At 64.2% G+C, this 53,191-nt stretch carries 45 protein-coding genes, 3 tRNA genes and 1 pseudogene; 26 read left to right on the top strand and 23 right to left on the bottom strand.

Annotated elements, in window-relative coordinates; translation table 11 throughout:
• Positions 1 to 128 precede the first annotated feature (128 nt).
• From QD280_RS17255 to ffh, 10 genes are all read right to left on the bottom strand, one after another.
• Positions 129 to 1,979, bottom strand: coding sequence for a DHHA1 domain-containing protein (locus QD280_RS17255; RefSeq protein ID WP_279840084.1), 1,851 nt, complete (start codon positions 1,977 to 1,979; stop codon positions 129 to 131).
• A 114-nt stretch (positions 1,980 to 2,093) separates the two neighbouring features.
• Positions 2,094 to 3,485 (bottom strand): threonine synthase, encoded by a 1,392-nt coding sequence (thrC, locus tag QD280_RS17250; protein WP_043336430.1) that lies wholly within the window; start codon positions 3,483 to 3,485, stop codon positions 2,094 to 2,096.
• Positions 3,486 to 3,600: 115 nt separating this feature from the next.
• Entirely contained in the window at positions 3,601 to 4,917 is a 1,317-nt protein-coding gene (locus QD280_RS17245) for a homoserine dehydrogenase (protein WP_225347368.1), read from the bottom strand.
• A gap of 172 nt (positions 4,918 to 5,089) precedes the next feature.
• A complete protein-coding gene (locus QD280_RS17240) occupies positions 5,090 to 5,860 on the bottom strand; it encodes a DsbC family protein (RefSeq protein ID WP_043336436.1) in 771 nt (256 codons plus the stop codon).
• Positions 5,861 to 5,899: 39 nt separating this feature from the next.
• On the bottom strand, positions 5,900 to 6,805 hold the full coding sequence (xerD, locus tag QD280_RS17235; protein ID WP_279840085.1) for a site-specific tyrosine recombinase XerD: 906 nt from the start codon (positions 6,803 to 6,805) through the stop codon (positions 5,900 to 5,902).
• A 270-nt stretch (positions 6,806 to 7,075) separates the two neighbouring features.
• Positions 7,076 to 7,432: a 50S ribosomal protein L19 gene (rplS, locus tag QD280_RS17230; RefSeq protein WP_043336437.1), complete on the bottom strand. Its 357-nt coding sequence runs from the start codon at positions 7,430 to 7,432 to the stop codon at positions 7,076 to 7,078.
• A gap of 196 nt (positions 7,433 to 7,628) precedes the next feature.
• Complete coding sequence (gene trmD / locus QD280_RS17225) at positions 7,629 to 8,381, bottom strand: tRNA (guanosine(37)-N1)-methyltransferase TrmD (RefSeq protein ID WP_043336440.1); 753 nt, start codon at positions 8,379 to 8,381, stop codon at positions 7,629 to 7,631.
• A gap of 25 nt (positions 8,382 to 8,406) precedes the next feature.
• Complete coding sequence (gene rimM, locus QD280_RS17220) at positions 8,407 to 8,973, bottom strand: ribosome maturation factor RimM (RefSeq protein WP_082388946.1); 567 nt, start codon at positions 8,971 to 8,973, stop codon at positions 8,407 to 8,409.
• 7 nt (positions 8,974 to 8,980) lie between these two features.
• Positions 8,981 to 9,232: a 30S ribosomal protein S16 gene (gene rpsP, locus QD280_RS17215; protein ID WP_043336448.1), complete on the bottom strand. Its 252-nt coding sequence runs from the start codon at positions 9,230 to 9,232 to the stop codon at positions 8,981 to 8,983.
• Positions 9,233 to 9,455: 223 nt separating this feature from the next.
• The gene (gene ffh, locus QD280_RS17210) at positions 9,456 to 10,892 is read right to left on the bottom strand and encodes a signal recognition particle protein (RefSeq protein ID WP_054557273.1); all 1,437 of its coding nucleotides are present in this window, start codon (positions 10,890 to 10,892) and stop codon (positions 9,456 to 9,458) included.
• A 384-nt stretch (positions 10,893 to 11,276) separates the two neighbouring features.
• Between ffh and ccsA the strand changes: the two genes are divergently transcribed.
• The 3 genes from ccsA (at position 11,277) to QD280_RS17195 (ending at position 15,019) form a co-directional block, all read left to right on the top strand.
• Positions 11,277 to 12,074, top strand: a complete 798-nt coding sequence (gene ccsA / locus QD280_RS17205) for a cytochrome c biogenesis protein CcsA (RefSeq protein ID WP_043336454.1) — start codon at positions 11,277 to 11,279, stop codon at positions 12,072 to 12,074.
• 99 nt (positions 12,075 to 12,173) lie between these two features.
• Entirely contained in the window at positions 12,174 to 13,451 is a 1,278-nt protein-coding gene (locus QD280_RS17200; RefSeq protein WP_107335881.1) for an HlyC/CorC family transporter, read from the top strand.
• A 332-nt stretch (positions 13,452 to 13,783) separates the two neighbouring features.
• Complete coding sequence (locus tag QD280_RS17195) at positions 13,784 to 15,019, top strand: multidrug effflux MFS transporter (RefSeq protein WP_279840083.1); 1,236 nt, start codon at positions 13,784 to 13,786, stop codon at positions 15,017 to 15,019.
• Between the two features lie 122 nt (positions 15,020 to 15,141).
• Here QD280_RS17195 and QD280_RS17190 read toward each other — a convergent pair whose 3' ends face one another.
• A complete protein-coding gene (locus QD280_RS17190; RefSeq protein ID WP_192839485.1) occupies positions 15,142 to 17,034 on the bottom strand; it encodes an MFS transporter in 1,893 nt (630 codons plus the stop codon).
• On the bottom strand, positions 17,031 to 17,675 hold the full coding sequence (locus QD280_RS17185; RefSeq protein ID WP_043336466.1) for a TetR-like C-terminal domain-containing protein: 645 nt from the start codon (positions 17,673 to 17,675) through the stop codon (positions 17,031 to 17,033). Before QD280_RS17185 ends, QD280_RS17190 begins: the two co-directional genes overlap by 4 nt.
• Before the next feature lie 295 nt (positions 17,676 to 17,970).
• Here QD280_RS17185 and QD280_RS17180 point away from each other — a divergent pair, with 295 nt between their 5' ends.
• Positions 17,971 to 18,681 carry an SOS response-associated peptidase family protein gene (locus QD280_RS17180; RefSeq protein ID WP_082388948.1) on the top strand — a complete coding sequence of 237 codons (711 nt, stop codon included), beginning with the start codon at positions 17,971 to 17,973 and terminating at the stop codon, positions 18,679 to 18,681.
• Positions 18,682 to 18,821: 140 nt separating this feature from the next.
• Positions 18,822 to 21,806, top strand: a complete 2,985-nt coding sequence (locus QD280_RS17175; RefSeq protein WP_279840082.1) for an insulinase family protein — start codon at positions 18,822 to 18,824, stop codon at positions 21,804 to 21,806.
• A 164-nt stretch (positions 21,807 to 21,970) separates the two neighbouring features.
• On the opposite strand, the gene sbcB is transcribed toward QD280_RS17175, so the two are convergent.
• The 4 genes from sbcB to minC form a co-directional block, all read right to left on the bottom strand.
• Positions 21,971 to 23,446 carry an exodeoxyribonuclease I gene (gene sbcB, locus QD280_RS17170; protein WP_192839483.1) on the bottom strand — a complete coding sequence of 492 codons (1,476 nt, stop codon included), beginning with the start codon at positions 23,444 to 23,446 and terminating at the stop codon, positions 21,971 to 21,973.
• Between the two features lie 166 nt (positions 23,447 to 23,612).
• On the bottom strand, positions 23,613 to 23,873 hold the full coding sequence (gene minE / locus QD280_RS17165) for a cell division topological specificity factor MinE (RefSeq protein WP_043336475.1): 261 nt from the start codon (positions 23,871 to 23,873) through the stop codon (positions 23,613 to 23,615).
• The gene (gene minD / locus QD280_RS17160) at positions 23,870 to 24,688 is read right to left on the bottom strand and encodes a septum site-determining protein MinD (RefSeq protein ID WP_054557277.1); all 819 of its coding nucleotides are present in this window, start codon (positions 24,686 to 24,688) and stop codon (positions 23,870 to 23,872) included. Before minD ends, minE begins: the two co-directional genes overlap by 4 nt.
• An 82-nt stretch (positions 24,689 to 24,770) precedes the next feature.
• On the bottom strand, positions 24,771 to 25,529 hold the full coding sequence (minC, locus tag QD280_RS17155) for a septum site-determining protein MinC (RefSeq protein ID WP_279840081.1): 759 nt from the start codon (positions 25,527 to 25,529) through the stop codon (positions 24,771 to 24,773).
• 525 nt (positions 25,530 to 26,054) lie between these two features.
• Between minC and QD280_RS17150 the strand changes: the two genes are divergently transcribed.
• Positions 26,055 to 28,898: a DUF349 domain-containing protein gene (locus tag QD280_RS17150; protein ID WP_279840080.1), complete on the top strand. Its 2,844-nt coding sequence runs from the start codon at positions 26,055 to 26,057 to the stop codon at positions 28,896 to 28,898.
• A 152-nt stretch (positions 28,899 to 29,050) separates the two neighbouring features.
• Here QD280_RS17150 and phbB read toward each other — a convergent pair whose 3' ends face one another.
• Complete coding sequence (gene phbB, locus QD280_RS17145) at positions 29,051 to 29,797, bottom strand: acetoacetyl-CoA reductase (protein ID WP_043336510.1); 747 nt, start codon at positions 29,795 to 29,797, stop codon at positions 29,051 to 29,053.
• Between the two features lie 370 nt (positions 29,798 to 30,167).
• Here phbB and QD280_RS17140 point away from each other — a divergent pair.
• The 5 genes from QD280_RS17140 (at position 30,168) to QD280_RS17120 (ending at position 32,243) form a co-directional block, all read left to right on the top strand.
• Positions 30,168 to 30,244: transfer RNA gene (locus QD280_RS17140), tRNA-Met, on the top strand.
• Between the two features lie 53 nt (positions 30,245 to 30,297).
• Positions 30,298 to 30,374 (top strand) — tRNA-Met (locus QD280_RS17135).
• A gap of 43 nt (positions 30,375 to 30,417) precedes the next feature.
• Positions 30,418 to 30,494 (top strand) — tRNA-Met (locus tag QD280_RS17130).
• Positions 30,495 to 30,663: 169 nt separating this feature from the next.
• Positions 30,664 to 31,143: an EVE domain-containing protein gene (locus QD280_RS17125; RefSeq protein WP_279840079.1), complete on the top strand. Its 480-nt coding sequence runs from the start codon at positions 30,664 to 30,666 to the stop codon at positions 31,141 to 31,143.
• Positions 31,144 to 31,277: 134 nt separating this feature from the next.
• The gene (locus QD280_RS17120) at positions 31,278 to 32,243 is read left to right on the top strand and encodes a tetratricopeptide repeat protein (protein ID WP_043336518.1); all 966 of its coding nucleotides are present in this window, start codon (positions 31,278 to 31,280) and stop codon (positions 32,241 to 32,243) included.
• Positions 32,244 to 32,877: 634 nt separating this feature from the next.
• On the opposite strand, the gene QD280_RS17115 is transcribed toward QD280_RS17120, so the two are convergent.
• Positions 32,878 to 34,032, bottom strand: coding sequence for a PatB family C-S lyase (locus QD280_RS17115; RefSeq protein ID WP_153636641.1), 1,155 nt, complete (start codon positions 34,030 to 34,032; stop codon positions 32,878 to 32,880).
• A gap of 120 nt (positions 34,033 to 34,152) precedes the next feature.
• On the opposite strand from QD280_RS17115, the gene QD280_RS17110 reads away from it, so the two are divergent.
• The 9 genes and pseudogenes from QD280_RS17110 to QD280_RS17070 all read left to right on the top strand — a co-directional run bounded on the left by QD280_RS17110 (position 34,153) and on the right by QD280_RS17070 (position 41,108).
• Entirely contained in the window at positions 34,153 to 34,578 is a 426-nt protein-coding gene (locus tag QD280_RS17110) for a hypothetical protein (protein WP_192839479.1), read from the top strand.
• Between the two features lie 488 nt (positions 34,579 to 35,066).
• Entirely contained in the window at positions 35,067 to 35,504 is a 438-nt protein-coding gene (locus QD280_RS17105) for a universal stress protein (protein WP_043336528.1), read from the top strand.
• Between the two features lie 80 nt (positions 35,505 to 35,584).
• Complete coding sequence (locus QD280_RS17100) at positions 35,585 to 37,126, top strand: alanine/glycine:cation symporter family protein (protein ID WP_054557282.1); 1,542 nt, start codon at positions 35,585 to 35,587, stop codon at positions 37,124 to 37,126.
• Between the two features lie 216 nt (positions 37,127 to 37,342).
• Positions 37,343 to 38,365 (top strand): zinc-binding dehydrogenase, encoded by a 1,023-nt coding sequence (locus QD280_RS17095; RefSeq protein ID WP_279840078.1) that lies wholly within the window; start codon positions 37,343 to 37,345, stop codon positions 38,363 to 38,365.
• Positions 38,362 to 39,183 (top strand): hypothetical protein, encoded by an 822-nt coding sequence (locus QD280_RS17090; protein ID WP_279840077.1) that lies wholly within the window; start codon positions 38,362 to 38,364, stop codon positions 39,181 to 39,183. The genes QD280_RS17095 and QD280_RS17090 overlap by 4 nt, the downstream gene beginning before the upstream one ends.
• Before the next feature lie 47 nt (positions 39,184 to 39,230).
• A pseudogene (locus QD280_RS17085) lies at positions 39,231 to 39,632 on the top strand (thioesterase family protein); the annotation flags it as partial.
• Between the two features lie 83 nt (positions 39,633 to 39,715).
• Entirely contained in the window at positions 39,716 to 40,195 is a 480-nt protein-coding gene (ybaK, locus tag QD280_RS17080; protein ID WP_279840076.1) for a Cys-tRNA(Pro) deacylase, read from the top strand.
• Between the two features lie 78 nt (positions 40,196 to 40,273).
• Entirely contained in the window at positions 40,274 to 40,603 is a 330-nt protein-coding gene (locus tag QD280_RS17075; protein WP_043336543.1) for a hypothetical protein, read from the top strand.
• The gene (locus tag QD280_RS17070) at positions 40,581 to 41,108 is read left to right on the top strand and encodes a DUF501 domain-containing protein (protein WP_279840075.1); all 528 of its coding nucleotides are present in this window, start codon (positions 40,581 to 40,583) and stop codon (positions 41,106 to 41,108) included. The genes QD280_RS17075 and QD280_RS17070 overlap by 23 nt, the downstream gene beginning before the upstream one ends.
• Before the next feature lie 100 nt (positions 41,109 to 41,208).
• On the opposite strand, the gene QD280_RS17065 is transcribed toward QD280_RS17070, so the two are convergent.
• Positions 41,209 to 42,549: a sodium-dependent transporter gene (locus QD280_RS17065; RefSeq protein ID WP_192839475.1), complete on the bottom strand. Its 1,341-nt coding sequence runs from the start codon at positions 42,547 to 42,549 to the stop codon at positions 41,209 to 41,211.
• A gap of 349 nt (positions 42,550 to 42,898) precedes the next feature.
• On the opposite strand from QD280_RS17065, the gene QD280_RS17060 reads away from it, so the two are divergent.
• Entirely contained in the window at positions 42,899 to 43,441 is a 543-nt protein-coding gene (locus tag QD280_RS17060) for a TIGR00730 family Rossman fold protein (RefSeq protein ID WP_279840074.1), read from the top strand.
• A gap of 165 nt (positions 43,442 to 43,606) precedes the next feature.
• Here the strand turns inward: QD280_RS17060 and QD280_RS17055 are convergent, their stop codons facing one another.
• Positions 43,607 to 45,388, bottom strand: coding sequence for a lysophospholipid acyltransferase family protein (locus QD280_RS17055; RefSeq protein WP_279840073.1), 1,782 nt, complete (start codon positions 45,386 to 45,388; stop codon positions 43,607 to 43,609).
• A gap of 212 nt (positions 45,389 to 45,600) precedes the next feature.
• Here QD280_RS17055 and QD280_RS17050 point away from each other — a divergent pair, with 212 nt between their 5' ends.
• Positions 45,601 to 46,569 (top strand): NAD(P)H-quinone oxidoreductase, encoded by a 969-nt coding sequence (locus QD280_RS17050; protein WP_043336555.1) that lies wholly within the window; start codon positions 45,601 to 45,603, stop codon positions 46,567 to 46,569.
• Positions 46,570 to 46,773: 204 nt separating this feature from the next.
• On the opposite strand, the gene QD280_RS17045 is transcribed toward QD280_RS17050, so the two are convergent.
• Both QD280_RS17045 and QD280_RS17040 read right to left on the bottom strand, forming a co-directional pair.
• A complete protein-coding gene (locus QD280_RS17045; protein ID WP_107335865.1) occupies positions 46,774 to 47,280 on the bottom strand; it encodes a hypothetical protein in 507 nt (168 codons plus the stop codon).
• A gap of 235 nt (positions 47,281 to 47,515) precedes the next feature.
• Positions 47,516 to 48,001, bottom strand: coding sequence for a sel1 repeat family protein (locus tag QD280_RS17040; protein ID WP_192839473.1), 486 nt, complete (start codon positions 47,999 to 48,001; stop codon positions 47,516 to 47,518).
• A gap of 317 nt (positions 48,002 to 48,318) precedes the next feature.
• Between QD280_RS17040 and QD280_RS17035 the strand changes: the two genes are divergently transcribed.
• The 3 genes from QD280_RS17035 to yaaA all read left to right on the top strand — a co-directional run bounded on the left by QD280_RS17035 (position 48,319) and on the right by yaaA (position 50,779).
• Positions 48,319 to 49,350, top strand: a complete 1,032-nt coding sequence (locus tag QD280_RS17035; protein WP_043336563.1) for an NADP(H)-dependent aldo-keto reductase — start codon at positions 48,319 to 48,321, stop codon at positions 49,348 to 49,350.
• 80 nt (positions 49,351 to 49,430) lie between these two features.
• Positions 49,431 to 49,883: a DMT family transporter gene (locus tag QD280_RS17030; RefSeq protein WP_043336565.1), complete on the top strand. Its 453-nt coding sequence runs from the start codon at positions 49,431 to 49,433 to the stop codon at positions 49,881 to 49,883.
• A 107-nt stretch (positions 49,884 to 49,990) separates the two neighbouring features.
• On the top strand, positions 49,991 to 50,779 hold the full coding sequence (yaaA, locus tag QD280_RS17025; protein WP_279840072.1) for a peroxide stress protein YaaA: 789 nt from the start codon (positions 49,991 to 49,993) through the stop codon (positions 50,777 to 50,779).
• Positions 50,780 to 50,806: 27 nt separating this feature from the next.
• Here the strand turns inward: yaaA and QD280_RS17020 are convergent, their stop codons facing one another.
• Entirely contained in the window at positions 50,807 to 51,412 is a 606-nt protein-coding gene (locus QD280_RS17020) for an isochorismatase family protein (protein ID WP_279840071.1), read from the bottom strand.
• Between the two features lie 74 nt (positions 51,413 to 51,486).
• Between QD280_RS17020 and QD280_RS17015 the strand changes: the two genes are divergently transcribed.
• The gene (locus QD280_RS17015; protein ID WP_107335863.1) at positions 51,487 to 52,386 is read left to right on the top strand and encodes a Tim44-like domain-containing protein; all 900 of its coding nucleotides are present in this window, start codon (positions 51,487 to 51,489) and stop codon (positions 52,384 to 52,386) included.
• Positions 52,387 to 53,191: the final 805 nt, after the last annotated feature.

The raw sequence follows: 53,191 nt of genomic DNA, 5'->3' as shown, positions 1-53,191 counted from the left end.
AATCACCTGCAAACCTCTTTCACCGCTGGTAACGCCATGCGTCCCCGGCAGCGGATGCGTACTTTACGCAGGAATCGGCTTGATGGCAAGGGCTTTTTGGCCAGATATCCCTATCAATTCAAATAAGCTCATGCAGGCACTGCGTGCTCCAGCATCAACTGCAGTGACTCTCTCCCCCGCCAGCGATTGCGCGACAACTTGTAAGCACACTTCAGCGAGGCCCCCACGCCGAATGCCGGTGATTCCCCCGGTGACAGCGCACGGAACCAGATCGCCTTGAGGCGCGTACGCCCGTGCGAGAGTTCCAAAGACAGGTGCGTGCCATCGGCGCCTACCGGCCTGAGGCTCTCGACCAGGAAACTGCCCTCGAAGAGAGGCGCCTCGAACTCACGCCCGAAGGGCGCCAGACGCTCGAGCTCATCCAACGTCTCCAGACTCAACTGCCCTTCCACCAGTTCACCATCGCTGAGAATCAAGGGATTGAGCGCCCTCTCCCCCAACTGCTCCGCGGCTGCCTGTTGCAGGGCACGAGTGAAGGTATCCTTTTCCGTCAGCGGCAAGCCCACGCCGGCGGCGCCGCGATGCCCACCGAAGCGCGGCAGACACTGCGGCGCGAGATCATGGGCGCGCTGCAGCGCATCCCGCAGGTGCAACCCTTCGATGGAGCGCCCGGAGCCCGTCAACATGCCGGGTACCGCGGCTGGTGTCAGCACGACGGTCGGTCGCCCGAACTGCTGCACGAGACGCGAAGCGACTATGCCCTGCACCCCGGGATGACCATCCTCTAGGTGGACCACGATCACCTGATGCCCTTCCCGCAAGGAGGTGAGCGCCAGGGCACGCGCCGACTCGACCATCTCGGCTTCGATCGCCTTGCGTGACTGGTTGTCCTGATCGAGCACTTCCAGCGCACGCTGCGCCGCGCCATCTTCCCGCGCCAACATGAAATGCAGCGCGGCGTACGGGTCATCCAGACGCGAGCGGGCATTGATACGCGGCCCCATCTGGAAGGCCAGCGTCTCGGCATTGAAGGGCACGCTATCCGCCCCGAGCCGCTCTGCCATCGCGCGCCAGCAGGGCTCTTGCATGCGGTTGATCAGCGTGAGGCCCAGATTGACCACCGCACGATTGATCGCACTCCCCCCCAGTGACACACAGTCCGCCACCGTCCCCAGCGCCACATACGACAGCCACGGCGACAGCTTGGGGGCATCGCTCGGCAACCTGCCCTGCTCGATCAAGACATTGCGGGTCAATGACATGGTCAGCCAGGCGACCATGCAGCCGGCAATGGTCGCATCGGGATAGGCGCAGTCATCTCGTGTCGGATTGACGGTCGCGTAGGCGGAAGCCGGCGGCCCTTCCTGAGGCAACGCATGGTGATCCGTCACCACGACCTCTATCCCCGCCTCCTTGAGCAACGCCAGACGCGCCTCATCACTGGAGCCGCAGTCCGCGGTCACGATCAGAGACGGACGCGGTGACAGCGTCATGATGCGCTCGACCAGCGGCAGACTGATGCCATAACCATCATGGATGCGATGGCCGATCAGACTGTGCACGCGGTCGTAGGGCACATCGAACAGCTCGGTCAGCGTGCGCAGCATCACCACATGCGAGGTGATGCCATCCACGTCATAGTCCGTGAGGATGCCGATATGCTCCCCCTCGGCGACGGCGCGCGCGATGCGCTCTGCCGCGCGCCGGCCATCGGCCAGCCGTTCGGGATGCTCGATATGCCGGAGCGCCGGCGTGACCAGCGCCTCCAGGGGCGCCTTGCAGCTCTCCAGCGTCAGGCGCCCTGCCAGCACACGTGCCTGCAATTCGCTGAGCCCGCTCGCGATGCCCTGCTGATAGAGACGCTCATCACGCACGCGCGGCTGAATGACCCGCGCAATGCTGGCCGCAAGCGTGCGCTCGTCAGGACGGCTGATGGAGTCTTGCGAAAATGGGGGCGACACGGGGGAAGTGACAGACATGAAGAGCTCCTGACAAACGACATGGCCGTCATCTCGGCAGCGGACTGCAGACATGACGGCCATGAAAAGATGACTGCCGATTACCCCGAACGGGCCAACCGGCAGTTGCTGCAATCACCCGCGGCGATTCTCGCGCACGAAGTCCTGCACTGCCGCCAACTCCGCCGGCAGTACGCTGTAACGCTCCTCGCGCTCCAGCAGGTCATGCAGATGCGGCGGCAGATCGACGCCAGCAAAGCCGGCACGCGCCACGGCTTCGGCAAACTTGGCCGGATGCGCCGTCGCCAGCGTGATCATCGGCGTCGCGCTATCGGTGCGGCAGACCTCAGCCGCACGATAGCCGGTTGCCGTATGCGGATCGAGAATCTCACCGGTGCGATGGTGCGCCTCACGGATGACCTCGAGGATCGTCTCGTCATCGACACTGTGGCTGGAGAACAGCTCACGCAGCTTCGCCAGCGGGGCATCCGCCAGTGCTGCCGGTTCACGCGAGAAGTGCTCGAGCAGCTCACGGATCGCCTGACCATCGCGGCCATAGGCCTCGAACAGCAGGCGCTCGAAGTTGGAGGACACCACGATATCCATCGACGGCGCCAGCGTCGCCTTCAGCTCCTGACGTGAGAAGTCATTGGAGGAGATGGTGCGATGCAGGATGTCGTTGGCGTTGGTGGCGATCACCAGCTGGCGCACCGGCAGCCCCATGCGCGAGGCCAGATAGCCGGCAAAGATGTTGCCGAAGTTGGCCGACGGCACCGTGAAGCTGACCTGACGCGCCGGAGCGCCCAGCGCCACACCGGCGGCCACGTAGTAGACGGTCTGGGCCATGATGCGCGCCCAGTTGATCGAGTTGACCGCGACCAGACGCGTGCCGTTCAGGAAGTCCTGATCGGCGAAGCTGGCCTTCACCATCGCCTGGGCATCATCGAAGTTGCCTTCGATGGCGATGTTGAAGACGTTGGGCGCCAGCACGGAGGTCATCTGGCGACGCTGCACTTCGGAGACACGGTTGTGCGGATGCAGAATGAAGATATCCACATGATCGCAGGCACGGCAGCCTTCGATGGCGGCAGAACCGGTATCGCCGGAGGTCGCGCCCATGATCACCGCACGCTCGCCGCGCTTGGCAAGGAAGTGATCCAGCAGGCGACCCAGCAGCTGCAGCGCGACATCCTTGAAGGCCAGCGTCGGGCCGTGGAACAGCTCCAGCAGGTAATGGTTGCTGTCGAGCTGATTGAGCGGCACGACGGCATCGTGACTGAAGGTCGCGTAGGTCTCGCGCACGATGTCACGGAAGGTCTCGTCATCGATGGCGCCATCGACGAAGGGCTTCATGACACGGAAGGCGATTTCCGCGTAGGACTCACCGGCCATCGCCGTCAGCTCTTCGGCGCTGAACTGCGGCAGGGTTTCCGGCACGTACAGGCCGCCATCGCTGGCAAGCCCCGTGAGAACCACATCTTCAAAACCGAGCGCCGGCGCCTGGCCGCGCGTGGAGATATAACGCATGTCGTGTCTTCCCGTGGCTCTTGCCACCGTTATGATTCTTGCTCTTCCGGCCTGCGCCGGCTGCCCAGCGGGGCGGTGCCATCACCGTCGATAGTCCCACCCCGTTTGCCCGCGATCAGGCGTTGTCGTCGAGATCCTCGACACGAATGCGCACCACGGAACCGGCGACATCCACCAGCGCTTCCAGCTGACGAATCGCTTCGTTCATGTGCAGTTCGCGCGCACGGTGCGTGAGCAGAATGATCGGCACCAGCTCCCCTTCGGTGGCTTCCTTCTGGATGATCGCCTCGATGGAGATACCCTGCTCGGAGAGAATCGACGCGACACGCGCCAACACGCCCGGGCGGTCCACTGCGTGCAGACGCAGATAGCAGGCCGTCTCGATCTCTTCCATCGGCAGGATCGGCAGGGTGTCGCCGTGCTGATTGATCTCGGCGAAGGCCAGATACGGCACGCGGTAGCGGTGGTCGGTGGCGATATCGCGCGCCACGTCGAGCAGGTCCGCGACCACGGCAGAGGCCGTCGGCTCGGCACCGGCGCCGGCGCCGTAGTAAAGGGTCGGGCCGACAGCGTCGCCCATCACCTCGATGGCATTCTTGACACCATGCACATTGGCCAGCAGACGTCCCTTGGGAATCAGCGTCGGATGCACGCGCAGCTCGAGGCCCTTGGCCGTGGCGCGGGTGATGCCCAGATGCTTGATGATGTAGCCCAGGTTATCGGCCTGCTCGATGTCCTCGGCCGTGATGCGCGAGATGCCTTCGGTGTAGGCCTTGTCGAACTGCAGCGGCACGCCGAAGGCGATCGAGGCCAGGATGGTCAGCTTGTGCGCGGCATCGATGCCTTCGACATCGAAGGTCGGATCGGCTTCGGCATAGCCCAGCGCCTGCGCCTCGGCCAGCACGTCCTCGAAGCTGCGACCTTCATCACGCATCGCGCTGAGGATGAAGTTGCCGGTGCCGTTGATGATGCCGGCCAGCCACTGGATGCGGTTGGCACCCAAGCCTTCACGCAGCGACTTGATGACGGGAATGCCACCGGCCACTGCGGCTTCGAAGGCCACCATCACGCCCTTCTCGGCCGCGGCACGGAAGATCTCGTTGCCGTGGACGGCGATCAGCGCCTTGTTGGCGGTCACGACATGCTTGCCGTTGGCGATGGCTTCCATCACCAGCTGATAGGCGACATCGTAGCCACCGATCAGCTCGACCAGCACATCGACCTCGGGATTGCGCGCGACCTCGAAGATGTCGTGCGTGCGGCTGACGCCGGTGATATCGCAGTCAGGATTGTCGCGTCGTGCGCCGACCTGTTCGACGATGATCGGGCGTCCAGCACGACGCGCAATCTCATCGGCATTGCGAATCAGCACGTTATAAGTGCCGCCGCCTACGGTCCCTAGACCACAGATTCCTACTTTCACCGGTTTCAACGTCGCTTTCCTCTCTTGTTACGGTATCCAGCCTTGAGGGCCGCGCCACTGTCAGCGACGGCCTTGCCGATCTCACGTCGGTCTATTATCCAGACATCCTGCACGTACGTCTGTCGTGACCACGGTAGCAAGGCAGGACGCCCTGTCAACGCGCAGTCTTGTCGCCTGTGATTCAGTCATCGATGCCCAGCATGCTGGCAAGACGCTCCACGGGCAGGTAGCCCGGCACCATCTGGCCATCCGGCATCACGATGGCCGGGGTGCCCTGCACTCCCATGCGCGTGCCCAGCTGATACTGGCTTTGCACCGGTGCATCGCAGCTGGCCGCCTGCTTGGGCACTTCGCCTTCATTCTTGATCTGGTTCATCGCCTCGGTGGGGTTGTCCGCACACCACACCTGCGCCAGCTCACGCGCCCCCTGCGAGCGCATGCCACCGCGCGGGAAGGCCAGATAGCGCACTTCGATGCCACGTGCATTGAGTTCCGGCACTTCCTGGTGCAGCTTGCGGCAATATGGGCAGGTGGTATCGGTGAAGACACTGATCACCGCCTTGACCTCACCCGCCGGGCGGAAGATGACCATATCATCTTCACTGACCTCGGCCAGCAGCTCGAGGCGCTCGCCATTGGCCTTCTGCTCGCTGAGATTGACCAGCCCCTTGTCGCCATCGTTGCGGTACATCTCACCCACGATCAGATGCTTGCCGTCGATATCGGTGAAGAAGCTCTCGCCACTGGTCAGGCGCACCTCATAGAGGCCGTCGATGGGGCTTGAGGCCAGTGATTCGACCGGCAGCGGCTGGCCATTGACGACGAGCTTGTCGCGCAGATCATCCAGCGCATCAGCCTGGGCCAATGGCGCCACAAGCGTCAGCATGGCGCCGGCGCTCAGGAGGCGGATCGCACGGGACAGGGCCTGCGGACGACGGAAAGACTTGCTCATCAAACACTCCTTGGCGTCCGCGCGCAGAGGGAAGGACACTCAGCCACGCGGATGATGTTCGGCATGCAGACGCTCCAGGCGCGCCTGGGCCACATGGGTATAGATCTGGGTCGTGGAAAGATCACGATGTCCCAGCAACAGCTGCACGACACGCAGGTTGGCACCGTGATTGAGCAGGTGCGTGGCGAAGGCATGGCGCAGCGTATGCGGTGACAGAGGCTTGCTGATGGCCGCAGTCAGGGCGTGACGCCGGATGCGATGCCAGAAGGTCTGTCGCGTCATGGCCTTGTCGTGTCGGCCGGGAAACAGTGCCGGACGCGTCTGGTCGGCCATCATCGCAGGTCGGCCAACGGACAGCCAGCGTGACAACCAGTCACAGGCCTCCTCGCCCAGCGGCACCAACCGCTCACGATCGCCCTTGCCGGTGACACGCACGACGCCCTGGCGCAGATTGAGCGCATCGACACTCAGGTTGACCAGCTCGCTGATGCGCAGCCCCGCTCCATAGAGCACTTCGAGCATGGTGCGGTCGCGCAGCCCGATGGGCGTGTCGAGATCCGGCGCCTCCAGCAGGCGCTCGACCTCTTCCTCATCCAGCGTGCCCGGCAGGCTGGGAATCACGCGCGGCAGGCGCACCTCATGCAGCGGGTCCGCCTCGATCATGTCTTCGGCCAGCGCCCAGCGATAGAAGCGCCGCAATGCCGACAGCAGACGCGCCGTGGAGCGCAGCGCATGCGACTCACGCCGCGAGTCACAGAAGGCCTGCACCTGCTGCGGTGCCACGCTCAGCAAGGGCACCGTGTCAGCGCCCGTCTCCGCCTGATCGGCCAACCAGCGCCGCCAGGCCGTGAGATCACTGCGATAGGCGCCGAGCGTATTGTCACTGGCACCCCGCTCTAGCCACAACGTATCGAGAAAGGCCTCGACCAACGCATCGTCGTCCATCATTCCCGCTTCCCCGTCCTCAATGACGCGTCATCCGCGCTCGCCGTGGCCGTCATGTACCGCGGCACCTGGCCTGCGTGAGCCTCGATTCTACCGTGATGCCCTGACGATGAAATGAACCCGCTGCAAGTCACAGCGGATTTCCCTGGTGCACAAACACGAAGACCCCGCCATGCGATGCATGGCGGGGTCTTCATATGGCAGAGGAGCAAGTGGCAATTCGCTCCCCCGCAGTACTGCCGAGTTCTGCAGTCAGGGAATGCGGAGCGCTTAGCCCAGCTTTTCCTTGATGCGTGCAGACTTGCCGCTACGCTCACGGAGGTAGTACAGCTTGGCCTGACGGACGTCACCACGACGCTTGACGTCGATAGCGGCAACCTGCGGGCTGTAAGTCTGGAAGGTACGCTCGACGCCCACACCGTGGGAGATCTTGCGGACGGTGAAGGCGGAGTTCAGACCGCGGTTACGCTTGCCGATCACCACGCCTTCGAAGGCCTGCAGACGCTCGCGAGTACCTTCGACGACCTTGACCTGGACGACGATGGTGTCGCCCGGTGCAAAGGCCGGGATTTCCTTGGCCATCTGCTCGTTTTCGATCGCCTGGATCAGTTTATTCTTGCTGCTCATCGCTAGCTCCAAATTCGTTAGCATCAATCCTGGGATTGATGTTCGTCATGACCCCGGCACCGCAAACGGCCTTGAACACGGGGATCGACCTTGTGTGTGACGCGCCACGGAACTCCCGCAAGATGACTCCGGGCCGTGCCGCACCTCCGCCACGGTGGCGGCCTTCTCCTGACAGCGAACCTTCGGTTCGCAGCGGTCAGGCCTTGCCTTTCCGGGCGTGCTGCGCGATGAACTCGTCGAGCAGCTTGCGCTCCTCACGAGTCAACGTGCGACTCTCCAGCAAATCCGGACGCCTGAGCCAGGTACGTCCCAGAGACTGCTGCAACCGCCAGCGCTTGATCAGGGCATGATTGCCACTGAGCAGAACATCCGGCACCCGCTTGCCGTCGATGACTTCAGGGCGGGTATAGTGCGGACAGTCGAGCAGGCCATCGGTGAAGGAATCCTCCTCCGCGCTGGCTTCATGCCCGAGTACGCCCGGCACCAGGCGTGCCACCGTATCGATCAGGACCATGGCCGGCAGTTCCCCGCCAGACAGGACGTAATCGCCGATCGACCACTCCTCGTCGATCTCCTCCTCCACCACGCGCTCATCAATGCCTTCGTAGCGTCCGGCCACCACGATCAGACGCTCTTGCGTCGCCAGTTCGCGGGCACCGGCCTGATCCAGCTTGCGGCCTTGCGGGGAGAGATAGATCACACGAGCGTTGTCACCGCCAGCGGCGCGGGCGTCACGAATGGCGCCACGCAGGGTCTCGACCTTCATCAACATGCCGGGACCACCGCCGTAGGGACGATCATCGACCGTACGGTGCCTGTCGGTGGCGTAGTCGCGAGGATTCCAGAAATCGACCTCGAGCAGGCCCTTGTCGACCGCTCGGCCGGTCACGCCACTGGCGGTAATCGCCGTGAACATTTCCGGAAACAGGCTCACTACACCAATCCACACAGGCGTCAGCTCTCTGTGCTTAACATCAGAATTCGGGATCCCAGTCGACGCTCATGCGCCCAGTGGTGAGATCCACATCGCGAACCACCTGATCGGGAAGGTACGGCACGAGCCGTTCCTTCTCATCGATGCTGTCGTCGTTCGGCTTTATCACCAGAACGTCGTTGGCACCGGTTTCCATCAGGGTGCTCACTTTCCCGAGGCGCTGGCCATCCAGCGTTACCACCTCGAGACCTTCCAGTTGATGCCAGTAGTACTCACCGACTTCCAGCTGCGGCAGGTGCTGCTTGGGCAGGAGAATCTCCGCCCCGGCCAGCTCCTGTGCTGCTTCGCGACTGTCGATACCTTCGAGCTGTGCCACCAGGCCCTTGCCATGGCGACGTGCCTGAGCGAGGCGGGCGGGAATCTGCTTCCCGTCCAGCTTCAGCATCCAGCCAGCGTAATCGAAGATGCCGTCAATCGGGCTGGTGTAGGAATACACCTTGAGCCAGCCTTTGACGCCATAGGGGCTGGTAAGCTTCCCCATTACCACGACATCATCGTCATGCGATGACGCTGCGGTCGGCTGCGGGTTGTTCGGTTGAGTAGGCATCCTGGAATCAAGCCTGCTGCTTGCCAGCTTCCTTGATCAGCTGAGCGACACGGTCAGAGACCTGTGCGCCCTGCTGCTGCCAGTGAGCGACGCGCTCGAGATCGACGCGCAGACGCTCTTCCTGGCCGCGAGCGACCGGGTTGAAGAAGCCGACGCGCTCGATGAAGCGGCCATCACGGGCTGTGCGGGAATCAGCCACAGCGAGGTGGTAGAAGGGACGCTTCTTGGCGCCACCACGTGCCAGACGAATGGTAACCATTGCGTAATCTGTCCTTCGTGTTGAAGTGAAAATCGTGCCACAGAACTCGTCTTCGCATGGAGGGTCCACACGAAGAGGCGACATTCTACGGAAATTGGCAAGCCTTGGAAACCTTTTTCCAAGGCCATACACACGCTCCGTGGCACGGGACGTGCCACGGAGCGCAATTCCTGGTGTCAGCGCCCATATCTCATCAGCGCTGCATCGGGCATCGGGTCAGCAATCAGCGACGCGGGAAGCGTCCGCCACCCATGCCGCCGGGGCCACCCATACCGCCCATGCCACCCATACCGCCGGGGCCGCCAGGACCACCGCCACCGCCCATCATGCCGGACATGCCACGCATCATCTTCTGCATGCCACCTTTCTTGCCGGCCTTCTTCATCATCTTGGCCATCTGCTTGTGCTGCTTGAGCAGACGGTTGAGGTCCGGCACCTGGGTACCGGAGCCCATGCAGATGCGGCGCTTGCGCGACCCATTGATGAGATCGGGGTTGCGGCGTTCCTTGGGCGTCATGGAGTTGATCATCGCCTCCAGCTTGCCCAACTCCTTCTCGCTGGCCTGGCTCTGGGCGACTTCCGCCAGCTGACCCATGCCCGGCAGCTTGGACATCAGGCTGCCCATGCCACCCATGTTCTTGAGCTGCTGGAGCTGGTCACGGAAGTCCTCGAGATCGAAGCCTTCGCCTTTCTTGACCTTGCTGGCCAGCTGCTCGGCCTTGCTCTTGTCGACGGTGCGCTCGGCTTCCTCGATCAGCGACAACATGTCGCCCATGCCGAGGATGCGCGAGGCGATACGGTCCGGGTGGAAGGGTTCGAGGGCGTCGACCTTCTCCCCCATGCCCATGAACTTGATCGGCTTGCCGGTGATGTGACGTACGGACAGGGCCGCACCGCCACGCGCATCACCGTCGGCCTTGGTCAGCACGACACCGGTCAGCGGCAAGGCTTCATGGAAGGCCTTGGCGGTGTTGGCGGCATCCTGACCGGTCATCGCATCGACGACGAACAGCGTCTCGTCGGGATTGACGCTGCGGTGCAGAGCGGCGATCTCGTCCATCATGTCGGCATCGACATGCAGGCGACCGGCGGTATCGACCAGCACCACGTCGTGGAACTGGATACGCGCGTGCTTCATCGCCGCTTCGGCGATGGCCACCGGCTGCTGGGAGGAGTCGGAGGGGAAGAAATCGACCCCGACTTCCTTGGCCAGCGTTTCCAGCTGGTCGATGGCGGCCGGACGATAGACGTCGGCCGAGACCACCAGCACCTTCTTCTTCTCGCGCTCGCGCAGGTAGCGTGCCAGCTTGGCGACGGTGGTCGTCTTGCCCGCACCCTGCAGGCCTGCCATCAGAATGACGGCCGGACTGCCCTTGAGCGTCAGACCTTCATTGGCTTCGCCCATGATCGCTTCCAGCTCCTGCTGGACGATCTTGACGAACTGCTGGCCCGGCGACAGGCTCTTGGACACTTCCTGACCGACGGCACGTTCGCGCACTCGCTCGATGAAGGCCTTGACCACCGGCAGCGCGACATCGGCTTCAAGCAACGCCTTGCGCACTTCGCGCAGGGTGTCCTTGATGTTGTCTTCCGTCAGCTTGGCCTGGCCGGTAATCGACTTCAGCGTATGCGACAGGCGATCACTCAAACTTTGAAACATGGGCCTCTCCGGCTAGGGACGTCTGGGGTCCGCGCTGCGGGGACGAGGGCGTAAGCCACCTCGTGACCGGCGCACGGCATGACGCCCCAGCGCGTGAATGGTTATCCTGTCGCGCATTATACGCACAGGGCGGCCGTGTCTCCATGCATGCAAGACTTGCAAGTCGCCATCCTGGCGATGACATGCATGAAGGAAGCAGCGCCGACAATCGTCATGCAATGCGGAGTCTGTCGCCGCGCAGGCCTCATCGCCCGCGAGAGCACGCGACAGGACACCGCGAGTGGATGCAATCCCGGCGGCGCATTCGGTATAGTCTCTGCAGATAGACAGTGCCTCATGCGAGGCCTGATCTCCCGCTACCCTCCGGCACCTGGACAACAGCACATGCAGGCTCTGCCTTTTGCCTTTCTGGCCATCATCTTCTATCTCGGCGCCGGCCTCTGGCAGGGCCTTACCCTGACACGCCGCGTCCCGGCACGCACGCGTCTGGTGCGCAGTCTGGCGCTGATCGCCGTCGCCTGCCATGCCGTCATCGTCTGGGTCACGCTCAACCACGGTGGCGCGCTGCACCTCGGACTGTTCGAGAGCGCTTCGCTGGTCAGCTGGGCCATCTGCCTGCTGCTGGTCATCGCCAGCCTGTTCAAGCCGGTGATCGCCGGGGGCGCGGCGCTGTTCCCGGTCGCCGCCGCCTGCGTGCTCGGCGTGATGAATCTGCCGAGCGCCACCACCGAGAACCCGCTCTCCCCTGGTCTGGTCGCCCACATCTTCACCTCGGTGGCGGCACTGGCCTTCTTCAGCATCGCGGCCATGCAGGCCGGACTGCTGTCGCTGCAACAGCACGCGCTCAAGAAGCGCCATACCCGCGGCATCGTCCAGGTGCTGCCGGCACTGACCAGCATGGAGCGCGCGCTGTTCGAGCTGATCTGGGCCGGCATGATCCTGCTCAGCGTGTCGATCATCAGCGGCACCATCTATCTGGACAACATGTTTGCCCAGCATCTGGCTCACAAGACGGTGCTCAGCCTCGGCGCCTGGATCATCTTCGCCGTGCTGCTGTTCGGGCATCACGTGCTGGGCTGGCGCGGCCAGCGTGCCGCCCGCTGGACACTGGGCGGCTGCCTGGTACTGGCGCTGGCCTTCTTCGGCACCAAGTTCGTGCTGCAAGTGGTATTTTCCCACTAAGCCCTGCCACCCCGACAGAGATCGCTCGCTGCGCCTGATGCATTGCAGCGAGCGTGTCAGTATCATGCGCCTAAATCCGCCACCGAGGACCCTTCACTCTTGAGCGACGACACCCCGTTGGGGCTGCTGTTCGGCCTACTGGTCATCCTGATCATCCTGTCTGCCTTCTTCTCGAGTTCCGAGACCGGCATGATGTCGATCAACCGCTACCGTCTCAGTCACCGTGCCAAGGGCGGTGAGCGCGGCGCCAAGCGTGTTACCCGCCTGCTTTCCCGTCCGGACCGCCTGATCGGCGTCATCCTGATCGGCAACAACTTCGTCAACAACCTGGCTGCCTCGCTGGCGACCATCATCGCGATCCATTACTTCGGTGATGTCTCGGGCCCGGCCGTCTCGACCGCCGTGCTGACCATCGTGGTACTGATCTTTGCCGAAGTGACGCCCAAGACCATGGCCGCCGTGAACCCGGAGCGCATCGCCTATCCGGCCTCGCTGGTGCTGGAACCGTTGCTCAAGCTGCTCTACCCGCTGGTCTGGCTGGTCAATGGCATCTCCAATGGCCTGCTGCGCCTGTTCGGCGTGCGCGATGTCAGCGGCGGCGCCGACAGCCTGACCCGTGACGAGCTGCGCACCGTGGTCCACGAAGCCGGCAGCATGATCCCGCGTCGCCACCAGGGCATGCTGCTGTCGATTCTCGATCTCGAGAACGTCACCGTCGATGACATCATGGTGCCGCGTCAGGAGATCTTCGGCATCGACCTGGACGATGACCTCGACATCATCCTCAGCCATATCCGCGCCAGTCAGCACACGCGGGTGCCGATCTACAAGGGCGACATCAACAACATCATCGGCATCCTGCACCTGCGCAACGCGGCACGCTTCCTGTCGCTGGACGAGGTCACCAAGGCCTCCATCATCCAGGAAGCCCGCGAGCCCTACTTCATCCCGGAATCCACGCCGCTGCATACCCAGCTGCTCAACTTCCAGAAGCAGAAGCGCCGCATCGGCATCGTGGTCGACGAGTATGGCGATGTGCAGGGGCTGGCGACGCTGGAGGACATCCTCGAGGAGATCGTCGGCGAGTTCACCACCGATGTCGCCGGTACGCATCAGGAGATCCACCCGCAGGACAACGGCAGCTACGTGATCGAAGGCACCGCCAACATCCGCGAGATCAACAAGGCCATCGGCTGGCAGCTGCCGACTGACGGTCCCAAGACGCTCAACGGCCTGATTCTGGAACATCTGGAATCCTTCCCGGATGCCCCGGCCAGTCTCGCCATCGGTACCACGCGCATCGAGATCCAGCAGGTGAAGGACAACCAGATCACCTCGGCACGCTGCTGGCAGGCGGCTCGCACCACGCGCAGCTGACGCGCCACCCGCATGGCCACGCAGCACGGCACTCTCGACGACAGGCCCGCCAATTGGCGGGCCTGTCGCGTCTGGGGCACGGCAACTTGCCCAGGTGCTCACTTGCAGGTACTCCTTTGCGGGTGCTCATTTGCAGGTGCTCAGACGCAGCGGCTCAGGTGCAAGATCCAGCTGCAATACGGTGTTGCAGACCACGACACGCAAGCGGCCCGAACCCACGCTATGCTGTGCGCGTTCGCGCTGCCCGCCAGCGCCAGACGTCACGGACCTGCGCCAGAGCAGGCTGACTCACCGCTCCCCCTGCAATGCCCCACAACCTTCGAATGGCCCTCATGACTTCAGCTTCCGCCCCAACGGCGACCCCCGCCCTGCATCGACAACCTCACTTCACCGTGCTGCTGGCCCTGATGGTGGCGCTCGCCCCGCTATCGATGGATGCCTTCCTGCCCGCCATCCCCGCCATGGCCGCGGAATTCGGTGTCGATCACTCCCGTCTCGGCCTGACCATCACCTTCTTTCTGGCCGGCTACGCCTTCGGTCAGCTGAGTGGTGGCCCGCTGTCGGACAGCCTGGGCCGTCGCCCGATCGCGCTGGGCGGCATCGTGCTGTTCTTGATCGCGAGCCTCGGCTGCGCCATGACGCATAGCCTGGAATGGCTGATGGTCTTCCGTGTCCTGCAGGGGATCGCGACCGGCATGACCGGCGGCGTCTCTCGCACCGTGGTGCGCGATGTCGCGACCGGCAAGGACGCCGCACGCCTGATGACCAACGTCATGATGGTGCTGATGGCAGCCCCGCTGGTCGCCCCCAGCCTCGGCGCTCTCATCCTGGCACTGAGCACCTGGCAGATGGTCTTCATCGGCCTGGCCGTCTATGGCGTGATCGCCGGAGTCGCCATTCGCCAATGGCTGCCGGAGACCCTGCCTGCCAGCGAGCGTTCACCGCTCAGCCTGCGCGGCGCATTGGCCAGCTATCGCACGGTACTGACCACGCGCGGCGTCCCCGGGCACCTGATGCTGCTGCTGTGCGGCCCCGGCATCATGTTCACCTTCCTGACCAACGCGAGCTATCTCTATCAGGGCGTGCTGGGGCTGAATTCCGGTGAGTTCGCGCTGGCCTTCGGCGCCAATGTCGGCGCAATGCTGATCGGCAACCGTCTCAACCACTTCGGCCTCAAGCATCTGCGCACGCGCAAGCTGGTTCAGGCAGCGCTGTGCATGCAGGGGATCGGCATCACCTGGCTGATCTCGCTGGTCATCACCGACAACGTCCAGGTCGCCACCCTGATTCCGGGCATCCTGTTCGTGCTGGGCGCCGGCGGCATGATCACGCCCAACGTGATGGCCGACTACCAGTCGCTGTTCGCACGTGGCCATGGTGCCGCCAATGCCATCTCCGGCACGGTGCTGTATCTCGGCGGCGGTCTCTATGGCGCCCTGGCCAGCCTGTGGCTGAGCGGCGATGACATGCTGGCGGTGCCGCTGGTCATGCTGGGTGCCTGGGCCATCGGTGGCTTCGGCTTCTGGGTCACGCGCCACACCGCTCCCTCCGAGCAGTCCAGCGACTGACGCGACGCCGCGCTCGATGCCAGTGGCCATTTGCTGGTCGCCAGAACGTGAAATGCCGCCCCTGCCTGACGATCGTGTCGGCATGGGCGGCATTTTCATGCAGCACTGAAAAAAGCGAGGGACTAGCGGGAGCGCGCCAGGCGTGTCGCCTTGCGATGCAGATCACGCACCGCCTCTTCGAGCTCCACCGCCTTGGTGCCGACAGGGTCGAAGGTACGCCCGACACACAGCTCTACCCGCCCGCGCAGCCGCCGCGGAAACTTGGCGAAGGCAGGCCCGCCGCCGTGGGAGAACCAGGAGCCCCACAGGCCACCCAGTGCCATCGGAATCACCGGCACCGGGTCACGCGCCAGAATCAACTCCAGCCCGCGCCGGAAGCGACCGACCTCGCCGTCACGCGTCAGCTTGCCCTCGGGGAAGATCATCACGACCTCTCCCTCGCGCAGCGCCTTGCCGACTTCCTCCAGCGAGCGGCGCACCCCTGCCGGGTCCTTGCGTGAGGAGTCCACCGGAATCGCCCCGGCGATGCGGAAGAACCACTTCAGCCACGGCGAGTGATAGATCTCGGCATCCATCAGGAAACGCAGCGGGCGCGGACTGGCCCCGCCCAGAATCAACGCATCCATGAAGCTGACGTGATTGCACACCACCAGCGCCGCCCCTTCCGCCGGTATCCGCCAGCGCCCCTTGAGGTGCAGGCGATACATCAGGTGGATGAGAATGAAGATATTGAGGCGCAGGAAAGGCCGCGGGTCACGCAGCATGCAGACCACCGCGATCAGCCCGCTGATCAGGGACAGCAGCAGCAGGAAATCCGGGATATCGCGCCCCATCACGCCCAGCACCAGAATGCCGGCACCGGCCGACAGCACCATCAGCAGGGCATTGAGCACGTTGTTGGCCGCGATCATGCGCGCGCGGTGATCTTCAGGACTGCGGATTTGCAGCAGGGTGTACAGCGGCACGATATAGAGACCGCCGCCGAAGCCGATGACGCCGAGATCCAGCCACATGCGCCAGAAACCGGCGATGCCCAGCAGCTCGATCAAGGGCGTGGCCATCTGCGCCTCGGCCAGTGCCGGGCGCAGGGCAAGATCCAGCCCGCCAGCGAAGATGATCAGCGCGCCGAAGGGCACCAGCCCCGTCTCGAGACGCCCGCGCGAGACACGCTCACAGGCCAGCGACCCCAGCCCGATACCGATGGCGAAGGCCGCCAGCAAGGCAGAGGTCGCCCCTTCGGCCCCATGCACGATATCGCGCGCATAGGCCGGCAATTGCGTCAGATAGCTGGCGCCGAGGAACCAGAAGGCACTGATGCCCAGCAGCGCCCAGCGTAGCCGGCGGTTGCTCAGCCCTTCACGCATCACCGCGATGCTGCCGGAAAGCGGACGCCACGGCACGGGGCCGGGCGAAGCGGAGGGTGCCGGCGGAATCTTGCCGGCCGCCATCACGCCCAGCAGGGACAAGGAGACCAGTGACGCGGAGAGCGCCCAGCGTGCCAGCTCGCCGCCCAGTGCCATCAAGGCCGCGGCGGCAAGGGTACCGATCAGGATGGCGAGGAAGGTGCCCAGCTCGACCCAGGCATTGCCGCTGACCAGCTCATCCGGCTTGAGGTGCTGGGGCAGGATGGCGTACTTGACCGGCCCGAAGAGCGCCGACTGGGTGCCCATCATGAACAGCAGCGCCAGCAGCAACTCCCAGGCTTCGAAGATCAAGGCGCCGGCCGCCACACTCATGGTGGCCAGCTCCAGCCACTTGAGTCGCACGATCAGGCGCTGCTTGTCGAGGCGATCAGCCAACAGGCCGCCCCAGGCGGAGAACAGCAGAAAAGGCAGGATGAACAGACCGGCCGCCAGGTTGTTGACGATGCCGGTGTCCCAGCCCCGCTGCTCGATGACCACGAAGGTCATCAGCAGCAGCAAGGCGTTCTTGAACAGATTGTCATTGAAGGCCCCGAGGGCCTGGGTCCAGAAGAAGGGCGCAAAACGGGGTCGCCGGAGCAGTTCTCGACTCATTTGCCAGCTTCCGTGGCATCCCCCGCACACGCAGCCTCGCTGCGTACCTTGAGCCCCGCCAACATGGTGTCCAGCAACTGATCGAGCAGCTCCGTCACTTCCAGTGGCTGCCCCTGCCAGAGTCCCAGACGCTCGTTCATGCCCAGCTGCACCAGACCGTGCACGCTACCCCACAGCGTGCGCGCCATGCGCTTGGCCTCGACGGACTCGACGCGTGGGGCGTACTCGACCAAGGCCCCCTCCACACGTTCGAACAGCCCTTCGATCATCGCGTTCTGACGCTGGTCCAGCTCCCCTTCCTGTGCGAGCGGGAAGTCGAACAGCAGCTGCCAGCGATAAGGGTCGCGCTGGGCGAAGCCCCAGTAGGCGCGTGCCAGGGCCTTGAGGCGCTCCGAAGGACTCGGCGTCTCCTGTCCGGCTATCGCATCGCGCAGCCTGTCCAGCGTCGCCAGATTGACGTGCTGGAGCAGGTTGCCGAAGCTGCCATAGAGCTTGAGCAGGGTGCTGGGCGCACAACCGACTTCGCGAGCCAGGTTGCGCAGAGACAGGGCGTGAACGGGCTGCTCTTTGAGCCATTCATCGCAGGTCTCCATTACCCGCGCATGCAGCGCTTCCGGTGCATGCTGACGTGGACGGGCCATCGAATTCCTCTGATGCTTGAGATGCGTTACCGCGTAGCGAATCTGACGCGGTGTGTGTTCGGACAGCACGGGTGGGCAAAGGGTTGCGACGCCCTGCGGGCATCTCTTGGAGCACCCCGTATCGGTCATTGAATCGAACAGTGTTTCCGTCCAGCATATCGAGACTGAGCACAAACGCAAGCACCACCAAGGTGTGGCATGCTGGCATCCGTGGCGTGCAGCGCGATCCACACCCCATCTCAGGCAGCAGCTGCCGCTGCATGTTCCCTTCGCCTCATCGCCTCAAAGGATTCTCGTGGCCGGTCGTCTGTATATCCCCCCCTACCCCGCTGACCTGCCCCCCGACGAACTGTTCGGGTCGCTGGCGACTCCCGCGCTCGAACGCCAGTTGCGCAGCGAACTGCTGGTCAGCGCCAATCGCGCCCCGCGCATGCCCGCCTCGATGCTGCGCCTGGAAGGCCCCCGCCTGCGCCTGGTGCCGGCACTCTGGGGCCTGACACCCAGCTGGCTGGAGATCATGGACCACGCCCCGCACGTGGCACGTGCAGAGTCGCTGGAAACGCGACGCATGTTCCGCGAGTCGTTCATCAGCCAGCGGGCACTGATCCCCGTCGGCGGTGTCTATGTGTGGAAGGAACAACCGCGCATGAAGCAGCCGTTTCTGGTCACGCACCCGACCCGCGCCCCGCTGTTGCTGGCCGCCCTGTGGACGCGCCACTTCAGCGCCCCCCTGATGGAGGGGCTGCCCCCCGAGGGTCGCGACAGCTTCGCGTTGATCAGTGTCGAGTGTGCCGGGGTCACGTCACGCCTGACCGATCGCATGCCCGCCGTGATCGCGCCGCATCAGGTACGCGACTGGCTGAATGCCGAGACGCCGCTGGAGACGGTACGCAGCATGCTGACCCCGAATGCCAGCCTGGCCGCCTTCCCGGTCGCACGCCTCGTCAACGACCCCGAGCATCAGGAGTGGAGCGTCGCGCACCCCACCGGCCCGATGCTGACCTGAATCCGCCTGCGCCGACGGCACGTATCGAGGATGGCGGCACTGCATCGCTCTACCGCCTCGCGCGCATGTTCGCCCAATGAGAACCATCACCGAGTCAGCGCCACCTGCCCGAGCAGCGGTGGCGTGAATCAGGAGAGAAGATGTCACTGCCTTCAGGATTTCGCCCTCTTGCACTGAGCACGGCCATTGCCGCCATCGTCATGAGTGGCCTGGCGCCGGCCATCAGCCATGCCGACACCCGCCCGGCTTCTGTGCCCGCGTCGTCCCTCGCGCCGGCCGCCAACTCAGCCTCAAGCACGGCGCCCGCCAGGGCCGAGCAGGCCAGTCCCGTCATCAAGAGCGAGAACGACCAGCGACTCTATCGCAGCCTGACCCTCGACAACGGCCTCAGGGTCCTGCTGGTCAGTGATGCCAAGGCCGACAAGGCCGCCGCCGCCGTCGATGTCGAAGTCGGCAGCGCCCAGGACCCCGACGATGTCCCGGGGCTGGCGCACTTCCTGGAGCACATGTTGTTCCTCGGCACCGATCGCTATCCGAAGCCGGATGCCTACCAGGACTTCATCACCAAGCATGGCGGCCAGCACAACGCCTTCACCGCCAGCCAGGACACCAACTACTTCTTCGACATCGACCCGGATGCCTTCGATGAGGCACTGCCGCGCTTTGCACGCTTCTTCGTCGCGCCGCAGTTCAATGCCGACTACGTGGATCGCGAGCGCCATGCGGTCAATTCAGAGTATCAGGCACGCCTGCAGGATGATGGCCGGCGCATCTACGAAGCTGTCGAAGCGGCCCTCAACCCGGAACACCCCTTCAACCGCTTCAGTGTCGGCAGCCTCGAGACCCTCAAGGACACCGCGGCCGGCAGCCTGCGCCAGCGTCTGGTCGACTTCTATCAGGCGCACTACGGCGCCAACGTGATGCGCCTGTCACTGGTCGGGCCGCAGTCGCTGGAAACGCTCGAACAGCTGGCCCGTGACAACTTCAGTGATGTGCCCGACCGCGGGCTGTCGCGCCCCGAGATCACCACGCCCCTGGCCAGCGGTGACGAGCTGCCGGCACGCCTTGAGGTCAAGGCGCTCAAGCAGGAGCGCAAGCTGTCGTTCATGTTTCCCATCGACGACCCGATTGCCCACTACCGCTCACAGCCGGTCAGCTACCTGGCCAACCTGATCGGTCATGAGGGCGAAGGCAGTCTGCTCGCGGTGCTCAAGGACAAGGGCTGGGCAGATGGCCTTTCGGCCGGCGGTGGCCTCAGTGATGGCGAGCATGCCCTGCTCAGCGTCGACATCAGCCTGACCCCGGAAGGCGCGCAGCATCAGGCGGAGATCCGCGCCGCGCTGTTCGACTATCTGGCGCTGATCCGCGATGAGGGCATCAACGACTGGCGCTATAGCGAACAGGCGCAGCTGAGCGAGCAGAGCTTCCGCTTCCAGCAGCGCAGCTCACCGGTCAATCTGGCCAGCAATCTGGCGATGATGATGACGCGCTATCCGATCGAGGACGTGCTGGCGGCGCCCTACCTGATGCAGGACTTCGATCCGGACCTGATCAAGGACACCCTCGCTCGCCTGACACCCGACAACCTGCTGGAGGTCTACTCCGGCCCGCAGGTGGAGGGGGAGCAACAGGGCGAGTGGTTCAAGGCGCCCTACACCCTGACGCGTCTGACGGCGGATGCCGCTGCTCAGACCGCCGGCGACGACACCCTGGCCAGCCAGCTGGCGCTGCCCAGGCCCAACCCCTATCTGGCCAAGGACTTCCGCGTACTCGACCTGCCGGAAGGCAAGCCGAGCCAGTTGATCGATGAGCCCGGTGCGGAGCTCTGGTATCAGGGCGATGCAAGCTTCGGCGTGCCGAAGGCCGAATGGCGCTTCGGTCTGCTCAATCCCGACGTCAGTCGCTCGGTGGATGACCAGGCCATGAGTCAGGTGCTGGCGGCGTGGCTGAATGACAGCCTCAACGCGCGTCTGTATCCGGCACGTCTGGCAGGGCAGGATGCGCTGGTCTATGCCCATGGGCGTGGCATCACCCTGCAGTTCAGTGGCTGGCGTGATGGTCAGCAGCCGGAAATGCGCGAAGTGCTCGACCAGCTGGTGAATGGCGAGATGGCCCCCGCCACCCTGGAGCGCATCACTCAACGCCTGCGTCGCAGCCTGCAGAATCGCGTTCAGGCACCGCTCTACACGCGCCTGGGCCGCAGCCTCAGTGAAACGCTGGTCGGCCTGCCGAGCACCGCCGAGCAACAACTGGCGGCCCTGGACAAGATCGACGCCCAATCACTGGACAGCTTCCGCAAGCGCTTCCTTGCCAAGCTGCACGTGCAGGCGATGGTGACCGGCAATCTGACCGCCGACCAGGCCCGCGAGACCGGCCAGCTGGTGATCAACGGGCTTGCGCCGCGCATCACGCGCGAGGCGGTGCCAGACCTGGAAGTGCGTCAGGTCACCCAGCACACGGTACTGCGCCCGGACAGCACACGCGGCGATTCCGGTGCCCTGCGCTACCTGCAGGGCAAGGACCGTACACTGCAGTCCCAGGCCCGCATCGCGGTGCTGGGTCAGCTGCTCGAAGCGCCCTTCTACAGCCAGCTGCGCACCGAGGAGCAACTCGGCTATATCGTCTCCGCACGCTATTCGCCCATGCTGGATGCGCCGGGGCTGAGCCTGCTGGTGCAGTCGCCGTCCAAGGACAGCAAGACGCTGTTTTCGCGCATGGATGCCTTCCTCACCCGCTTCGACAGCCGCGTACAGTCGCTGGATGAGGCCGCGTTTGCCAGCTACCGCGACGCCGTCGTCGATAGCCTGACCCAGAAGCCCCGCAAGCTGTCCGAGCTGGCAGCGCGCAACTGGAGCGAGCTGAGCTTCGGCTGGACAGGCTTTGACCGTCGTCAGCAACTGGTCGCGGCCGTCGAGCAGGTCAGCGCGCAGGATATCCGCGCCATCTGGCAGCAGCTGAATGACTCCAGCGCGCTGGAACTGGCCTTCGACCCCGGCACGCCCAGCGACTTCGACCAGCGCCTTACCGAACTGGACCTGCCGCCGCTGCCCGAGGCGCCGCGCGCCGAGACAGGCGCGACCCTGGCGGCACCCTCAGCCGAGGCCAGCGGCAATGCTCAGCATTGAGTCTCGACGGCCCGCCAGCGGCTTGACGGGCAAACAAGGCACCTGTCCTCACCGGACGGGCGCCTGAAACGACAAGACCCCGACGCGGTGCAGTTCAATAACCGCGTCGGGGTCTTGTTCATTCATGCCTTGCCGGCAAGCACAGCGGACCGGCTAGCCCGTCATCAGCCGAAGGCCTGCGGCGGCATGATGCCTTCCACGTACATCGCCAGTTCTTCGAGAATCTGCACGCGGTCCGGGTCCTGTTCGCTCTGGGCCAGCCGCTGGATCTCGCTGACGAAGCCCTTCACGGTCAGGCTCGCGACCTGCTCATCGTTCATGCGCTCCCAGCGCCACTGCTCCCAGCGTTCGCGCTCGACGGAGTTGAGCGTGTAGCCGTAGCTGCGCGCGCGATAGCGGAACAGCATCTCCTCGAGCCGACCATCCTGGAAGGCGAACGGCGTATCATCCAGCGCCTCGGGATGGGTGGCGCGCACACGCTCCATCTCCTTGCGGTCCGCGGGCGAGAAGAAGCCACCGGAATAGAGCATCAAGTCCGGATCAGCCGGGCCGGCCGGCGGCGCCTCGGCGAATACCTGCGCCACCTTCACGCCGACACCGGCGTTGTCCTTCAGCCACTTCCAGTGCACGCGACACTGGGCCGGGTCGATCTTGAAGCGCGCGGCGATCTCGCCGTACTCGCCCTCATGCGGCCCGGACACATCCTTGAGCGCATTGGCCGGCAGCAGCACCGGACTCTTGTTGAGGTGGATGACCTTGAGCGGAATCCGCTCCTCGCCTTCCGCGAGGTCATCGGCACTGGCGAAGACACGGGCACGTATCTCTTCCGGTGACAGCTCCATCAACGGTGCCGGGTCTACCGAGAGGTCATAGACGATCACGCCATTGGCATTCGAAGGATGCTCCGCCAGCGGCACCACCAGCGCGCCACAGGCCCGCGAGGCCGGATAGCGACGCGAGATGTGCAGCATCGGCTTGCGTGCACCGATATCCAGCAGGCTGGCGACATGGCGCTTGTTGCGTAGCTTGAGCAGATAATCGAACAGGCGCGCATTGCGCGACTTGAGCAGACGTGCCAGCGCGATGGTGGCGCGCACGTCCACCAGCGCGTCATGCGCGCCGGCGTGCTCGATGCCATTGGCCGCCGTCAGGTGCTCCAGACGGAAGCTGGGCGCACCATCTTCTCGTTTGGGCCATTCGATACCTTCCGGGCGCAGGGCATGGAAGGCGCGCACGACATCGATCAGGTCCCAGCGTGAATTGCCGTTCTGCCACTCACGCCCGTAGGGGTCGAGGAAGTTGCGGTAGAACAGATGACGGCTGACTTCATCATCGAAGCGCAGGCTGTTGTAGCCCAGCGTGCAGGTCCCCGGCACGCTCATCTCGTCATTGATGCGCCCGGCGAACTCGGCCTCGGGAATGCCGCGACGCTCGGCCTGCTGCGGGGTGATGCCGGTGATCAGACACGCCATCGGCTGGGGCAGGAAGTCATCGGCCGGCTTGCAATAGAGGGTCAGCGGCTCGCCGATCTCATTGAAGTCAGCATCGGTACGGATGGCCGCGAACTGCGAAGGACGATCACGGCGCGGGTCGGCGCCGAAGGTCTCGTAGTCGTGCCACAGGAAGGTGGGCTCTGCCACAGGATGTCTCCACGCGGGCGGTCGAAAAATGAACGTGCCAGAGCACCGTCTCCAGCAAGGCTGGCACGGTGCTCTGGCAGGCAATGGGCATGGGCTGGCTCGGGACGTCGCAGGCGGTGCCCGCTCGGCAACGCCTCAGGTGGCAAGTACCCGACGCCCCGCGAACTCAGGCCTCGCCGGGGCGCGGCAGAGTGACGTTGAGTTCCAGCACCGAGCAGTCGTCTTCGCGGTCCAGCGAGATGTTGATGGCATCCTGGTCGACCTGCACATACTTGCGAATCACCTCGAGCAGCTCACGCTCCAGCATCGGCATGTAATCCGGCTGGTCACGCTGGCTACGCTGGTGCGCGACGATGATCTGCAGCCGCTCCTTGGCGACATTGGCGGTCTTCTTGCGCTCTCGCTTCAGAAAATCCAGTAATTTCACTTGCGCCCCCCTCCAAACATTCTGGCCAGCAGACCGCGCTTCTCGACTTCATGGAAACGCAGCTGCACTTCCTCGCCCAACAGGCGGGACACGCAATCCACGTACGCCTGGCCGGCATCGCTCTTCTGGTCATGCGTGACCGGCACACCCTGGTTGGACGCGCGCAGTACGGCGTCGGATTCCGGAATCAGGCCGATCAGCGGGATCGACAGGATTTCCTGGATATCGGTCAGGTTGAGCATGTCACCGCCGGTGACGCGCGCCGGATGGTAACGGGTGATCAGCAGGTGTTCACGCACCGGGGTATCGCCATTCTCGGCGCGACGCGTCTTGGAAGACAGCAGGCCGATGATGCGGTCGGAGTCACGTACCGAGCTGACTTCCGGGTTGGTCACCACCACGGCCTCGTCAGCGAAGTACATCGCCAGCTGGGCACCGCGCTCGATACCGGCCGGCGAGTCACAGATGACGTAATCGAACTCCTCGCGCAGCGCGTCGAGCACCTTCTCGACGCCTTCCAGCGTCAGCGCGTCCTTGTCACGGGTCTGGGAGGCCGGAAGGATGTGCAGGTTGTCGATGCGCTTGTCGCGGATCAGGGCCTGCTTGAGATTGGCTTCGCCCTGGATGACGTTGACCAGGTCATAGACCACACGGCGCTCGCAGCCCATGATCAGGTCCAGGTTACGCAGGCCCACATCGAAATCGATCACTACGGTCTTGTTGCCGCGCAAAGCCAGTCCGGTGGCAATGGCGGCGGCGCTGGTCGTCTTGCCGACTCCGCCCTTGCCTGACGTCACTACGATAATCTTGGCCAAAGGTATCTTCCTTGCTGAGAGTCCCTCGCCGAGCGAGGATCACCTGTAAATATTGGATATCGTTCAGAACACAGTGCTGGGGTCAGCCGAGTCGTGCGATACAGAGTTGGTCGTGTTCAAGCACGACTTCGACATTGGCACCCAGCAGGCGATTGTCGATGTCATCGAGTCGCTTGTAGGTTCCGGCCACCGAGAGCAGCTCGGCGTGCAGTTCCTTGCAGTAGATGCTGGCGTTGCGATCGCCATGGATACCCGCCAGCGCGCGGCCACGCAGAGCGCCATAGATATGCACACTGCCGGCGGCCAGGATCTCGGCGCCGGCATTCACCGCGCCGATGATGACCAGGTCGCCCTCCGGTGCGCTGACCTGCTGGCCCGAGCGCACCGTGCCGCGATACACCTTGCTGGCGTGGGCTGACTCCGCTTTCTCGGCCGCGCTGTCCGCGACCGTCTCGGCAGGTTCGGCGACCGGCTCAGCGGCCACCGGCGGCACGGACTCGAGGGAGCGCCCGCGATTCTCCTGCGGCGGGAACCACCCCAGCCCCAACGCCCAGGCGGACTGACGCACCGGGTCACCACCGCCACGCACCGCGACCGGCAGCAGCTTGTGCCCTCGGCAGACGGCACAGATGCGCTCCAGCGCCAGATGCGGCTCGTCGAGCTTCTCGACGCTCAGCACTACCGGCGTATGTTGAAAGAAGGCCGGCGACTGGCTGAGCTTGCTGGCCAGCTGAGCACGGATCTGCTCCGGATCACCGCTGACCAGCTCCATGACCGTCATCGGCAGCATGCCGCCCTTGAAGGTGAAGGCCTGAGGGGCCCTGTCCGTACTGAGACTCATGACCTGACTCCGGTTGCGTAAGGAGTGTCGAAGCCCTCCGACACTCTTGATGATGCACGTGCTGTTCACGGCATCCTCAAGGCGACCCTCGATTGGAAAGGCCACCTGAATAACATAGCTCGCCGTCGCACACGGCACAGCGACTGCTTGATAGGCGCCGAGCATGAATGACAGACACTGAATGGCATAGCGGTAACGTACAAAACTATGTGAGCGAACACAGTGCTGCAACTGATGATACGGCCAGCAGCAGGCACTGTCAGGTGTCGCGAGCCTACGACGTGGCTCCCTTGCCGACCTGTCACCCGCCGCCGGTCGCCCTGCACGCCGCCGCGCGCGTGCAATAAGCCACAACGATCGACATGCGATACCACACAACGGGGGGCTGTGACTGGTAAGATAGCGGGGTGACGAAATTCATGCGCCGTCACTCCGCCCACTCCGTCGTGCCCACCCGATTGCACCCGCCGAGTGTGCGGCCAATTGTTGCGCCCCTCTATTTTTTGCCTGGATAACCGCTCTCTCATGACCGGACTGCTCTCCCGCCTCACTGGCCGCCTGTTCACTCCTCGCTGGCAACACGCCAACCCTGCCATTCGCTCCGCTGCCACTGACCAGCTTGATCCGGAGATTCCAGACCAGCGCAAGATCCTGGAGACCCTGATTCTCGAAGATGACGCCCTGGAAGTGCGCCATGCCGCCCTGACGCGCATGCAATCTCCCGAGCGTCTGCTGCCGCTGCTCGACCGCGCCGATGGCCTGGTACGCGAGCGCCTGATCGAACTGTTGAGCGGCGGCCAGGATGCGCCCTCACTGTTGAGCCGTGAACAGCTGGTCGAGCGCCTGGACGATAGCGAACTGCTGTCCGCCGTGGCGTCCCGCGGCGACAACCAGCAACTGCGTCTGACCGCACTGAGCCGTCTGGAAGATGAAGAGGCGCTGATCCATCAGGCCTGCCACAACACCATCGCCGCCGTGCGCCATGCCGCTGCCGCCCGCATCACCAGCCAGGCCGGCCTCGAGCGTCTGGTGCGCGATGCCAAGCGTGACCGTCACGTGCAGCGTCAGGCGCGCGACACCCTCGCCCAGCGCCGTGCCGATGCCCAGCAGGCCGACGCGCTGGCCGCCAGCCGCGACAACCTGCTGCGCCAGATGGAGAAGCTGCCGCGTCAGGCATGGGAAGACAGCGTGCCCTCGCGTTACCGCTCGCTGCTGCGCGAGTGGGAGCGTCTGCCGGCCGCGGACTACGAGATTCAACAGCGCTTCGAAGAGGCACGCCAGCAGGCGCACAAGGTCATCAGTGACCATGAGGCCCGCGAGGAAGCCATTCGCGCCCATGAGCGCCTGAGCGCCAACCTCAATACGCACCTGGAAGAGATTCTCAGCGCCGTGGATCAGGCGCGGGAAGATCTCTACAGCCGCGACTGCGTCAATGACCACGACTTCGCCAGCCTGCAGGCCCAGCGCCGTCTGCAGGGAGAGCGCTGGCGCGAGTTGACCGACCAGTTCTCGGCCCCGGCCGAACTGCTCGAACGTCAGCAGCGCCTGCAACAGCAGCTGCAGGATGCCCTCGATGCCTGGCATCGCCATCAGCTGTGCCAGGGCGAGCTGGATGCCGCGCTGGTCGACAATGACATCGACCAGCTGCGTCGTCTGGAAAGCGAAGTGGCCTGGCCTGCGGGTCTGCCGCAGACCGCCAGCCTGAGCGCGGTGCGTCAGGCGATCAGCGCGGCGCAGCCGGAAGAGCCGACAGAGGCAGCGCAAGAGCAGGACGCGCTCGATGGCAGCCCTGCACAAGACGCCGAGTCAGCCGACGCCTCCCGCGCGGCCGACGGCAAGGCGAGCCTGGATCTGGACGCACTGGATGCCGAACTGGCACGCCTGGAAGCGGATCTCGATGCCGGCAAGCTCAAGCCGGCCAGCCGCCTGCATCGCTCACTGCGCGATCGCACCGAAGGCCAGCTCGACAATGCCCGCCAGACCCGCCTGCGCCAGCTGGGCGCGCGGGTCGCGGAACTCCGTGACTGGCAGAACTTCGTCGCGGCGCCCAAGCGCGAGCAACTGCTCGAGGCCATCACCACCCTGAGCGAGCGCGATGACATCAGCGATGAGCAGCGCGACCGCCAGCACCAGCAGCTGATTCAGCAATGGCGCGAGCTGGGTGATGCGGCCGCCAGCCGCGATGCCAGCCAGGCCTTCCGCACCGCCTCTGACGCCATCAAGCTGCGCCTGCGGGATTACCGCGAATCGCGCAAGCAGCTGCGTGAACACAATCTGGCCATGCGCGAAGCGCTCTGCGAGCAGCTCGAATCGCTCAACGGCCACGCCATGGACGATGCCGACCCCGACTCCCTGCGCCAGATCCGTGATCGCGCCCGTGAGGAATGGCGTCGCCACACGCCGGTGCCCGCAGGCCCCGGTCGCCAGCTGTCGCATCGCTTCGGTGAGGCGCTGACGGCACTGCAGGGACTGATCGACAGCCGCGCGGGCCAGATCGCCGCCGCCAAGCAGGCACTGGTCGACGCCGTCGAGGCGCTGGCCAATGAGGACTCGCCGGCACGTGCCCGCGCTGAACAGGCCAAGGCACTGCAGAGTCGCTGGCGCGAGATGGGCCGCGCGCCCAAGGGCGAAGAACAACGTCTGTGGGCCGCCTTCCGCGCGGCGTGCGACCGCATCTTCGCTGCGCGTGACCAGGACCGCGAAGACCGCGACAGCCGCGAGCAGGCACGTCTGGATCAGTGGCAGGCGCTGATCGAACGTCTCGACAGCTGGGAGCCGGAGACGCTGGAAGACGCCGCCCTGCTCGATGACGCCCTGAAGGAAGCCGACACCCTCGGCCCGCTGCCGCGTGGCAAGCGGGGCGACGGCATGCGCCGTCGCTGGACCGGCATTCTCAAGCGTCGCGAGCAGCGTCTGGATGAACTGCACGCCCTGCAGCTGCGTGAGGAATGGCAGCAGTGGCGTGATCTGCTCGAACAGCACGCCGTGGCGGATGCCAGCGCGCGCAACGGCGACGTGCAGGATGTCGAGCTGCCGAACACCTCGGCCTTCGACAACAATAGCCGGCAGGCCAATGCGGCGCGCAACCAGATGCGCCAGGCCCTGCCGAGCAACTGCAGCGCCGCCAACGAGCGCCTGGCCGAGCTGCGTGTTCACCTGGCTATTCTGTTCGAGGCCCCGCTGGGCAGCGAAGATGAATCACGCCGCCTGACCGTGCAGGTCGCGCGCATCAACCAGCAGCTGGGTGAGCGCATGGAACGTGAAGAAGAGCTGGATGAGGTGCTGGATGCGCTGCTCGCCAACGGTCCGCTGGACTGGGACGCCTGGCAGACCGAACTGCCGCGCTTCGATGCGCTGTTCAATCACTGAAGTCAGTGCTCTTGAGCTGGTGACGACGCGCTCGCAAGACTGAAGTCATGGCAACGAAAAGCCCCCGCCTCGATAGAGACGGGGGCTTTTTCATTCTCTCGCCAGGCGGGGCCGGGTGCCAACCCTGCTCTGGCTCGCGCTAGCGCAGAGCATCAGCCCATGAACTGGCCGCCATTGATATCCAGGTTGGCACCGGTGATGAAGCCGGATTTCTCGTCGGCCAGGAAGGCGACCGCACGTGCGATCTCGTCCGGCTGACCATAACGCTTGACCGGGATGGTCTCGCGGATCGATTCACGGATCTCTTCGGGGATCTTCATGATCATGTCGGTGGCGATGTAGCCCGGTGACAGGGTGTTGACGGTAATGCCCTTGGTCGCGGTTTCCTGCGCCAGCGCCATGGTCAGACCATGCATGCCCGCCTTGGCGGCCGAGTAGTTGACCTGCCCGAACTGGCCCTTGCGGCCATTGATGGAGGAGATGTTCACGATGCGGCCGTACTTGTGCTCCAGCATGTCATTGATGACGGCACGGCAGGTGTTGAAGACGCTGTCGAGGTTGCAGTTGATGACTTCGCGCCACTGCTCATAGCTCATCTTGCGCATGGAGGTATCACGCGTGATGCCGGCGCAGTTGACCAGAACCGCGATCGGACCGAAGCGCTCGCGGATTTCGTTGACGCCTGCCTGACAGGCTTCGAAGTTGTCCAGCTCGATGCCAGACAGTGCGATGTTCTCGAACCCGGCAGCGCGCTGTTCCGACAGCCACCCCTCTGCCTTTTCCTTGTTCCTGTAACCCGCAATTACCTGATACCCCTGGTTCGCCAGCTCGCGGCAGATAGCGGAACCAATGCCACCGGTACCACCGGTAACCCATGCGACGGGTGCTGTTTGTGTCATCTTATTGTGTCTCCCTAATCCTGGAACGTCCTGTGTCCTTGGCTTGGGCACAGCTTGGCGAATCTGCGGACACCCCCGCCCTGAGAAAACGAGAATGCCTGCAACGACAACAATGACCCGCGTCTCTAACAGCCTGATGACAATCGTGCACTCTGTGACGCCTGCCATCCGCCTGTGCGAGGCGCGTCCTCCTCAGTATGGACAGGATGCAGCGGGAATGTATGTAGCAGATCTCTCACACAAGATGCCGATAATCGCTCAAGAGGCGCAGACGGGTTGGTGACGACTCACCGGACACGAGAAGTTTGCGTCAATTACGGGATAACGGTTGACGCAGCACTGTATATCCTTATACTACGCCCCACGTTGATGCGGGGTGGAGCAGTCTGGTAGCTCGTCGGGCTCATAACCCGAAGGTCATCGGTTCAAATCCGGTCCCCGCTACCACTGACAAGTCGTTGCCTATCAAGGTAATTGCCGGTCAGACACCAACGTGATGTTGCGGGATGGAGCAGTCTGGTAGCTCGTCGGGCTCATAACCCGAAGGTCATCGGTTCAAATCCGGTTCCCGCTACCAACCTCTGATGCGTCAGAGTTGGAGCAAAGGCAGTACCCAGTGTTGCGGGGTGGAGCAGTCTGGTAGCTCGTCGGGCTCATAACCCGAAGGTCATCGGTTCAAATCCGGTCCCCGCTACCAAGAATTCGAAAGGCCTGATGCCATGCATCAGGCCTTTTTCGTATGCGTGAAATTCCTGTGCGATGATGGCGAGGAAGCCGGTTCACGGGCCTGGCTACCCCTATCCACACCGGGCCTCTTCACACCGGGCCCTTCACACTCATCACGTCAGTCCCAAGGGAGTGCCTGCATGCGCCACTGGCTGGTCAAGACCGAACCCGATGCCTTCTCGCTGGATGACCTGCGCCGCGAATCACCGGCGCTCTGGGATGGCGTGCGCAACTACCAGGCGCGCAACTTCCTGCGTGAGATGCAGCTCGGTGATGTCGTGCTCATCCAGCACTCCAGCTGCAAGGTGCCTGCGGTGGTCGGACTGGCCGTCGTCAGCGAACTCGCCCTGCCCGACCCGACGGCCAGTGACCCCGAGCACAAGGGCTTCGACCCACGTCAGGTGGCAGATATCGATGCCGACAAGCCTCCGCGCTGGGTCGCCCCGCGTCTGAGCTATCTTCGCCCGCTGCGCAACTCCCTGCCCATCGCGCGCCTGAAGGCCCGGCCCGAGCTGGCGGATAGCCACCTGGTGCGCCGCGCACGCCTGTCCGTGATGCCGCTCAGCGAGAGCGAAGCCGCCTGCATCGCCAGCCTGGCCGACGACACCCTGCTGCCGTGAACCGACGCGCCCGGGACGCTCGCGCGAGGAAGTGTCCGGCAGCGCCTTGAACTCCACTGCGACGGGCCGCATCATCAGGCCAACCGGCTCGCGCGCGAGCCTTGAATCGCAGACAGAATTTCGGGGCATGCACCATGATCATCGATCCCAATACCGGCCAGCCACTGACCGGCAATGACACCACCGCCGCCCAGCCACAAGGGGTGGTCGGCGGCGGTGCCGCCAGTGCACCGCGCCAGGCAGAAGACGCCAACACCTACATCATCGATGTCGACATGAGCAATCTTCAGCAGGTGCTGGAAGCCTCACAGCAAGTGCCGGTGCTGCTGGATTGCTGGTCGCCGCAGAGCGAGCACTGCCTCGTCCTGACACCGATCCTCGAGAAGCTGGCACGTGAATATGCGGGCGGCTTCATCCTGGCCAAGCTGAACGCCGAGGAACAGCAGGACATCGCCGCTCAGCTGGGCGTGCGCTCGGTGCCGGACGTCAAGCTGGTCATCCAGGGCGGTCTGGCAGGCAACTTTACCGGCGCACGTCCGGAAGCCGAAATTCGCCAGTTCCTCGAGCAGCACAAGGTCCAGCCGGCGGCAGGGGCAGGTCCCAGCCTCGCGGAGCAGGCGGCCACTGCACTGGAAAGCGGCGACCTCGTCACCGCCAAGGCGCTGTATCAGCAGCTGGCGCAGGAGTCCCCCGAGACACCGGAATACCGCATCCACCTCGCCTCGGTGCTGGTCGCCGAAGGCAATGGTGAAGAGGCCCGTCAGCTGCTGGACTCCCTCAAGCCGGAAGACCGTGACGGTGCCCAGGCGCGTGGCGTACGTGCACGTATCGACTTCATCGCCGAGGCACCGTCTCCCGAAGAGGTGCAGGCGATGATCGAGCGGGACGACAGCGAAGCCCGCTACCAGCGCGCCATGCGTGACCTGGCGGATGGCCATTACGAGCTGGCGCTGGATGCCCTGATCAGCCTGGTGAAGACCGATCGCCAGTACGGCGATGATCTGGCACGCAAGACGCTGCTGCGTGTCTTCGACGCCCTCGGTGCGACCCATGAGCTAACCGTGCGCTTCCGTCGCCAACTGTTCGCTCTGATGTACTGATCGTGCTGATGTACTGATCGTGCTGATCGTGCTGATGCGCTGATTGTACTGCTGATCGGGCTAATGAGTTGATCACGCCACGCAGACGACAAGGCCCCGCCTCCGGCAAAGGAAGCGGGGCCTTGTCATTGAGGGCCTGCCGTCGCGCCGATTCAAGGGCTAACGACGGCTCCAGCCCTTGAGAAGCGAGGGACGAGCACGCGATTCACGCACGCTGGGCGGAAAGTCCACCTCAAGCTCCTGGCCCGCAGACTTCACAGCGTCTGGCGCAGACGGGGTGGCAGATGACGCCGCGGGCGCACGGCAGCGGGAAGATGGCGGCGACGAACGCGCCAGGCGCAGGCTCCCGCCCTGACAACACCATTCACGACAGGCCGTCACACCTGCATCCCTGCTTGCTGGCCGCCCCTGTCGCGGCGTCTCTGCCACCTCATGTCTCATCGTCGCATCTCCTGATGACAAGCCCCTCCCGATGAGCGGCCTGACTTCAGAGTTGACGATAATGATTCTCAATTCAAGTTTGCAATGAGCGATAGCTGCCAACGAAACGCCGCGGGCTGACCCAGATCAACTCCGGCCCTGTCGACTCCCCTTCTCGGCCGCCTCGCTCGCCCCCTCGATCCCTTCGCCAACCTCAGCCTTTCTGCAGACGCTCATCCATCTGCTGCAGCGCCTTCTCCAGCTGCACGCGCGTGGTGCCGTAGTTCAAGCGCACGAAGCCCGGCCAGCCGAAGTCTGCGCCATCCGACAGCGCGACATCGCATTCCTCGAGCAGAGTCTGCTGCGGAGACTCCCCGAGCCCTGCCTTGCGCATATCCAGCCAGGCCAGATAGGTGGCCTGCGGGCGCGACATGCTGACGCCGTCCCAACGTGCCACGTGGCTTTCCAGCAGATCGAGATTGTCACGCAGCACGCTCAGCAACTCCTGACGCCACGGCTCACCCTCGCGCCACGCCGCTTCGGTCGCGGCCATGCCCAGCACATTGGTATCGGGCATCAAGCCATTGGCGGCGCCGGTGAAGCGTGCACGCAGCTTGGGATCGGTGATCACCGCGCAGGCGAATGTCAGCCCGGCGGTGTTGAAGGTCTTGGAGGGCGCCCACAGGGTCACGCAGCGCGCCGCCAGTCGCTCGTTCAGGCTGGCCAGCGGAATATGGCGGGCCGTCGGGTCCACCACCAGATCCGCATGCAGCTCATCGGAGACCACCAGCAGATCGTGACGCTCGACCAGCTCCGCCAGCGCCTCGAGCTCTTCCTCGCGCCAGACGCGGCCGGTAGGATTGTGCGGGTGGCACCATAGCAGCAGCTCGGTCTCGGGCGTGATGGCCGCTTCCAGCGCCTCCAGATCCAGACGCCAGGGGCCGCCTTGCGTCTCGGGCTCTGCCAGCGGCGCCATCTGTGCCAGTCGCCCGGTCTTCTGGGCCACCTTGAGGAAGGGTGGGTAGATCGGGGTCGTCGTGACCACGCCCGCGCCGGGAGAGGTCAATGCCAGACTGGCCAGGTGCAAGGCCGGCACCACGCCCGGCAGCCAGACGATGGCGTCACGCGGCACCTCCCAGCCATAATGCTCGCGACTCCAGTCACACAGGCTGTCATCGAGGCCCTCCGACGGCTTGGCATAGCCGTAGACCGGGTGCGCCACTCGCTCGGCCAGCGCTCGCGTCACGGCGGGCGGGGCGCTGAAGTCCATGTCGGCGATCCAGAGGGGCATGACGTCCGAGGCGTAGCGATCCCACTTCTGGGAAGGATACTGGCGTCGATCGAGCGGGGTGATGAAATCGAATGGCAAGATGGAGTCTCCCTGTGGCGGGCAAATTTGGCAGGCAACGCGAGCAGTACTCTCGACTCACGCCGCCCTCGGGCGGCGAGAAGAATACCTGTGGACCAACTACAGCATAAGGCTTTGTGCATGTCTGAAGACACCTTTTACCCACAGGCCCAGCGCGGGCTGCCCGGTCTGTTGCATGCCTGGCTGACCCATGGCCGCGGCGACAGCGAGCGCCTCGCCGTGCTGCTGGCCGATACCGCGCGCGTCGCAAGTCTTGGCCAGCCCGCCAGCAATCCCGATGGCGAGACGCTGGAGCAGTGGGCCGCAGAGGGCGGTGCGCCGCTGTGGGCACCCAAGGCAGCGCTGTTCCTGTTGATGCAGATGCCGGCACGCCCGGTGCCGCAGGGGCCGGATGACGCTTGCGCCTGGGCCTATTGCTGGTTGCGCATGCGCGAACACGACAGTCCTACGGCCGCCCTGATGGCGCTGCCGGAACACCTGCGTCAGCCGCTGGCCTGGCCCATCGAAGCCGCCTGGCAAGACCTGACGCACCAGCGGCTGATCTAGCCGCGCTCGATTGTCGAGCGCCCGCAGCGCTGTTGGTGAGCAGCGCTGCGTTTCTCTCTACTCTCCTCTGCTCTGCTCTCCTTCCTCACCGCCCTCTGCTCTGATTTCCCTCCCCTGCTGACCCTCTCTTGCCTGCTCTATTCTCTTGTCCGCTCCCGCTCCCGCCCCCTGCTACTGACAGCGATTCTGATGGTGACCCTGCTGGCGCCCTAAAGGACAGCTCGTCCTGCTCTCGGCATTGCTGACAGCCATGGGTAGCAGATTTCTCAGCGAATATCGTCATCACCGGCTAATGGCGTAGCGGAAACCTGAGACTCGTCAACGCGTAACTGACGCCATTTCGTTTAATCATCGTTTTGTGAAGCGATACACCCGAAGGGATTTCTTGTGTGAGCGAGGAGTAAAGTTCTTTCAACCGCAACGAAACGGTAATTCAACAAGAATCCGCTGGCGCGACACGACGACCAGCAAGCTTCAGGAGAAGCTCCATGACCACCTCCCTGATTGTCGGACTGGATGGAACCCCGGGCGGCGACAGTGCCATTGCCTATGCCAAGCGCGTCGCCTCTCTGGTGGGCGCGGAAACCAGGATCATTCTCTGCTACGTGGTCGAATGGTCGCCCTACAGCTTCAACACGCCGGAAGAGAACGCCCAGCGTGCCAGTCGCCGTGAGAACGAGATCAAGCTGGCCCGCGAGCGTGTGCTGGCGCCGGCCATCAGCGAGCTGGAAAAGGAGGGCTATCAGGTCGAGGGGCGTGTCCGCCACGGCGATGCCGCCGAGATCCTCAGCCTGCTGGCGCGTGAAGTGAATGCCGAGCAGATCATCGTCGGCCGCAAGGGGGAAAGCGTGCGCTCACGCATCTTCGGCAGCGTGACCGCCCATCTGATTCAAGAGGCCTCGGTGCCCGTCACCATCGTTCCCTGAGACAGGCGCCTCCCGCACCCGCCGCCTGCAGAGATTCGCACCAGACAATAACGACAATTCGCTTTTCGAGGTTACCTCTCATGAGTCGATTCCGCTCCCTGGCCCCCTGGGCTGCCGCGATGGCAGCCCTCATGGCCGCAAGCTCTGCCCGTGCCGAAGGCATGGACCAGGCCATCAGTGACATCGTCGGACCGATCGTCAATCCGATCGTCTCGACCATCTTCTATTCCGTGCCGGTGGCCGGCACCCAGTTCCCGTTGATCGTCGGCTGGCTGATCATCGCGGCCGTCATCTTCACGCTCTATTTCGGCTTCGTGCAGTTCCGCCTGTTCGGCCATGCCATCCGTCTGGTCAAGGGCGACTACACCGACCCGAAGGATGAAGGCGAGGTATCCCACTTCCAGGCATTGGCCACGGCGCTGTCCGGCACGGTCGGCCTTGGCAACATCGCCGGCGTCGCGGTCGCCGTCTCACTGGGCGGCCCGGGCGCGACCTTCTGGATGATTCTGGCCGGTCTGCTCGGCATGGCCTCCAAGTTCTGTGAATGTACGCTTGGCGTGAAGTACCGCAACGTCAACGCGGATGGCTCCATCTCCGGCGGCCCGATGTACTACCTGTCCAAGGGCTTCGCGGAAAATGGCAAGGCGGGTCTGGGCAAGATTCTGGCGATCTTCTTCGCCATCTGTGCCATCGGCGGCTCCATCGGCGGCGGCAACATGTTCCAGGCCAACCAGTCCTATCAGCAGGCCGTCAACGTCACCGGCGGTGATGCCAGCTTCCTGGTCGGCTACGGCTGGCTGTTCGGTCTCGTGATGGCCGCCATCGTCGGCATGGTCATCATCGGCGGCATCAAGTCCATCGCACGTGTCACCGAGAAACTGGTGCCGATGATGGCTGTCATCTACGTGATCGCGGCACTCATCATCCTCGGCTTCAACTTCAGTGCGATTCCGGCCGCCTTCGGCGCCATCATCGAAGGTGCCTTCGCACCGGTCGCGGTCGGCGGCGGTATCGTCGGCGTGCTGATCCAGGGCTTCAAGCGTGCTGCCTTCTCCAATGAAGCCGGTATCGGCTCCGCGGCCATCGCCCACTCTGCCGTCAAGACTTCCCAGCCGGCGACCGAAGGGATCGTCGCCCTGCTCGAACCGTTCATCGATACCGTCGTCATCTGCACCATGACCGCACTGGTCATCGTCATCACCGGCGCCTACCAGGTCGAAGGCCTCGGCGGCGTCCAGCTGACCTCCTACGCCTTCGAGACCGCCTTCCCGTGGTTCCCGTATGTGCTGGCCCTGGCGGTGCTGATGTTCGCCTTCTCCACCATGCTGTCCTGGTCCTACTACGGCCTGAAGGCCTGGACCTACCTGTTCGGTGAGAGCAAGGGCTCCGAGATCGTCTACAAGCTGATCTTCCTCGCCTTCGTGGTCATCGGTTCCTCCATGAGCCTCGGCCCGGTCATCGACTTCTCCGACGCCATGATCTTCGCCATGTCCATCGCCAACATCATCGGCCTCTACTACCTGATGCCGGTCGTGAAGCGTGAGCTGGCCCAGTACATGGCCAAGCTGAAGTCCGGCGAGATCGCACCGGTCGACAAGGAGGCCAAGCGCCAGAACGCGTGATCCCCATCACGCCCAGGCGGGCCTGACACAGCCGTCAGACGTCGCATGACCCAAGGCCCCTGCCCATCGGCAGGGGCTTTTTCGTTGTCGATCATGCAATTCCGTGCATTGGACGGCTGAAACCACCCAAGTCGGATTGCCGCAACGCAGCGCAATGGGTAGGGTGTGGCGCTCACTGGCCACACTGGCCGGAACCTGTATCAACGAGGACGTCTCATGCTCGCTTCCATGCATGCCATGGTGCTGCGCAATCCCGGCCCGGATGCCGACTTCGTGGCGACCGAATGCCCGCTACCCACTCCCGGCCCCGGCCAGGTGCGCATTCGCGTCGCTGCCTCCAGCGTCAATCCACTGGATCTCAAGCTGGCCAGCGGCCAGGTGCCTCTTTTGCCACCAGCGCCCTGCGTGCTGCACGGCGACGTGGCCGGTGTGATCGATGCCGTCGGTGATGACGTGCTGGCCTTCTCGCCCGGCGACGAGGTGCTCGGCTTTGCCGGCGGTGTCGCCGCTCATCCGGGCGCGCTGGCGGATTACATGCTCGCCGACGAGCGCCTGATCACCCGCAAGCCGCGCCGCCTGAGCTTCATGGAAGCCGCCGCGTTGCCGGCAGTGTTCATCACCGCCTGGCAGGCACTGGTGGAGCGTGGCCGGCTGGAAGCGGGACAACACGTGCTGATCCACGGCGGCGCCGGTGGCGTCGGCCATGTGGCATTGCAGATCGCCCGTTGTATCGGCGCGGAAGTCGCCACCACGGTGTCCAGCGATGACAAGGCCCGGGCGGCACGTGATTGCGGCGCGGACCACGTCATTCGCTACCGCGAGGAAGCCGTGGCCGATTACGTGACCCGGCTGACGGGCGGCGAGGGCTTCGATCTGGTCTTCGACTGCGTCGGTGGTGACAACCTGGCCGCCAGCTTCGCCGCCAGCAAGCTGGGCGGACGCATCGTGACCATCAATGCGCGTACCACGGTGGATCTCTCGCCGCTGCACGCCGGCAGCCGCAGTCTGGAAGTGCTGTCGATCCTGCTGCCGCTGACCGCTGGCATCGGGCATGAGCAGCAGCGCCAGGCGCTGGGCAAGCTGGTGGAGCTGGTCGAGGAAGGCGAATTCAAGGTGCGCCTCGATGAGCGCCAGTTCGACTTCAGCGAGGTCGCCGAGGCCCATCGTCATCAGGCTTCCGGCACGGCAGTGGGCAAGATCTCGCTGGTGCGTCGTCAGTTCTGGGACGCCGCCCAATGAGCGCAGCGCTTCAGGGTGAGCTGGGCCTGCAACTGCTCAAGCTGCTGATCTCGGTGGCGGTGGTGATCGGGCTGTCATTGATCGCGGAGCGCCTCTCGACACGCATGGCCGGGCTGCTGTCCGGCTACCCGCTCGGCACGGCCATCACGCTGGGCTTCATCGGCGTTGAGATCTCCCCCGAGTTCGCCGGCCAGAGCGCCGTCTACACTCTGGCCGGCTTCTCCTCGACGCTGGCGCTGGGGGCCGGCTACTGGCTATACGGGCGTGCACAGGGACTGCGCGGCGTCATCAACGGCACCCTGGGCGGCCTGCTGGGTTGGCTGCTCGCCAGTCTGGTGCTGGCGCAGTTCGAGTTCACGCGCGTCAGCGGCGTGATCGTGACGCTGATCGCCATCGTGCTGTGCATGCGCCTCTATCGCGGCGTACCGGAGAGCACGGCGCGCAAGTCGCCCTTCTCCTGGATCTCGCTGCTGGCGCGCGCCGGACTGGCCGCCGGCATCGTGTTCGGCATCACCGCACTGGCCCATCTGCTGCCGCCCTCGTGGGCAGGCCTGGTGGCGGCCTTCCCGGTCACCATGTACCCGCTGCTGGTGATTCTGCATCTCACCCAGGGACCCGTGGCCGTCGCGACCGTCATCAAGCACTACCCGGCCGGCCTTGGCTCGCTATTGTGCTATGCGCTGGTGGTCTCGCTCAGCTATCCCGGTATGGGGGTCGGTCTGGGCACCCTGCTCGGTTTCATCGTGGCGACGGCGTGGCTGGGCGTGTTCACGCCGTTGCAACGTCGACTAGCCTCACGACGTACAGCCAGCGCCTGAGCTTCCTGATAGGCTGAAATGCCGCATGGATGCCCAGGAGCGATGACATGTATTTCAAGACGCTGGAACCGGCCTTCTACGACACCGATGCCCTCGGGCACGTCAACAACACGCGCCTGCCGGCCTGGTTCGAGTGGGCGCGCAATGACCTGTTCCGCGTCTTCGTGCCGGACCTCGACCCGCGCAAGTGGCCGCTGATCATGGCGCGCATCGAGGTCGACTTCCTCGCCGAGCTGCAATATGGCCAGCCGGTGGAGATTCGCACCTGGCTGTCGCGTCTCGGCGGAAGCTCCTTCACCGTGACCCAGGAAGCGTGGCAAAGCGGCGTCTGCGGCGCACGCGGCCACTGCGTGCTGGTGCAGTTCGATCATCATGCCAAGCAGTCGCTGCCCATCGAGGGCGAGCTGCGCGCGACCCTGGTCAGCCATGTGCACGAGCACACCGACAGCGCCGGACTGGATGTCCCGGCCCTGCGCGAGGCCGCCCGAGCACTCGGGACCCACAGCGCCACCTCCGAGGGGAGCGTGCCGGCATGACACCCGCGCTCAAGCTGCTCAAGGGCAAGCCGCACCGCACACTCGAGTATGCCCACGACCCGCGCGCTCCCGCCTATGGGGAAGAGGCCGCCCGCACGCTGGGGCTTGATCCCGCCCAGGTCTTCAAGACCCTCGTCTGCCAGCTGGAAGGCGGCAATGCACGTCAGCCGCTGGTGGTCGCCGTGGTGCCGGTCAGCGGTACGCTCGACCTCAAGGCATTGGCACGCGCCTGCGGGGCACGCAAGGCGGCACTGGCCGCGCATGAGGCCGCCGAGCGTACCACCGGCTATGTGGTCGGCGGCATCAGTCCGCTGGGACAGAAGAAGCGCCTGCCACTGTGGGTCGATGACAGCGCCGCGACACTGGCGGAAATCTTCATCAGCGGCGGCCGTCGTGGACTGGAGATAGCGCTCGCCCCCGCGTTACTGTGTGAGCTGGGCAATGGCCAGTTCGCCCCGCTGGCCCGTGACGACTGATGGCCACGGGCCAGGCCCTGCATGATGGACTCTCCATGACAAGCACCCGCCACAGCACCGCGTCAGCGAGGAGGCCCGATGGGCATTCGCTACAGCAAGTGGATCTACCCGGACATGACCGAGCTGCATGCGCAGGTCGAGGCGGCGCTGGAGCACTGGTTCAGTGAGCGCTTCGCCGACTACCCGCACATCAGCTTGCCGGGCCTTGACCCCTACGATTATGATGGCTGGTTCAATCGTCTGGCCCCGGAGCTGATGGCGCGCGGCAGTGACTACTGCGAGCGTGAGTGGCATGGCTATGTGCCGAGCCCCCAGCAGCTCAACCAGGCTTTCTTCCGGGCCGTATCCCGGTCCAACAAGTGTGTGCTGGAGCCTGACCGCAAGCATGGTGATCCTGACCAATCATAGTCCCAACGCGCGGGAGCTCGAGATCATCGAGCGCCAGCTCGGGCGCAAGCCGCGCGGCATCCAGGCCGTGGCCGCCACCGATGGCGAGGGCACTCCGCTGGTGCTGCGCATGCATTCGCTGGTGGACGGCAAGCCCTTCCCGACCCTCTACTGGCTGTGCGATGAACGCCTCAAGATCTCGCTGTCACGCATCGAGGCCGAAGGCGTCATCAAGGGGCTGGAAGAACGCCTCAAGACCGACGAGGAACTGCTGGCGCGCTACCGTGCCAGCCATGAGGCCTATGTCGCCGAACGCTGGAGCTTCATGAGCGAGGCCGAGCGCAGCGCCATCGAGTCCCAGGGCTTCGCCGACCTGATGCGTGAACGTGGCGTCGGCGGTATCCGTGACTGGAATCAGGTACGCTGCCTGCACACCCAGTACGCCCAGCATCTCGCCTACGCCGAGGGCAACGCCATCGGTCACTGGGTCGATGCCCATTACGACGTGCTGTCCGAGCTGCCCTGAGCTCTGGCGACGACGATCGAGCCGATGCCGTCGGCTTGAAGGCAGAAGACGAAGAAGCCCGCCAATTGGCGGGCTTCTTGCGTCGTGACGAGCGTCAGGCCTACAGCGAGTGCGCGAAGACCAGCGCGATGCACAGCGGGCAGATCAGGCGCACGTACCACGGCCAGATCTTCCAGAACAGGCTGGACTCGATGTCCGGCGCCCCGCTCTGGATCTCCTTGAGCAGCGCATGGCGCGACATCGCCCAGCCGACCAGCAGGCACATCACCAGCGCGACCAGCGGTTGGCTGTACTGGGTGGTCAACATGATCACCAGGCCGAACAGTGCCCCGAAGTTGGCGGCGATGGTCAGGCTGATGGCCATGATGGCGGCACCGACGGCCAGGGTGGCGGCACGCCGACCCAGCCAGCCACGCTCGACCACGAAGGACACCGGCACTTCCAGCATCGAGATGGAAGAGGTGATGCCCGCCACGCTCATCAGCGCGAAGAACGCCACCATCAAGACGTCACCTGCGCCGCCCATCTGACCGAACAGCGCCGGCAGCGTGTCGAATAGCAGGGTGTCCGAGCTCTTGAGCAGGCCATCGGCATCGAAGATCTCGACGCCCAGATGACGCGCGGCATACATGGCCGGAATCACCAGCAGGCCGGCGAGGAAGGCGATGCCGACATCGATCAGCGTCACCAGTACGCCCAGACGCGGCAGGTTCTGCTCCGGCCCCAGATAGGAGCCGTAGATCAGCATCGCGCCCACGCCGAGAGACAGCGAGAAGAACGCCTGGCCCATCGCGCTCAGCATCAGGTCGGCATCGAAGATACGGTCCCACTGCGGCGTCAGATAGACACTCAGGCCTTCATCGGCGCCCGGCAGGGTCAGCACGTAGCCGATCAGCCCGACCAGCAGCATCAGCAACAGCGGCATCAGACGCGTGGACCACTTCTCGATCCCGCCGCGCACACCGCCGACCACGATCGCCATCGTCAAGGCGAGGAAGACCGCCGTCAGCGAGACATTGCGCGTGAAGTCGAAGGTGGTCAGCCAGCTGGCGGCGGAGCTCATGCCCAGCGCCTCGCTGACCGGTGCGGCGGTATAGCCCAGCAGCCAGCCCGCGACGATGGCATAGAAGGCCAGGATCAGGCTGGCGGTCAGCATGCCCGCCCAGCCCGCCAGCGCGCCGAAGCGCTTGGTGATGCCTCGACCGAGACTCATGCTGGTGACGATGTTGGCCTGACCATGGCGGCCGATGACAAGCTCGGCCATCAAGGCCGGCCATGCCAGCAGGAAGGCCAGCACCAGATACATCACCACGAAGGCCCCGCCTCCGTTGTTGGCCGTCTGGGACGGGAAGCCCCATACGTTGCCAAGTCCTACTGCCGAACCAGCGGCGGCCATCAAGAAGCCCAGCCGACTGGCAAAGCGTCCGCGCACCTGCGCCATCTGCCTCTCCTGCCTTGTTGTTCCGCGTCCGTCGAAGACGACGTCGCGATGAGTCCACGCTCGCCGAAGGCGGCGTCGCGATGAGTTGGGGGGCATCCCGATGCAAGCTCACGGGGCGCCAGCGCCCGCCAGCCGTCGCCTGCGGGGGCGGCAAGGGTAGCAGAGCAGGCCCGCGAATGCAGGCGACAACGCCGAAAGTCAGCACGTACCCGCGTTGGCCACGGGGCAATGCCGAGTTCCTCACCGGCGTCATAGCGTCGCCGCACAACTCGCGTAGGATAGGAAGGACATGACATCAAGGCACGGCAGCCAGCAGTGAGCGCCGCCGAGAAACATTCAGGAGAGCAACATGCATCGCATCTGTGTCTATCTGGGCTCCCGCGAGGGCGTCTCCCCACAGCACCGCCAACTGGCCGATGCCCTGGGCACGGCCATCGCCGAGCGCGGCTGGGGACTGGTCTACGGAGGCGCGCGCGCCGGCCTGATGGGGGCGTTGGCAGATGCCGCGCTGGCAGCGGGCGGTGAGGTGATCGGCGTGATCCCCCAGGCACTGGTACGCAACGAGAAGGCGCATACCGGCCTGACGCGCTTGATCGAGGTGGCGGACATGCATGAGCGCAAGGCGCAGATGGCCGCACTGGCGGATGCCTTCGTGACCCTGCCCGGCGGGATTGGCACCCTGGAGGAATTGTTCGAGACCTGGACCTGGCAGTACCTGCGCTTTCACGCCAAGCCGATCGCCGTCCTCGACAGTGACGGCTTCTTCGCGCCCCTGCTCGAGTTTCTGGACCGCACCGTCGAGGCGGGCTTCCTCGATGCGGACACTCGCGCGCGCCTGATCAGCGAGCGCGAGATCGCGCCCCTGCTGAAGCGACTGGCGCCCGAGACGTAAGGCTTGAGACGTAAGGCCTGAGACCTGACTGCCTGTCGCGTCACTCCCCATCAAGCGCATATGCCAGCGCCATGGGGAGTGACTCTGCGAGCGGCCGTCTCAGCTCAGCATGCTCTTTCAGCAGTGCGCTCTTTCAGCAGCGCACAGTCTTAACAAATCGTCGCCTCAGCTCAGCACCGTCTCGCCAACAACCTCAACGGCGTCGTCCGAGGCGGCCTGCTGCTGAGCGGGTTTGCCGATATAACGCGCCCGCTTGCTGGCGGTAACCTGCTCGACATCGACCATCACCAGGCCGTCGATGCAGTAACCGAAATCGGCGTCGACACTGAAATCGAGGAAACGGGTGCCACCGGGCTCGGTGACCTCGGCGTACTGTTTGTAGAGCGTCGGCACCGTCACACCCATCGCATCCAGCTGGGCACGCAGGCGGCGGAAATCGCCATCGGCGTCCTGACCATCGAACAGCCGCTCCGCTTCATGGGCGGCGCTGCCCGGCACGCTCTGGGCGACCGGTGCCCGCGCACGCGCCAGCCCCTCATCATCCCCGTAATAGTGACGGTAGTAGCTGACGATCAGTGCCCTGGCGGCCTCCGGATAGCTGTTGGAGAGCGTGACCGGGCCGAACAGCCAGCGAATCTCGGGATGACAGCGCAGATAGGCGCCCAGCCCCTGCCACAGGTAATCGAGGCTGCGCCGCCCCCAGTAGCGCGGCTGCACGAAGCTGCGCCCCAGCTCCAGGCCGTCCTGCATGCGCTCGAACATCTCCGGCGTGAAGCGGAACAGGGTCGGGCTGTAGAGCCCCTTCTCGCCATGTGCCGCCATGATCTTGCGTACCTCTCCGATGCGATAGGCACCGGCGATCTCGAGATCGGCGTCATCCCACAGCACCAGATGCCGGTAGTGGGCGTCATAGCGATCGATATCACGCCGCTCGCCGGTGCCCTCGCCGACCCGCCGGAAACTGATCTCGCGCAGTCGCCCGATCTCGCGCATCACGCTGGAGCCGGGGAAGGCATCGAACAGGTAGATCTTCTTGCCGTCGCGGGTCTCGCCCAGCAGTTCACAGGGCGTCAGTTCCTCACGCAGCGCCTGGCGTTCCTCCGGATGGCCGATGGCCTTCTCGGTCACGAACAGGCCACGCTTGCCGCGCCCGATGCGATACAGGTGCTTGCGCAGCAGGCGCGTCTTGGCGTTGGTATTGAGGGCATCACTGTCGAGGCGCTCCAACGGAATCAGCTCGCCGATGCGCAGCTTGAGCTGCCGCTCGCGCTGGCGAAACATCTCATGGGCCAGCAGGGGCGTGCCGAAGCTGCGGTTGATCGACGACAGCGCATAGAAGAGCGTCGAGTTGCGCCCGCTGACGTGGATAGGCAGCACCGGCGCGTTGGTCTTGCGCGCGAAATGCAGGAACCCCGACAGCCACTTGCCATCGCGTGGCCCGGTCGGGCCTGCACGCGAGACCTCGCCGGCCGGGAAGATGATCACGGCCTCTTCATTCATCAGCGCATCGCAGATCTGACCACTGCTCTTGCGATAGCCACGGCGACTGAGGTTGTCCAACGGCAGCAGCAAGGGTGCCAGCGGCTCGACCTTCATCAGGATGTCGTTGGCGACGATCTTGACGTCGCGGCGCACTTCGCCGACCAGCTTGAGCAGTGCGAGGCCATCCAGTGACCCCAGTGGATGGTTGGCGACGATGACGACACGCCCGTAGGCCGGAATGTTCTCGCGCTCCCGCGAGGACACCGAGTACCCAAAGGAGAAGTGATCGAGCACGCGGTCAATGAAGTCGAAGCCACGCTGGTCCGAGTTCTCGCCGAGGAAGGCATTGATCTCGCCCTCATGCACCAGGCGCCGCAGCATGGCCAGAGCTGGCCGCCGGATCAGCGGGTGACGTTTGGCAAAGGCAGGATACTTGGCAGCGATGACGCGGGCAGTATCGATCATGCTCTCTCCTTGGCCGCACGGAGTGCGGAACGCGATGTCTGGATCATGGGGCTTGATATCACGTCAGGTTCGCGCCACTTCATGACAGATGCGTCACAGTCCCCGTACAGTGAGATGACAGTCGCCCACGTGATCCGCGGCCGATGCGCCCCGGCACAGAGATCATCCGCGTACGAACAGGCAGCGCGACTGCCACGCCAAGGAGAGAGCGAATGTTTGCGATAGCCGTCGAGAATGAATCACTGGTCTGGCAGGAAACCGAGGCCCCGCACGGGATCGCCTCGGATGAGGTGCGTATCGAGGTGGCCTGGGCCGGCGTCAACCGCGCAGACCTGATGCAACGCGCCGGCCAATATCCGCCACCTGAAGGTGCCAGTCAGATCCTGGGACTTGAGGTCAGCGGCACCATCCGTGAAGTTGGCCGCCACGTCGAGCGCTTCAAGGTCGGTGATCCGGTCTGCGCGCTGCTGTCCGGTGGCGGCTATGCCGAGGAAGTGGTCGTCAACGCCCTGCAGGTGTTACCGGTGCCGGAGGGCTATAGCCTGCGAGACGCCGCCGCGCTGCCGGAGATGTTCGCCACCGCCTGGCTGAACCTGTTCATCGAGGGCAATCTCAAGCACAAGGAGCGCGTACTGCTGCACGCCGGTGCCAGCGGCATCGGCACCACCGCCATCCAGCTGTGCGGGCTGTTCGGGCATCCGTGCTTCGTGACCGTCGGCAGCCAGGAAAAGCTGGAGACCTGCCTGCGCCTCGGCGCGGATGCCGGCTGGAATCGCCACGATGGCAGCTTCGTCGAGGCCGTGAACGACTGGGGCGGCGCCGACATGATTCTCGACCCGGTGGGCGGCGGCTATCTGGCCGACAATCAGCAGGTGCTGAAACAGGATGGCCGCATGGTATTGATCGGTCTGATGGGCGGGCGCATGGATGAGCTGGATCTGGGTCGCATGCTGATGAAGCGTCAGCGCCTGATCGGCTCGACCCTGCGCTCGCGCTCCCCCGATGGCAAGGGCATGGTGCTGGATGCGCTCTACGTGCATGTGTGGCCACGCCTGGCACGGGGTGAGCTGCGCCCGCATATCGACAAGAGCTGGCCGATCCAGGAAGCCGATGCCGCGCATGCCTATGTGCAGGACAACGCCAGCACCGGCAAGGTGTTGCTGGCGGTGACGGGCGCCTGAGCCTCGTCATGACGCTGATGACATCAGCATGAAAAAAGCGGCAGCCCAGTGGGCTGCCGCTTTTTTGGCTTTATTGACGCTATCTCGTGCTCGCTGCTCCGCCTGACAACATCTGACCTGACAACATCTGACCTGACAACACCCGGCCTGACAGCAGTGTCGCTCATGCCGCCAGGCGTAGACCCCGAGGCGCCTCGCGCAGGCTTATTCGCTGCGCCCGATCGACTGGGCTTTCTGCCAGGTGAGTTGCAGCAGACGGGCGTCGTCTCCGGCGCGATGGCGCTGGATGCCCCCCTCGGCGATCACCGCTTCCTTGAGCTCCGCCCAGCAATTCAGCTGCTCCTCATCGAGCAGCCGTCTGAGCGCCTCGAGACGAAAGCGCGGCAGCATGCCGGCATGATAGAACAGCAGCGAGAGCCAGGTATTGTCGTAGCCCCAGCTGTCGCTATAGGCGATTCCCGCCTCACCCAGCTCATCATTGACCCACTGCGCCACCTCACGCACTGGCCGCCCTTCGCGTGCCAGCCGCGCCCGTGAGATGCCGTGCAACAGCTCCGCCTTCGGGTCCCAATGCACCCACTCATCAAGAGGCTGTATCAGGAAGGCGCAACTGCTGCCGTCGGCACGCGCCAGCCCGATCTCGATCGGATAGCTACCACGGCCAAAGCCGGAGGCTTCAATATCGAGCAGAATAGGCAGCGTCACACGAATCTCCCAAGGTATCTCAGGCAGACAGGGCCCGGGCGAGAAGAGGTTGAATGTCCTCAGGTTACGGGAATTGCCCCCTGCTTGGCGAGTCCTGAGCGCGACGCTGTCAACGCAGGCATCAGGTCGATCTGCTCCATCACGCTGGCATCACGTTCAGGAGACGCACATGAGAAGGCCAGAGACGACAACGCCCTCACGAAGAGGGCGTTGTCAGTGGCAGCGAGAGCAGTACATCAGCTCAGTGCAGGTCTGCCTCACTACCCGTGCGGGCGTGGGCTTCCCACTGCTCGGCCTTGTGCGGGCAGACCGCCAGACCGAGGGAGCCTTCACGATAGGCACGCGCCAGGCGCTGGGCCGCGAGAGCATGGCGGCACTCGGCGGCACGTGCGTACCAGGTCACGGCCTTGGCCGGATCGCTCTGATACTGGGCACAGCCATACTCATAGATACGCGCCGCCTGATACTGGGCATGCACGTCGCCGGCCTGCGCGGCCTTGATGACGAAACGCGCGCCCTTGGCCTTTTCCTGAGCGGAGTTGCCGCGCTGGAACAGCATGTGCCCGTACAATGACAACGCACCGGTGTGACCGGCATTGGCGCAGTGATTGAACAGACGCATGGTCAGACGATGCTTCTGCTGAGAGCCGGACAGCCAGGAGGCGTGGAACAGACGCTCCGCCAGGCGGTATTTCAGTCCAGTCATCAGGGTTGGGGCCTGCGGCATGACGAGTAACCTTGATACAGAATAAGAGGGGTGACGCCGTGTCCTGGCCCGATCCTGAGCCCGCGACGCTATTCTCCTTGCCAACACTGTCAGTTTGCCCTTGCGGGCGGCCTAGAAAGACTGCTCCCCTGACAGCGGGGCGCCAAGCATACTCGCGCAATCGGGGGGACTCAAGCCCGCCTTGTGGGTTTTTGTTACGCTGCTAATATGTGCGCCATCCTTGGGGTAAAGTACGCGCGCGAACCGCGCGCCACGCGCGTGCTGGAAGCACTCGTCCTGCCCGCTACATTGACACCTACCCGATAGGGGAATCCTGCATGCAACGTAGAGCTCTTGGCCGTACTGGCATCGACGTCAGTCTGCTATGCCTTGGCACCATGACCTTCGGCGAGCAGAACAGCGAAGCCGATGCCCACCAGCAGCTGGACCGTGCGCTCGACGCTGGCATCGACTTCATCGATACCGCCGAGATGTATCCGGTGCCCCCGAATGGCGAGACCCAGGGCCGTACCGAGGAATACATCGGCAGCTGGCTGGCGGCACGCGGCAATCGTGATCAAGTCAAGATCGCCACCAAGGTCACCGGCCCGGGCATGGATTACCTGCGCGGTGGTTCACGCCTGACGCGAGAGCAGATCATCGCCGCCTGTGACGACAACCTGCGTCGCCTGGGCACCGATTACATCGACCTCTATCAGCTGCATTGGCCGGACCGCAAGACCAACTTCTTCGGCAAGCTGGGCTACCAGCCGACCGAAGACGAAGACATGACGCCGCTGGAAGAAAGCCTGTCGGCACTCGGCGAGCTGGTCACCGCCGGCAAGATTCGCGCCGTCGGCCTGTCCAACGAGACGCCGTGGGGCGTGATGCAGTGCCTGAATCTGGCCGAGCGCCTGAACCTGCCGCGCGTGGCCAGCGTCCAGAACCCGTACAACCTGGTCAACCGCAGCTTCGAAGTGGGTCTGGCCGAGTTCGCGCACCGCGAAGATGTCGGCCTGCTGGCCTACTCGCCGCTGGCCTTCGGCACCCTGTCCGGCAAGTATCTGGACGGCGCCCGTCCGGAAGGCGCTCGCCTGACGCTGTTCGAGCGTTTCCAGCGCTACAACGCCGAGCCGGCTCAGCACGTCATCGCCTGCTACGTGGATATCGCGCGTCGTCACGGCCTGAACCCGGCCCAGATGGCTCTCGCCTTCGTCAACACTCGCCCGTTCCTGACCAGCAACATCATCGGTGCCACGACGATGACCCAGCTGGAAAGCAACATCAAAAGCCTCGAGGTGGAGCTGAGCGAGGAAGTGCTGGCCGAGATCGAGATGATCCACAACACCGCGCCCAACCCGTGCCCCTGAATCGCCTCTGACCCGTAGCGGATACACAACCCCGACAGGCCGGTCATCATGACCGGCCTGCTCGTGACCAAGGACCCCTCATGAATCCCGCTGAATTGAGCATGATCCTCATGGCTGTCGCCGCCGGTGCCATGATGCCGATTCAAGCTGGCGTCAATTCCACGCTGGCCCTGCAGACCCACAGTTCGCTCATGGCTGCCATGGTCAGCTTCGTGGTCGGCTCGATCGCGCTGGTCGTCATCGTGCTGGCCATGCGCCTGCCCATGCCGGGCGTCGGCGCCCTCAAGGCAGCCCCCTGGTGGAGCTGGACCGGCGGTCTGCTGGGCGCCTTCTTCGTCGCGGCCAGCGTGATACTGGTGCCCAAGCTGGGTGCTGCCACCATGATGGCCACCTTCCTGGCGGGGCAGCTGACGGCCTCGGTAGTGCTGGACCACTTCGGCTGGGCGACCTTCCCGCAGCATGATCTTTCGCTGGGGCGCGTGGCAGGCGTGTTGCTGCTGTTCGCGGGGGTCTTCCTGATCCGCCGCTATTGATGCCTCTGGCGTCACGCAGTGCAATCTATGGCCCCGATAGTCCTGGCGGACTCGGGGCCATCTTGTCTGCCTGATATACTGAGACCTTTCCCTGCCAGGAGGTCTACATGCTGAGTGTGATTTCGCCCGCCAAATCGCTGGATTTCGACAGCGCCCCCGTGACCTCCCGTCATAGCCAACCCGATTTTCTCGAGCAGGCTCAACCGCTGATCGACATCCTGCGCGAACAGTCGCCGCAGGACATCGCCAGCCTGATGAAGCTCTCCGACAAGCTGGCCGGCCTCAATGCCGCTCGCTTCCAGGAATGGCAGCCGCCCTTCACGCCGGATAACGCCAAACAGGCGGTGCTGGCCTTCCAGGGCGACGTCTATCAGGGCATGGCGGCGGATTCGTTCAGCGAGGAAGATTTTGAACGCGCACAACACAAGCTGCGCATTCTCTCCGGCCTCTATGGGCTACTGCGCCCGCTGGACCTCATCCAGCCGTACCGTCTCGAGATGGGCACGCGTCTGAGCAACCCGGCCGGCAAGGACCTCTACGCCTACTGGCGCAAGACGCTGACTCCGGCACTGGAGCAGGCGGTGGAAGACAGCGGCACGCCGATACTGGTCAACCTGGCCTCCAATGAATACTTCAAGGCCATCGATGCCAAGGCGTTCCGCCACCGTATCGTGACGCCGGTGTTCAAGGACGAGAAGAATGGCCAGTCCAAGATCATCAGCTTCTACGCCAAGCGTGCACGCGGCCTGATGAACGCCTGGATGCTCAAGCACGACATCGAGACAGCCGAGGACCTCAAGGACTTCGACGTGGCCGGTTATCGCTTCTCCAATGCCGCCTCTGAGGGCGATACGCTGGTCTTCACGCGCAGTGAGGCCGACGCGGCACGCGCCTGATACGTGACCGGCGGGTCACTTAACGCCTCATCCGCCCAGCCCCGGGAAAGTCAGGTGTTCTGCGGCGCGCGGTTTGAGGTAACGGCGATGAATATCGCCGAACAGGACGTGATCTGCACACCCAAGCCATTCATACGCCACCATCTCGGCACTGACGATACTGGCGCCCGCGGCCTCGCAGCGGGCCACTCCCAGCGCCGCCTCCCGCGGGCGGCGGCTGGCGACCCCATCGGCGACCAGCGCCACTCGATAGCCTGCGCCACACAGGGACAGCACGGTCTGCATCACACAGACGTGCGCCTCGGCACCACACACCACCAACTGGTCACAGCCACTCTGCTCCAATGCCTTGCGAAAGTCCTGCGCATCCAGCGCGCTGAAACTGCGCTTGGTAAAGCAGCGGGTGCGCTCGCTCAGTAGTTGCGTCATCGGAGCACTTGCGCCCAACTTGTCGGGGCAGTGCTCGGTCAGCCAGACGGGAATTTCCAGCGCCTGGGCGATTCCGCCCAGCCAGATGGCACTGTTGATGGCCTCGGTTCCGCCACTCAGAACCGGCATCAGGCGAGCCTGGAAATCGATCAGCAACAACAATGATCGCCTCGCCATCAGGTGTTGAGACTTTTCGTCGTCCATTGGTCCTCCCACGACGATTCTAAGGCTAGAATGGAGCTTCCACTTACACGCTAGCGCATCCAAGGAGATCCCACATGCGCCATCTGTTCATCATGCTGATGGTCGGCTTGCTCGGCTTCGGTCTGAGCGTCGAACACGCAGAGGCCAAGCGCCTCGGCGGCGGCAAGAGTTTCGGTAGCTACTCACGATCCGCTGACAGCGGAAAATCCTCCAGCTCACTGTTTGGCAGCAACAAGGCCACCAACAGCAGCACCGCAGCGAAGTCCAAGCCCTCCAGCGGCCTGTCCAAGTTTGCCGGACCTCTGGCAGGCCTGCTGGCAGGCGGCCTGCTGGCATCGCTGTTCTTCGGCGGCGCCTTCGATGGTCTGCGCATGACAGACTTCCTGATCATCGCGGTGATCGCCTTCATCGCCTTCAAGTTCCTCAGCGCGCGCAAGAAGGCCGCCATGGCGAGCGGCGGGCCGGCAGGTAGTGGTGGTGGTTCCTCTACACGCCACGATGACCAGCCGCGCAATGTGCAGGCGCGTGAAGCGCATCAGCCGCAAGGCGAGTCGCTGGCTCCGGCCGGTGGTATCGGGGCAGGCCTGACAGGCGGTGCCCCGACCAGCGAACCGGCTTGGTTCGACAAGGAGCAGTTCCTCGGCGGTGCCAAGGAACACTTCATGACGCTGCAGCGCGCCTGGGACAACAATGACCTGCCGCGCATTCAGGAGTACGTCACGCCAGAGCTCTACAATCTGCTGCGTGAAGAGCGCGCTCAGCAACCGGCCAACAACCGTACCGAGATCGTGCGTCTGTTTGCTGAACTGGGCAGCGTGCAGGAGATTGGCAAGCAGGCGGAAGCGACGGTCCTGTTCCACGGCGTGCTGGATGAAAATGGCGAGCAGAACGAGTTCAACGAGACCTGGCACCTGGTCCGTGAACTGCGTGATGGCGCCGATTGGCACATCCAGGGCATCGAGCAGAACAGCTAAGACGCTCCTCTCACTGACGTGACCTTCACTCTGTGAGGGCCACATCAGATGCCAAAGCGGCCGGATGAACACTCATCCGGCCGCTTTTTTGTGTCTCGCTGCGGAGGGTCACCAAAGGCTTCGCAACAGTTCGCCGAAGGCCACAAAGGCACCGTCAGAATGACAGGCATAAAAAAACCGGCCACTGGGGAAGTGACCGGCGGATAGGCTGCTCGACTGCAAGGCAGGAGCGCCAGATCGCAAAAAGTCTGCTGATGGGATAGCACAGACAAGTTTCTAAGCAAGGGAACGTCGAAACTCACATACTCAGAGTCGCCGATTGAGCTTTAGTTCAGCCTGATCGTAAAAAACATGAGCAACCCTGAGGTGCAGAACCCGCGACGTCTGATCAGCCCTCGCCATCAGCCGGCTGTACCCAAGGTTTCAGCAAGGCTTGCCTACCCCAGGAAACACCTCATGCTCGACAAGCCCTTGTGGATAATTCAGGTGCCACTCTCAGACTCCAGTTTTCCACAGGCGGATCCCTGTACGCTTCCCTTCCTCAGCAGGGCGCCTTGCACCCCCTATGCACTGCCACAGACAGCACCGCCCCTGCAGCAAGGCGACAGAGGCGGTGCGGGACAAGTGTCTGACGAGCTTTTCATGACTGCCCTTGGTGCAGGCCTCCCATGAGGTGGCCATCCGTGGACTTTCCCGCGCTAATTTTTTTGAGCACAACTTTTTCTCGCCACAAAGAGAACCGCCCCTGCAGCAAGGCTACAGGGGCGGTTCGGTATAAGTGCCTGACGATGACCTACTCTCACAT

It is taken from the genome of Cobetia sp. 1AS1 (genome assembly GCF_029846435.1).
GTDB classification, from domain to species: domain Bacteria; phylum Pseudomonadota; class Gammaproteobacteria; order Pseudomonadales; family Halomonadaceae; genus Cobetia; species Cobetia amphilecti.
The sequence above is the reverse complement of the archived record's forward strand: the minus strand, read 5'-3'. Positions and strand labels throughout refer to the sequence as shown.

Excerpts from the sequence above, each read along its gene's own strand:
- QD280_RS17255 (WP_279840084.1), bottom strand. The coding sequence starts at position 1,979 with ATGTCTGTCACTTCCCCCGTGTCGCCCCCATTTTCGCAAGACTCCATC.
- thrC (WP_043336430.1), bottom strand. The coding sequence starts at position 3,485 with ATGCGTTATATCTCCACGCGCGGCCAGGCGCCGGCGCTCGGTTTTGAA.
- QD280_RS17240 (WP_043336436.1), bottom strand. The coding sequence starts at position 5,860 with ATGAGCAAGTCTTTCCGTCGTCCGCAGGCCCTGTCCCGTGCGATCCGC.
- xerD (WP_279840085.1), bottom strand. The coding sequence starts at position 6,805 with ATGGACGACGATGCGTTGGTCGAGGCCTTTCTCGATACGTTGTGGCTA.
- rplS (WP_043336437.1), bottom strand. The coding sequence starts at position 7,432 with ATGAGCAGCAAGAATAAACTGATCCAGGCGATCGAAAACGAGCAGATG.
- rimM (WP_082388946.1), bottom strand. The coding sequence starts at position 8,973 with ATGCCTACTCAACCGAACAACCCGCAGCCGACCGCAGCGTCATCGCAT.
- rpsP (WP_043336448.1), bottom strand. The coding sequence starts at position 9,232 with ATGGTTACCATTCGTCTGGCACGTGGTGGCGCCAAGAAGCGTCCCTTC.
- ffh (WP_054557273.1), bottom strand. The coding sequence starts at position 10,892 with ATGTTTCAAAGTTTGAGTGATCGCCTGTCGCATACGCTGAAGTCGATT.
- ccsA (WP_043336454.1), top strand. The coding sequence starts at position 11,277 with ATGCAGGCTCTGCCTTTTGCCTTTCTGGCCATCATCTTCTATCTCGGC.
- QD280_RS17195 (WP_279840083.1), top strand. The coding sequence starts at position 13,784 with ATGACTTCAGCTTCCGCCCCAACGGCGACCCCCGCCCTGCATCGACAA.
- QD280_RS17190 (WP_192839485.1), bottom strand. The coding sequence starts at position 17,034 with ATGAGTCGAGAACTGCTCCGGCGACCCCGTTTTGCGCCCTTCTTCTGG.
- QD280_RS17185 (WP_043336466.1), bottom strand. The coding sequence starts at position 17,675 with ATGGCCCGTCCACGTCAGCATGCACCGGAAGCGCTGCATGCGCGGGTA.
- QD280_RS17175 (WP_279840082.1), top strand. The coding sequence starts at position 18,822 with ATGTCACTGCCTTCAGGATTTCGCCCTCTTGCACTGAGCACGGCCATT.
- minC (WP_279840081.1), bottom strand. The coding sequence starts at position 25,529 with ATGAGTCTCAGTACGGACAGGGCCCCTCAGGCCTTCACCTTCAAGGGC.
- QD280_RS17150 (WP_279840080.1), top strand. The coding sequence starts at position 26,055 with ATGACCGGACTGCTCTCCCGCCTCACTGGCCGCCTGTTCACTCCTCGC.
- phbB (WP_043336510.1), bottom strand. The coding sequence starts at position 29,797 with ATGACACAAACAGCACCCGTCGCATGGGTTACCGGTGGTACCGGTGGC.
- QD280_RS17125 (WP_279840079.1), top strand. The coding sequence starts at position 30,664 with ATGCGCCACTGGCTGGTCAAGACCGAACCCGATGCCTTCTCGCTGGAT.
- QD280_RS17120 (WP_043336518.1), top strand. The coding sequence starts at position 31,278 with ATGATCATCGATCCCAATACCGGCCAGCCACTGACCGGCAATGACACC.
- QD280_RS17110 (WP_192839479.1), top strand. The coding sequence starts at position 34,153 with ATGTCTGAAGACACCTTTTACCCACAGGCCCAGCGCGGGCTGCCCGGT.
- QD280_RS17105 (WP_043336528.1), top strand. The coding sequence starts at position 35,067 with ATGACCACCTCCCTGATTGTCGGACTGGATGGAACCCCGGGCGGCGAC.
- QD280_RS17100 (WP_054557282.1), top strand. The coding sequence starts at position 35,585 with ATGAGTCGATTCCGCTCCCTGGCCCCCTGGGCTGCCGCGATGGCAGCC.
- QD280_RS17095 (WP_279840078.1), top strand. The coding sequence starts at position 37,343 with ATGCTCGCTTCCATGCATGCCATGGTGCTGCGCAATCCCGGCCCGGAT.
- QD280_RS17090 (WP_279840077.1), top strand. The coding sequence starts at position 38,362 with ATGAGCGCAGCGCTTCAGGGTGAGCTGGGCCTGCAACTGCTCAAGCTG.
- ybaK (WP_279840076.1), top strand. The coding sequence starts at position 39,716 with ATGACACCCGCGCTCAAGCTGCTCAAGGGCAAGCCGCACCGCACACTC.
- QD280_RS17075 (WP_043336543.1), top strand. The coding sequence starts at position 40,274 with ATGGGCATTCGCTACAGCAAGTGGATCTACCCGGACATGACCGAGCTG.
- QD280_RS17070 (WP_279840075.1), top strand. The coding sequence starts at position 40,581 with ATGGTGATCCTGACCAATCATAGTCCCAACGCGCGGGAGCTCGAGATC.
- QD280_RS17065 (WP_192839475.1), bottom strand. The coding sequence starts at position 42,549 with ATGGCGCAGGTGCGCGGACGCTTTGCCAGTCGGCTGGGCTTCTTGATG.
- QD280_RS17060 (WP_279840074.1), top strand. The coding sequence starts at position 42,899 with ATGCATCGCATCTGTGTCTATCTGGGCTCCCGCGAGGGCGTCTCCCCA.
- QD280_RS17055 (WP_279840073.1), bottom strand. The coding sequence starts at position 45,388 with ATGATCGATACTGCCCGCGTCATCGCTGCCAAGTATCCTGCCTTTGCC.
- QD280_RS17050 (WP_043336555.1), top strand. The coding sequence starts at position 45,601 with ATGTTTGCGATAGCCGTCGAGAATGAATCACTGGTCTGGCAGGAAACC.
- QD280_RS17040 (WP_192839473.1), bottom strand. The coding sequence starts at position 48,001 with ATGCCGCAGGCCCCAACCCTGATGACTGGACTGAAATACCGCCTGGCG.
- QD280_RS17035 (WP_043336563.1), top strand. The coding sequence starts at position 48,319 with ATGCAACGTAGAGCTCTTGGCCGTACTGGCATCGACGTCAGTCTGCTA.
- QD280_RS17030 (WP_043336565.1), top strand. The coding sequence starts at position 49,431 with ATGAATCCCGCTGAATTGAGCATGATCCTCATGGCTGTCGCCGCCGGT.
- yaaA (WP_279840072.1), top strand. The coding sequence starts at position 49,991 with ATGCTGAGTGTGATTTCGCCCGCCAAATCGCTGGATTTCGACAGCGCC.
- QD280_RS17020 (WP_279840071.1), bottom strand. The coding sequence starts at position 51,412 with ATGGACGACGAAAAGTCTCAACACCTGATGGCGAGGCGATCATTGTTG.
- QD280_RS17015 (WP_107335863.1), top strand. The coding sequence starts at position 51,487 with ATGCGCCATCTGTTCATCATGCTGATGGTCGGCTTGCTCGGCTTCGGT.